This is a genomic window from Actinacidiphila sp. bgisy167, assembly GCF_057707665.1.
In genome coordinates, this window is the sequence record NZ_JBYIQP010000015.1 from 1 (window position 1) to 56,644 (window position 56,644).

Here is a 56,644-nt window from a genome sequence, read left to right on the forward strand (position 1 = left end):
CCGATCACGGGGCCGGAGGCCTCCAGGCGGTGGACGAGTGCACGCAGAGCCCGGAGTTCGGCGTCCAGTGCCTGCGCGCCTTCGCGGGTGAGGGCGATCCACGTACGGGGGCGCTTGCCTGCGTAGCCCTTCTCCAAGGTGATCAGGCCTGAGTCCTCCAGCACCTTCAGATGCCGGGAGAGGTTTCCATCGGTAACGGCCAGGTGCTTCTTCAGGAAGACGAACTCAACCCGGTCGGCTTCGCGAGCGACGGTGAGGATGCCGAGCCGCACGCGCTGGTGGACGGTGTCGTCCAGCGCGTGGGTCGGATGCAGTCCTTCGTGGTTGTCACGCGCGACAGACGAGTCCTCGACGCTCATGAGGCGACGGTACCGGCAGCACCCGGGGAGGCCCGGCGGCGGACCGCCACCCGCTCCGCCAGACCAGCGAGGAGCAGGACGGCCGCAAGCAGGAGAGCCTTGGCCTGCGGGCCGTCGGTCCAGCCGGGGTGGGTGGGGTGCTCCCAGGGGAGCCACCCGCTGCCCCAAGAGGCTCCCAAGTACCCCGTGAGGACCACGGCGTGAGCAGTGCCGGCCGCTGCGGCGATCCAGCTGCGTTCGGCCATGCCGAGGGTGAGGAGTCCGATGCCGACCAGGTACCACGGGGAGGCGTAGCTGTTCTCCAGCAGTGCAGCCTCCCACGGTTGGTTCCTGCCGAACAGCAGCATGACCAGGGCCGTCGTGATCGCCGCGGTGGCTGTGACGGTTGCGCGAGTCCACACAGCGCGGCGCGGGACGATGCCGCGGGTCTCGCCACGCAGGCGATACCAGCGGGCGAAGACCAGCCATGCCAGGGGGAGGAGCGCGAACCAGACGCCCCAGGCCGCGAAGCGCAGGACAGCGCCGTCGAACTCGCCTTTCAAGCAGGGAGTTCCCGGCTCATGCACGACGCACAGGCCGGTCACCTCGGCGTAGGCGAAGGCCGGATAAGACCCGATGTAGCGCCCATGGGCCCCGAAGTTGAAGGCGTACCGGGCGACCGGAGCGACCGCCAGCGACAGGAGACGAAGCCGAGGAGCGGGACCCACGAGCCGTTCAGCTGTGTGCGGGCCCTGGCCCGCAGGCCTTCCGTCGCGGCCAACAGGCCGGCCGCGCGCGCCCTCGTCTCGGAATCCGCGCTGCTCGGTGCGGGTGGCGTTCCCATGATGTCCCCCGGTGGTCGCGTTTCGGCAGCGCTGGACATCGGATTGTCAGCTGCCATCCGCTACCGATCAACTTTGGAACGCAAAGTACATGGCCGTCAAGAGCAAGTGCACACCGACGGTGCCCCGACGGACCCCATGGGGGTCGACCACGGTCACTGCGGCCGACCGGCCAGGCCCAAGAGCCTGTTCGGCGGCTCCTGGCGGCCGAAGATGACGGCAACGGAGCTGTACGTACTCGGACCTCGGTGGTGCCGGGGGGCCTGACTCGAGGCCCTGCCACGGCAGCGCGGCAGCGCGCACAGCCACGAACAAAAATTGAAGCGGGCAGGTTCGAATCCGCCTAGGGCATACAGCGAAAGGGCCGGTTCAGGGGTTTGATGCCCTCGGACTGGGCCTTTCGCCATGAGATCCCGGTCCGGGGCGCCACCTCGCCCACAGGGAGGCACCGCGTGAGAGGGCGCGGCGCCGCTGCTCCGGTTCAGAACGGCGGGGACAAGCCACCGTGGGCACAGCCCCTTCTCGGTCTCCCGTCACGTTAGCGACTGCCCGTGATGCTCGCCCACCGACCCGAACGGCCGTCTCGCCGATTCCTCCTCCTCACCGAAGGGGCCGTCGGTGTCCTCGCAGCCGGGGAAGGTAGTGGCCCGGCCCGTGGCTCGGGGATGACCGCAGCCCGGGTGAGGCGGCGATGCCGTCGCTTGCGGGACCGCCGCTACAGCGCGAGCCGGTCGCTCACCGTTGCGAGACGGGCATCGGGAAGAGGCAGGCCGAGCCGGCGGCAGCCGAGCAGGAACGGCAGGTGCGGGCGATCGCCCGCAGGCAGGTCGACACGGGCCGCGGACCGGCGATCTCCCGAGAACGGGACGCCGAGGCGGCCGCACGCAGCACCGCCCACCGGGGGCCTGCCGGACGGGTCGCGTCACCGACCACGCACCGACAGCAATATCACCCGAACGGCCCACCATGACATGTCGCCCACACGGATGAACATCAAGCTGAGTAGTGACCCAACCGAGGCAATGCGTGAAAGGCGGACCACATGCGCATTCGACGAATCCTCACCGCCATCATCGCCACGGCAGCCCTCGCCGGACTCGGCCTCACGGGCGCTGCCACCGCCAACGCCGAAAGCCGCACCCCAGGTGAGTGCGAGCAGGGCGGCGGAACGGTCGATTGGGGACACAACATCTGCAAGGGCGGACAGTACGACGGACAGATGGTCGACTAGCCACGACCAGCCCCTACTATGCGCCCCGCGGCCGGCCGCTGCGGGGCGCACCCGCGCGACGTGAGAGTCCACGGCCTTCGGAATGCCCGTGCGTGCAGCGCCCGGGTCATGGGCCGGTCGCGGGGATGACGGACCGCCCCGGACCGCTGCCGTGATCCGGGGCTTCGCTTCTCGGCCCGCGCTTCGCCCGCGCGTCGGCCCGGAATGGGACGGCACGGTCGTGTGACCAGGCGGAACGGTCGGTGTGACCCACTCGGAGGACTCCGGTGGGCAGGAGGGGACTGCCGCTGGAAGGGGCTGTAGGCTGCCGAAATGACCGACATCCAGATCACGACGCCGCGCGACGCCTTCGATCTGCTCGTGGCCGGCAACCAGCGCTTCGTCAAGGGCACCCCCGAACACCCGAACCAGGACGCCGCTCGCCGCGCCGAGATCGCCCCGGGCCAGCAGCCCTTCGCCGTGCTGTTCGGCTGCTCGGACTCCCGGCTGGCCGCCGAGATCATCTTCGACCGCGGCCTGGGCGACCTGTTCGTGGTGCGCACCGCGGGCCACGTCGTGGGCGCGGAGGTGCTGGGCAGCGTCGAGTACGGCGTGGACGTCCTGGGCTGCCCCCTGGTCGTCGTTCTCGGTCACGACTCCTGCGGCGCGGTCGGCGCGGCGTGCGCCGCGCTGGAGGCCGGCATGGCGCCGGCCGGATATGTCCGGGACGTCGTCGAGCGGGTGACCTCCAGCGTCCTGGCGGCGCGGGCCGCCGGACGGGTCGAGCCGGAGGAGATCCTCGCCGAGCACGTCCGGCACACCGTCGACCTGCTGCTCGACCGTTCCCGAACGCTCGCTGAGAAGGTCGCCGCCGGTCAGGCCGCCGTCGTCGGCCTCTGCTACGGGCTGGCCGACGGAAATGCGCGGCTCGTGGCGGCCCGCGGCCTCGACGTGCTCGTTCCCGCTGCGTCCTGACCGCCCCGGCGGGGCAGGAGCGGTCGTCTCGCCCCGGCCCCGCATGCGGCGGCCCTCACAGACGCTCGGGCCGGGGACCCGCGGCGCGGCGGAGCCGGTTGGCGATCGCCAGGCCGAGCCCCTCCTCCCTCGGCAGGGACGCGATGATGAGCTCGCACCCGCGCTGGTCGAGCTCGCGGAGGAAGCCGTACAGCCCGCGCGCGTAGGCGTCCATCGAACCGGGGACCGCCACCGCGGCGTGCGCCTCGACCGGCGCGCCGGCGAGTGAGGGCGGGAGGAAGACTCCCACCCGGCGGCCCTGCCGCTGTGCGACCTCCGCTTCGGCGACCACCCTCTCGGGCTCCACGAGGACGACCCGGGCACGCGGCGCGTAGTGCGAGGGATGCTGCCCCGGCACGCGAACGCCGCTCGTCGAGGGGACGGCGAGTGGACGCCCCAGCGCGGCTTCGAGGTCCTCACGCGTCACCCCGCCGGGCCGCAGGATGCTCGGGGCCTCGCCCGTGACGTCGACGATGGTCGACTCGACGCCGACCGCGCAGAGGCCGCCGTCCAGCACGAAGTCGACGGCGTCGCCGAGCTCCGCGCGGACGTGGTCCGCCGCGGTGGGGCTGACGTTGCCGAAGCGGTTGGCGGACGGAGCCGTGACACCGCCGCCGAAGGCCGCCAGCAGCGCGAGGGCGACCGGGTGGTCGGGCACGCGGACGGCCACCGTCTCCAGGCCGCCGGTGGCCTCGTAGGGCACCCGGCGGCTGCGGCGCAGCACCAGGGTGAGAGGCCCCGGCCAGAAGCGTTCGGCCAGCAGGCGCGCGGTCTCCGGCACGTCCTCGACCCAGTCGTCCAGCTGGGCCGCGCCACCGATGTGGACGATCAGCGGGTGGGAGGGCGGGCGCCCCTTGACCTGGAAGATGCGCGAGACGGCGGCGGCGTCCTCGGCATTGGCTCCCAGGCCGTAGACGGTCTCGGTCGGAAAGGCCACCAGCCCTCCGGCGCGCAGCGTCCCGGCCGCCTTCTCGATGTCATCGATTCGTTCCGTCACGCTCGCAATCCTAGATGTGCGCCATTGGGTGCGTATGGCCGTCCGGCCCGGGACTGAGGGGGTCCGCGGGCAGCCGCGCGCTCCCCCGGGCGGCGCCGCCGTGATGGTTGACACGCCTTCTGCACATGCCAATAATTCTTTGCAGGTGCAGGAGGTCTTATGCAGACTAAGGATCTGACGGGCGAGGGTCTGGTCAGAGTGCTGGCGACGCTCGCGAGTCCCCACCGGATGCGCGTTCTCGCTGCCCTGTCGGCCGGTCCCACCTATGTGAGCCAGCTGGCCCGCGACCTGGGGATCAGCAGGGCTCTGCTGCAAGTGCACCTCAAGCGGCTGGAGGCGGTGGGCTTGGTCGCGTCCTGGATCGAGGTGTCCGACGACGGCAAGGCGATGAAGTTCTACGCAGTGACGCCGTTCGAGTTGCATCTGACACCGCAAACGCTGACGACTGCGGCCGAGTCGCTTCCGGAGGGTTCGGAACGCGGCGAGGCCACCGAGAAGGAGCCCTGAGGACATGCCCAGCTGGATCATCGAGGAGATCGTCGCCATCCCCGTCATCGGTTTCGTGCTGGTGGCGGTGATCCGGCTGATCGGCACGCACCTGCGGTCGAAGGCCGAACTGGCCCGGGACGTCGAGTACCGGGCGATCGCCGAGCGGGCCGTCGCGAACCAGGAGGCCCTGCAGAGCAGTCTGTCCGGGATAGAGGCGCGGGTCGCGAAGATCGAGCACGTCCTCAAGGACGTCGAGTGAAGGCGGCACCACATCGCTGTCCTCCGCCCGGTCCGGCGAGTGCGGCCGTAGGCGGGCGGCGCTCGCGGACCGACGAGGCCGTCGTCGGCGCGAAAGAGGCGCGAGGGGCAGGCGGCCGGGCGCCCGGCGGCCACGGTGCCGGGCGCCAAGGCGATGGCTTCGCAAGGGCGTTGGGGCATGAGGCTCCGGGACCGACGGCCGGCCACGCGCCGGATGCGGCCCGCCTGGGGCGCACATACGCTGAGAGGGAGCGCTGTTCTCCGTTCTCCGTGTCGAGGTGAGAGACCGTGCCGCGCTACATCACGCTGCTGAACTGGACCGACCAGGGGATCCGCGCGTACGCCGACACGGCCGAGCGGGCCGACGCGTTCGGCGCCGCGCTGCGGGACGCAGGGGGGAGACTGGCCGAGATCTACTGGACGGTAGGGCCCTACGACCTCGTCGCGGTCGTCGAGGCGCCCGACGACGAGACCGCCGCCGCGGCGCTGCTGCGGCTCGGCGCGGTCGGCAACGTCCGCAGCACCACCATGCGGGCGTTCGGGCGGAACGAGGTCGAGGGCGTCATCGCCAAGGCCTCTGACCGAGGGGCGGGTTGAGAGGGGCGGGTTGACGCGAAGGCGGCGATCGGAGCGGCCCCCCGTCGTGGGTGCGCCGGCCTTCGGATCGTGGGACCCGGCCCGGTGAATGGGGCGATCGCGCACATACCGCCTCGGCGCGCGGCCCACCGGTTGCCGTGCGGGCTCTGGGTGTTGACCTGCGTTCCAGATCATCACAAGATGACGCGTACGGCACCGCGCCGCGTTCGCCGGCCGGGCCGTCCTCGACCGCCTCGCCCGCTCCGGCACGGGCAGGCCGGTGTGCCCTCCGGTGCGTCCGGAATCCTGGAAGGTCACGCATCCATGCAGAGCTTCGCCTCGACGCAATTGGCTCCCCCTGCCGCCTACTTCCAGACAGCGGCGCTCTGCTGCCTGGTGGCGGTCGTGCTCATACGGGCGGGCCGTGTGTGGCGCCGCGCGGCCCGGGGCCTGCTCGCCCCCGACGAGCCGGTGCGGGTGGAGTCCGCGACGGCGCCCCTTCCGGCGCCGGCACGGGCGAAGGGCAACCGGACGGTGGGGCGGGTCTACCTCGGCTTCGGCTGGTTCCTGGCGGTGGGGACGGTCGTCAACCTGGTCAACGGTTTCCGTTCGGTCTGGGGCTGAAGGCCGTCTCGCGGACGGTGGACGGCGCGGCGACGCCCGCCGTGCCGGGAACCCTCGTCGTCTCGCACGGTGTCACATCACACACGCCCACGGTGTGGACCTGACGGCGTACGCCCGCGCCCGGTGGGTCGCATTCCGTCCCGTCCGGGCATCCGCTCCTCAACGGCTGCGGCGTCCCTCCGAAGGCGTCCCGGAAGCCGGTGGCCGCGCAGCGACGCCGGCGCCCGGAACGCCTTCGCAGTAGGGGCCCACGGCCTCTTCCCCGCCCGCCGCCTGCTCCAGCGCGGCCCGTCCGGCGGCGTCCATGGCCTCGCCGCGCCCGGCGGCCCTGGCGTACGCGCGGCAGAGCCCCTGCGGTTCCGCCCCGGCGAGGCCGGGGGGCGTGGCGCGTGTGTGCGGCACGGCCGGCGGCGCGCCCGGGGAGGACCCTCGCGCCGTGGGTCTCTTGGGCGGCGTAGGCACCGGTGCGGAGGGCGTGGCGGCGGCGGAGGCGGTGCCGGCGGAGGCGGTGCCGGCGGGGGCGACCGGCGCGGCCGGCCCTGCCGAGCCGGAGGTCGCCGGACGGGGTCCGGTCGTGGCCGAGTGGAAGGGGTTCCGCAGCGTGCCGGACTGCGCGGCGACGGCCACGCCGCCCAGCGCCAAGACCGCCGCCAGCTCGCCGACCGCCGCCCGGGCGCGTCGGCCGAGGACCCGCCGCGAGGCACGGGCGTCCCGCGCCTGTCGGTAGGCGGCCAGCGCCTCCTGCTCCCGTTCCGGGTCCCCCGGCGACGGCACCGATGCGGCCGCCAGGAGAGCGGCCAGACGGGACGCCCCGCCGTCGGCGTCCTCGGCGGCAGCGCCGTCGAGCAGCCGCTCCGCGAGGGCCGCGGTCAGCCAGTCCTGGTGTGCTCCGCTGTCCTTCATCCTCGGCTCCCCCCGTCACCGTCAAGGCGCTCCGCCAGCCGTTTGAGGCCCCGGTGGGCGGCGGTGCGCACCGCGCCCGGCCGCTTGCCCAGGACCTTGGCCGCGGTCGGCGCGGTGAGTCCGACGACCACCCGCAGCAGGACCGCCTCGGCCTGGTCCTGCGGCAGCCCGGCGATCAGATCGAGCGCCCTGCGCGTCGACAGGTTCTCCAGGGCCGAACCGCCGGCGTCCTCGGCGGTCATCGGCTCGGTGGCGCCGTCCTCGAGGGGCGTGGTGCGCGGCCGCGCCTTGATCCTCCTGACGTGGTCCAGGGCCCGGTGCCGGGCGATGGCCGCGGCCCAGCCGCGGAAGGCCTGGCCGTCGCCGCGGAAGCGCGGAATGCCCCGGACGATGTCGTGCCAGGTCTCGGAGGCCACGTCCTCGGCGTCGTCGCCGACCAGGCCGCGCAGGTATCCCAGGAGCATCGGATGGACCTCGCGGTAGACGACGGCGAACGCGGCCTCGTCACCGCCGCGGGCCTGCCGGACCGCGTCCCCCAGTTCGCCCTCGTCCGCCCGGCCGTGCCGACGGACCTCCGCCTTGCCCACTGCGTCCTCTTCGTGCTCGTCGCCCCGTGCGTGCCGCCGTGTCGCGCCGCGGGAGTCCGGCCCCGCGGCAGGGCGGAACTCACCCCTGGCTCCGGCCCAGCACGGAGAGGCAGAAGAGACGCAGACTGTCCGCCGCGCCGTTCTCGTACCGCTTCACCACCCGTCCGAGCGGGTTCCAGACCCGCCCGTCCGGTGTGCGGATCCCGAACGGCTGCCCGAATGTACCGCGCTCCGTTTCATCGAATTCCACCCAGGCGGCCCCCGCGGCCCGGACCAGCACCTCGCCCGTGTAGGCGCCGAAAGCCCGGAGGGTGGGTGCCACCGCCTGGAGAGGGGGTTCCTCACGGCGGATGGCCTCGATGACCCGGTCGACCAGGGTGAGGCTCGCCGGGGTGTAGTCGAGCCTGATCCCGGCCCCTTCCCGGGCCGTCGCCACCACGTCCGCGGCGAGGCGGGGCCCGAGCACGGCCACCGGTGGGTCGTTCACGTCCTGCTTCATCTGCCCCTCGCTCCTCGGGCCCGTGTGCGGCGCCGCACGGTGCTCTTCACGGGGGCGCAACCGGCCTCGAAACCGTTACACCCCGGTCCGGGCCGGCCGGCGGGGGCTGCGGCAGGGACGTCGCGCGGGGCCGTGACGCCCTGCGGTGTCGTGGACGCGCCGGGCGGCGCGGACGCGCTTAGGCTGCGGGCATGGCTCATGCGACCGTACGCGAGTGGTACGAGGAAGAGGGCTGGGGCGTGCTGGACTGCCCGGAGACGCCCGGGGGGTGCTTCGCCCACTACAGCGACATCGAGATGAACGGCTTCCGCACGCTGTCCGCCGGCCAGTCGGTGGCTCTGGAGTGGGAGGCGCCGGGCTTCGCCCAGGACGGGTACGCGTACCGGGCCCTGCGGATCGTCCCGAAGGGCTGACCGGGTCCGCGGCTCGGCCCGCGTCCCCCGGGAGACGGCGGTGCGGTCGCCGGTGTGCGGCGCCGCGCACCTCGGGGGACGTCATGGACGACCAGGGCGCAGGGCAGGGCAGGGCCCGGCGGCGGACCTCCGTGTGGACGGCCTCGCCGCGGGCGGCGAGCGCATCCGCGTCGGGTGCGGGCGTCCACCCGTACCCCCCGGGAAGGACGGACCGACCGGAGGCGTTCTATCGCTGGACGTCTCCTTGCGACGCGCACCCGGGCATGCCGTCCGGCTCGGGCAGCGCGGTGCCGCGAGGCGCGGCGCCCGAACCGGCGGCGACGGGCACGACGCGCCCGCCGCGGAGGGGCCGGCGAAGCCCCGGCAGGTCGGGCCGAGTTGCCGCGGCCTGCCGCGCGGCCTGGGCCCGCGGGGCGCGCGGACCCCGCGCCACACCTCCCCCGGTTCTCCCGCCCTCCCCTTCCCTGATACCCCCAGGGGGTATAGTTTGGCGGAGGTGGACGACACGGTGCCCGCGCCGCCCACCGGACCACACAGAACGCAGGAGGAGAACCCATGTCTGTCAGCTACAGCGTCTCCGGGATGAGCTGCGGTCACTGCGAGTCCGCGGTCAGCAAGGAGGTCTCGGCCCTCCCCGGCGTGACCGGCATCACCGTGGACGCCAAGACCGGCCTGCTCACCATCGACTCCGACGCGCCCCTGGAGGAGGCGGCCGTCCGCGCGGCCGTCGACGAGGCCGGATACGAGCTGGTCGGCCGGGCATGACCCTCCCGGATCAGCGGCAGGTCACCCCGCGGATCGCCGAGCAGGCCGCCCCCGCGGCCGTCACCGAGCTCGAACTCGCGATCGGCGGGATGACCTGCGCCTCGTGTGCGGCGCGGATCGAGAAGAAGCTCAACCGGATGGACGGCGTCACGGCCACCGTCAACTACGCCACCGAGAAGGCCAAGGTGGCGTTCGGCGACGGGATCGGCGTCGGCGACCTGATCGCCACCGTCGAGGCCACCGGCTACACCGCCGCGCTCCCCGCCCCGCCGGTCGCCGCCCCGCCGCTCGACGCCGCGCCCCAGCAGGAGCCCGAACCGCACGAGCTCACCGTGCTGCGGCAGCGGCTGCTGACCGCCGTCGTGCTCGCCGTGCCCGTCATCGCGACGGCCATGGTGCCGGCCCTGCAGTTCCGCAACTGGCAGTGGCTGTCGCTGGCCCTGGCCGCGCCGGTCGTGGCGTACGCCGCGTGGCCCTTCCACCGGGCGGCGTGGACGAACCTGCGGCACGGCGCCACCACCATGGACACGCTGATCTCCATGGGCACGCTGGCCGCCTTCGGCTGGTCGGTGTGGGCGCTGTTCCTCGGCGACGCGGGCGCACCCGGCCTCACGCACCCCTTCGAGCTGACCGTCGCCCCCGGCCACGGCTCCGCCGACCTGTACCTGGAGGTCGCCTCCGGCGTCACCGCCTTCATCCTGGCCGGGCGCTACTTCGAGGCCCGTGCCAAGCGCCGGGCGGGCGCCGCGCTGCGCGCCCTGATGGAGCTGGGCGCCAGGGACGTCGGCGTCCTGCGCGACGGGCGCGAGGTACGCGTCCCGACGGCCGAACTCGCCGTCGGCGACCTCTTCGTGGTGCGCCCGGGCGAGAAGATCGCCACCGACGGCGTCGTACGGGAGGGCACCTCGGCGGTCGACGCCTCGATGCTCACCGGCGAGTCCGTACCGGTCGAGGTGGGGCCGGGCGAGGCCGTCACCGGCGCCACGGTGAACGCCGGCGGCCGACTGGTCGTGGAGGCCGCCCGGGTCGGCGCCGACACGCAACTGGCACGGATGGCACGCCTGGTGGAGGACGCCCAGAACGGCAAGGCGGCGGCGCAGCGCCTCGCCGACCGGATCTCCGCGGTGTTCGTCCCCGTGGTGATCGGGCTCGCCCTGGCGACCCTCGGCTTCTGGCTCGGCAACGGCTCGGGCCCGGCCGCCGCCTTCACCGCGGCCGTCGCCGTGCTGATCATCGCCTGCCCGTGCGCGCTCGGCCTGGCCACGCCCACGGCGCTGCTGGTCGGCACCGGACGGGGCGCACAGCTGGGCATCCTCATCAAGGGGCCCGAGGTCCTCGAGACCACCCGGCGCATCGACACCATCGTGCTGGACAAGACCGGCACGGTCACCACCGGCGCCATGACGCTGACCGCCGTCCATCCGGCCGAGGGGGAGCGGGAGGACGAGGTGCTGCGCCTGGCCGGCGCGCTGGAGCACGCCTCCGAGCACCCCATCGCCCGCGCCGTCGCCCGGGCGGCGGAGGAGCGCACCGGCGCCCTGCCCGGCGTCACGGGCTTCCGGGCCCTGTCCGGCATCGGCGTCCAGGGCACCGTGGACGGCCACGAGGTCACCGTCGGGCGCCAGGAGCTGCCCGAGCCGCTGCCGGCGGGGCTGGCCCGCGCCAAGGCGGAGGCCGAGGCCCGCGGCAGCACCGTCGTCACCGCCGCCTGGGACGGCCGGGCCCGGGCCGTGCTCGTCGTCGCCGACGCGGTGAAGCCGACCAGCGCCGACGCCGTGCGCATGCTGCGCGGGCTGGGCCTCACCCCGGTGCTGCTCACCGGGGACAACGAGACGGTGGCCCGGGCCGTCGCCGCCGAGGTGGGCATCGACGCCGTCGATGTGATCGCGGACGTCATGCCGGAGGACAAGGTCGCCGTCGTGGCCCGGCTCCAACGGGAGGGGAAGTCCGTCGCCATGGTGGGGGACGGCGTCAACGACGCCGCCGCGCTGGCCCGCGCCGACCTCGGGCTCGCCCTGGGCACCGGCACGGACGCCGCCATCGAGGCGAGCGACCTGACGCTGGTCCGGGGCGACCTGCGGGTCGCCGCCGACGCCATCCGGCTGTCCCGGCGGACCCTCGGCACGATCAAGGGCAACCTCGTCTGGGCCTTCGGCTACAACGTGGCGGCCCTGCCGCTCGCCGCCGCCGGGCTGCTCAACCCGATGATCGCGGGCGCCGCCATGGCCTTCTCGTCGGTCTTCGTGGTCGGCAACTCCCTGCGGCTGCGCGGCTTCCGGCCCCTCGCCCGCTGACGGCGCCGAGCACGCCGAGCGCCGCGACCGCCCCCGGACCGCCGGGGGCGGTCGCTCGCGTTTTCGGGCCCGGCGCCCCGCCGGTCTGAACGAACGTCAGGGCAGGTGGCGGGTGCGGGCAGCGGGTGCGGATGAGCGCCGGGCCGTTCCGTCCGCCCGCCGAGTAGGCGAAGGCGGGCCGGCCGGCTGGACCATCGCACGTGGTCCGGCCGGCCCGCCCCGCCGATGGACCCGCAACCGCGGGCGGGGCCGACCGGGTCAGGAGACCCGGGTCAGCTTCGAGCCGAGGGAGGGTTCGACGAGGGCCGTCTCCAGCAGCACCGGCACGGTGGTCGCGCCGTCGCCGCTCCCGACGACCAGCGTGCCGACCCGGGCGCCGGCCTGCGCCGTGTGCGGGACGCCGCCCTTGAGGGCCTCCACCGAGATGGCGACCTTCAGACCGGCCCAGCCGATCGCGGTGACGTCCTTCCCGGCCACCACCGGGGTCCGGCCGCCGAGACCGTCGTCGACGTAGCCGACGACATCGCCCTTCTTGATGATCGTGGCGGAGGCGAGCGCGTCCCTTGTGCCGTCGATCAGGGTGCGGCTGCGGCTGAGGACGGTGTCGATGATCGGCGCCTTCTGCTGGTCGAGCATCGCGCCGACGATCAGCTGCCGGGTGCCGCCGATCGTGCGGTAGGCGGCGAAGAGCAGGTTGCCGCCGGCCTTCGTGCTGGTGCCCGTCTTGATGCCGACGATGCCGTTGTAGCCGGCCAGCTGGTTGTAGTTCTTCTGGACCCCGCCGTTGATGTCCGTGTACTGGATCTTGCCGGCGATCTCCGCGAAGACCGGGTCCTGCATCGCCGCGTGCCCCAGCTTGACCTGGTCGCTCGCGGTGCTGACGGTGGTCGCCTCCAGACCGCTCGGGTCGGTGTACGTCGTGTCGTCCATCCCGAGTTCCCGGGCGGCGGCGTTCATCTTCTCCACGAACGCGGCCTCGGAACCCGCGTCCCAGCGCGCCAGCAGGCGGGCGATGTTGTTGGCCGAGGGCAGCATGACGGCTTCCAGGGCCTCGTACTCGGTGAGTTCCTGCCCCTCGGTGACGGGGACGACGGACTCCGAGGCCGCGAGCCCGCTGTGGTACTGGTCCTCGGCCTTCTGGTCGACCTCGACCGTCTCGCCCTTGCCGCCCTTCTTGATCGGGTGGTCGCGCAGGATGACGTAGGTCGTCATCACCTTGGCGACGCTCGCGATCGGGGTCGGCTTCTGCTCGCCGAACGCGCCGACGCGGCCCAGGCCCTCGGCCTCGACGACGGCCTGGCCCTCGCTGGGCCAGGGCAGCGAGAGCTTGCCGCCCTCGAAGGTGTACGAGCTCGCGGCGGTCGCCCTCAGCTCCGGCTCGGGCAGCGGGCGCAGCGCCTGCGCCACGCAGAACACCGCGACCAGCAGCAGGACCAGCGGGGTCCAGATCTTGATCCGGCGCACGGTCGTGCGCAGCGGCGTCTGGGGCGGCGGCGGGGTGTTGGTCAGCTCCGCCAGCAGCCGCAGCGGCTCGTCGGGGTCGGGCGGCAGCGGCATCTGCTTCGTCCGCGAGCCGCCGCCCGGCTCCGTGGCCTGCGGGGGCGCGGTCCCCGCCGGTTGCGGGGGCTGCTGGGGCTGCGGGATCGCGGGCGGCCGGTCGTCCGTGCGCAGCGGGACGAACGTTCCGCTGGGCCGGGGAGGCGACGCGGCGGGCGCGGGGGCGGAGGGCGCCGAGGCGGGCGGCACGGAGGCAGCGGGCACGGAGGCAGCGGGCACGGACGCGGAGGGCGCGGACGCGGAGGGCGCGGGTGCCGCGGCAACGGGCGCGCGCAAGGTCAGGGTGCCGCTGTCGCGGACCGGCGTGCCGGCGCCCTCCGCGCCGGGCGCGCGCAGCGTGAGCGTGCCCTCCCCGGCCCTGGGGGCGTCGTGGCCGCCCCCGGACGCCTCGCGCGCCCCGGATCCGCCCTTGACGCCTCCCGGGCCCTGCGAGGGGCCTTCGGCGCCGTCGGGCCCGGAACCCTCCCGCGGGGTCTCGTCCCTTGACTGCCCGGCGGTGTCCGCGGGGGCGTCCTGCTCTGCTTGCGGCCGCGCGTCGTCGGCGGCGGGGGCGTCCTCCTGGGGCGCCTCCGGACCGTCCGCGGGGGTCTGCTCGTCCGCGTCGCCGGGCCCGGCCTCCTTCGCGGACCTCCCGCCCTCGGGCTTCTGCTCCGGCTCCGGCTCCGCCTTCGGTTCCGCGCCTTCCGCGGTACCGGCAGCGGCCTCGCGTCCCTCCAGGGGCGCGCCGGCCTCCTCCGCGACCACGTCGTCCGTGCGGGATTCCGCGCCACCGCGTGCGCCGCCGGCACCCGTGGCGTCTCCCGCGTCCGGCGTAGCGTCCCGCGCCCCGCCGTCCGCGTCCGCACCCTCGTCCGGCGTATCCGAAGCACTCGGCTCCGGCGTCGGTGCGTCCGTTCCTTCCGGCGGCTCCGGCACGGACTCCGGCTCGCCGGAGACCGGTTCGGCCGCGCCGCGCGGCGCTCCCACGACCCCGTGGAAGACCGTCAGCCGCGGATCCACCGCCCCGCCTCCGGTCGCCTCCCCCGACGACTCCTGCTGCTCCGCCCTGCCGGGGGACTCGCCCGCCACCGGACCTCCTCCACACGTCGCGAGGGGCGCCTCCGCGGCGCCCCGCTCACCGATACACCAGTTTCCCGGCCCCTGCCGTGCTGCCGCCGCGGGACCCGCCGCGGGGCAGCCGGCCTCCTGCGAGCCACCGCCGCCCCGTTGTCAGACGCAAACGACATATGAGTCGGTTCCCGCACGAACGGGCAAGGCGCTCTCGACAGGCCGGTGTGAGAGGCGTCACCCTGTCATTCATCCACGCGGGGAGGCATGGATGGGCAGGAGCCGCAGAACACTTCCGGAGGAGCTATTGCTGCTCGCCCTGGACCCGGCCACGGGTACCACGGCGCAGCCGCAGTCGCTCGACCTCGGTCTTGCGGGGGCACAGCTAGTGGAGCTGGCCCTGGCAGGACGGATAGCCCCTGACGGGGATCGTATCGCCGTGGTGCACCCACGGCCGACAGGAGATCCGACCCTGGACTCCGCGCTCGAACTGCTGCGCCGACGCGGCAGTCCGGTGCGCGCCGTCCACTGGATCGGCGGGCCCCGGCTGGGGCTGCGACAGACGTATCTGGCGCATCTGGAACGGTGCGGCATGGTGCACGCCGTGCCGGGACAGATGTGCGGGGTGCTGCCGACCACTCGCTATCAGGCGACCGACAGCGACGTCAGCCGGGAGATCAGGGCCCGACTGGACAGCGCGATCCGCACCGGGGTGCCACCGGACCCGCGGACCGCCGCGCTCGCCGCGATCGCCCATGCGGTGGGGCTCGGCAAGCACCTGTACCCGGGCAACGAGGGCCGGTCGTCCCGGTCACGGCTACGTGACCTGATCCGGTACGACCCCATGGGCGGCCTCGTCGCGCACGCCGTGATGGACGTGCAGAACGGCGCCGCCGCGCAGCAGAAGCGCGCCCCCGCCCAGGGTCGTCCGGCGGCGACGAGGGCGACGGGCCACGGCATGGTCCGCGCCGGCGTTCGCTGAGCCGGAGCGTCCGGGGACCAGACCCGGACACCTGACGTCGGCGATTCCCACGCAACAGCGACGCGCGGGGCGGCGACCGGCACCGGCCGGCCGCCGCCCCGCGCGTCGCCGTTCGTGCACGCGTCGCCGTTTGTGCGCTCTTTTGAAGAGCGCAGCATATGACCAATTCCCAGCGGCGGGATGACCGATAGTGGCACTCTGCTGACCAGCAGTACATATCTGCAGAGAACGCGGACCAGTCCGGAATCCGGAGGTGCACATCCCGTGGCCGCCAACGTCAATCCCACCGTCAGGCGACGCCGACTCGGCTCGGAACTGCGCAAGCTGCGCGAGCAGAAGGGGATGACCGCGGAGGAGGTCGCCGCACGGCTGCTGGTCTCCCAGTCGAAGATCAGCAGGCTGGAGAACGGGCGCCGCAGCATCAGCCAGCGTGACGTGCGCGATCTGTGCGGCGTGTACGGGGTCGAGGACAGCCGCCTGGTGGACTCCCTGATGAACATGGCGCGCGAGTCCCGCCAGCAGGGCTGGTGGCACGCCTTCGGCGACGTCCCCTACAGCGTCTACATCGGCCTGGAGACCGAGGCCGAGTCCCTGCGCGTCTACGAATCCCTCATCGTGCCGGGGCTGCTGCAGACCCGCGCCTACGCCGAGGCGGTCATCGAGGGCATGTGGCCGGAGGCGACTCCCGCCGATCTCGACAAGCGCATCCAGGTGCGGCTCAAGCGGCAGGAACGCATCCTGGACCCCGTCAAACCGCTGCGCTACTGGGCCGTCGTCGACGAGGCGCTCCTGCGCCGCGTGGTGGGCAGCAGGGTGGTGATGCGCGAGCAACTGGAGCACCTGGCGCACGTGAGCTCCATGCCGCACGTCACACTGCAGGTGCTCCCCTACACCGTGGGGGCCCACCCGGGGATGTACGGCAAGTTCGCCATCCTGGAGTTCGAGGACGAGTCCGACGCCAGCGTGGTCTACCTCGAGGGCGTCACGAGCGACCTGTACCTCGAGAAGCCGTCGGACGTGCAGAGCTACAGCGTGATGTACGAGCATTTGAGGGCCCAGGCGCTGAATGCCGAGCAGTCGAGGCAGTTCGTGATCGACATCGCCAAGGAGTACGCCACCTGACGGGGCCTCAGCAGGCAGGAGGGCGGCAGGGTACACCGCGGGAACCATGGCGAAAGCGGGTCATGGAATATGCCATCCGGTCGGGTGAAGCAGCCATCCGGGGAGCGAAGTTGGCGAGTAGCGTCATTCGCGCCGCAGGGCGTGATCACGCCTCCCCGACTGGAGCATCCGGAGTGTAAAGAATGGCAACACCGCGAATCCACAAGGAAGCCTGGAAGAAGTCCTCGTACTCGGCCGCCAACGGCGACTGCGTCGAGGTGGCGACCCAGAGCGACGAGGTCATCGCCGTACGCGACTCCAAGGACCCCAAGGGCCCAATTCTGAGCTTCCCGAAGGAATCCTGGGCCTCATTCGTCGCGGCCGCGCAGCAGGGCGCGTTCCCCGCCGCCTGACCCGCCGCCAGACGCAGACGACCCCCTCGACCGGCACGCCGTCCTGGCCGAGGGGGTTCCTTCTCACCACCGCGCATGATTGATCGCCGCTGATGACGCGGCAGAATGCGTCTCCGTCTCATAGGAGTGGCCCAGAGCGCGCTCAGCGGCCCCCGGGTGCCGTGACGCCGCTTTCACCGCCCCCTGCCTCACGCCATGGGACGCCGCTTTGCGAGGCAGGCCGGCGCCTCACGGGCGAGACGTACGGATACCCAGCCCCCGGCGCGCGCTCACGACCGACGACCGTCGCCCCCGGCCGATCGCATCTCGAAGCCCGCCAGCCCACTCGCGAGTCGCCAAAGCCGTCAGGTGGTCATTGCCAGGACCGCCCCCACAGGCCGCCACGACGCTCATGCGCGCCCCCGCAGGCCGCCACGACGCTTGCGCGACCACCCCGGACGAATCGGCGACCCCCGGCAGCTACGGGCCGAGGAGGCGGGACGGACGGATTCCGGGCCGGGTTCCCGGGGCGGTCGACGTGCGGTCGTTCCGGCGAAGTGCCCGTTCATGGTGGGACCGCGCCGACGCCCACGCCAATGTGACGTTAGGTCAAGAAAACGTAAAATCGTTCTACTTGCTGATCGACGTTCACGTCCTTGAACGTCAGTGGTCTTGACCATCCCCTTACCAGGCGGTTCAATCTGGGGCGCCGCCCCACGACGGACGTACCGGCGAAGTGCGCTCCCGTTCACAAGGCGGACCCCTGGAAGGGGCAACAACGCATGAACAGTCTCGACTGGGCCGTGCTCGTCGGCTACTTCGGCGTGATGGTCGCCATCGGCCTGTGGTCCCACAAACGCGTCGACGACGTCAGCGACTTCTTCACCGCCGGCGGCCGCATGCCCTGGTGGCTGTCCGGCATCTCGCACCACATGTCCGGCTACAGCGCGGTCATGTTCACCGGCTACGCGGGCATCGCCTACACCTACGGCATCACCTCGTACGTCACCTGGTCCTTCCCCATCGCCATCGGCATCGCCATCGGGGCCAACCTCTTCGCGCCCCGGCTGAACCGGCTGCGCTCCCGGCTGCACGTGGCCTCGCCGCTCGAATACCTGAAAAACCGTTACAACATCCCGACGCAGCAGGCACTGGCCGTCTCCGGCGTGCTGCTCAAGATCGTGGACGTGGGCGCCAAGTGGGCGGCGATCGCCACCCTCCTGTCGGTCTTCACCGGAGTCTCCCTCAACCAGGGCATCCTGATCACCGGTGCCGTCACGGCCGTCTACTGCACGGTCGGCGGGCTGTGGGCGGACGCCCTCACCGAGCTGGGCCAGTTCGTCATCCAGCTGCTGGCCGGGCTCGCCATGCTGGTGGCGGTGCTGGGCGAGATCGGCGGGATCAGCGGGCTGTGGACGGTCTGGGACAAGCTGCCCGACAACCACACCGCGCCGACCGCCGGGCCCTACACCCTCACCTTCCTGCTGGCATACCTCTTCATCAAGACGTTCGAGTACAACGGCGGCATGTGGAACCAGGCCCAGCGCTACATGGCCACCGGCAGCGCCCGCGAGGCCACCCGCTCGGCCCGGCTGTCGGCCCTGCTGTGGTTCGTCTGGCCGCTGGTCCTCTTCTTCCCGATGTGGGTCGCCCCGCTGCTGGTGAAGGCGCAGAAGCCGGACGCCTCGGACTCCTACGCCCTGCTGACCGAACAGCTGCTGCCGCACGGCCTGCTGGGCCTGGTGGTCGTCGGCTTCTTCTCCCACACCATGGCCATGTGCTCCTCGGACGCCAACGCCATCGCCGCCGTCTTCACCCGGGACATCGCGCCGGTGCTGTCCAAGGCGGCGCGCGGCTGGAACGCGCGGGCCGGGCTGATCGCCGCCCGGATCACCACCGTGGCCTTCCTCGCCCTGTCGATGGCGGTCGCCACCCAGGTGGACTCCCCGACGTTCAAGGACATCATCACGGTCGTCATCAAGTGGGTGGCCGGCCTGATGGGCCCGATCGCGATCCCCTTCATGCTCGGGCTGCTGCGCACGTTCCGGAAGTCCGGCCCGACGGCGGCGCTGGTCTCCTGGGCGGCGGGCCTGTTCGCCTTCTGGCTCACCACGTACGGCCTGGACGGCGTGCAGCTGCAGATCCAGATCGTCACACCGCTGGCGGTCAGCCTCGTGCTCTACGTGCTCATCGGCTTCGTCAAGCCCGAGGACACCCCGGAGCGCGACGCGATCCTGGCGCGCGTCAACACCGACGGGGACGGCGAGGGGGACGCCGCCGCGGCCCTGCCCGAGGAGCCCGCGAAGGCCTGACGGCCGGTGTCCCGGGGAGGGCCGTCACCCGCCCCGGGACACACGGCACCCGCCCCGTTCACAGGACGTCGGCGAGCTCCTGCCGCAACCGCCGCTTGGGCCGCGCGCCCACGAGGGCCCGCACCGGCTCCCCCGCCCGGAAGACCATCAGGGTCGGCATCGACAGGACGCCGTACGCCGACGTCGCCTGCGGGTTGCGGTCCACGTCCAGCTGGACGACCTTCAGCCGGCCCGCCTCCTCCCGCGCGAGCTCCGCCAGGACGGGGGCGATCCGGCGGCACGGCTCGCACCAGGCGGCGGTGAACTCCACCAGCACCGGCCCCTCGGCCGCCAGCACCTCCTCGGCCCAGGTCGCGTCGGTCACCGTCGTCAGGCCCTCGGTATGCGTCGTCATGGCGTACTCCTCTCGCTCGCCTCGCAGTCGAACTGGCAGCGCGGTGCGGAGGCGCCCTGGGCCGCGGTCCGTTCCGCGCGGGCGAGCTGCGAGCCGAGCCGCTCGCGGACCTCCGCCAGGCGGTCGATGCACTCGTCCAGTTCGGCGAGCTTGCGCCGGTAGACCTCGAGCGAGGCGGCGCACGAGTCGCCCTCGGGGTGGCCGGCCCGCAGGCAGTCCACGAACGGGCGGGTGTCGGCCAGTTCGAAGCCGAAGGCGCGCAGCTCCTGGATCTGCCGGAGCAGCCGCAGGTCCTGCTCGTCGTACGCCCGGTAGCCGTTGCCCGCGCGCCGGGCGCGCAGCAGGCCGAGCGCTTCGTAGTGACGCAGGGCGCGGGTGGTGGTCCCGGCCCGTTCGGCGAGTTCTCCGATCCGCATGCCGCCGACGGTAGACCTTGACGCGGGCGTCAAGGCCAGCGCGGGTCCAAGGCCCGCACCTGCCGCGCCGCCTCTTATTCCCGCCGGAGCCCCGCGGCCCGGTGATCCTTCCGACACCGCCGACCGGCCCGCGCCGCGCCTATCCTCGAAGGATGAGCCACACTCCGCCCACTGCCAACAGCATGCGTCGTGCCCTCAGGCGTGCCCGTGACGGCGTCGCGCTCGACACCGCGGAGGCCGCCGTGCTGCTGCAGGCCCGGGGGGAGGATCTCGCCTCCCTCACCGAGAGCGCCGCCCGGGTGCGGGACGCCGGTCTCGAGGCGGCGGGACGGCCGGGGGTCATCACCTACTCCAAGAGCGTCTTCATCCCGCTCACCCGCCTGTGCCGGGACAAGTGCCACTACTGCACCTTCGCGACCGTCCCCGGCAAGCTGCGGCGGGCCGGGCACGGGATGTTCATGTCCCCGGACGAGGTGCTGGAGATCGCGCGGCGCGGCGCCGAACTCGGCTGTAAGGAAGCCCTGATCACGCTGGGGGACAAGCCGGAGGACCGCTGGCCCGAGGCCCGTGAGTGGCTCGACGCCCACGGCTACGACGACACCATCGCCTACGTCCGGGCGATGTCGGTGCGGATCCTGGAGGAGACGGGGCTGCTCCCGCACCTCAACCCGGGGGTCATGAGCTGGACGGACTTCCAGCGTCTGAAGCCGGTCGCGCCCTCGATGGGCATGATGCTGGAGACGACGGCGACCCGGCTGTGGAGCGAGCCCGGCGGCCCGCACTACGGCTCCCCCGACAAGGAACCGGCCGTACGGCTGCGGGTGCTGGAGGACGCGGGCCGCAGCTCCGTGCCCTTCACCAGCGGACTGCTCATCGGCATCGGAGAGACGTACGAGGAGCGCGCCGAGTCGCTGTTCGCGCTGCGCCGCGTGGCCCGGTCGTACCAGGGCATCCAGGAGCTGATCATCCAGAACTTCCGCGCGAAGCCGGACACCGCGATGCGCGGCATGCCGGACGCGGAGCTGGACGACCTGGTGGCCACCGTGGCGGTCGCCCGGCACATCATGGGCCCCTCGGCCTGCCTGCAGGCGCCGCCGAACCTGGTGGACGCGGAGTACGCCCGGCTGATCGGGGCCGGCATCGACGACTGGGGCGGGGTCTCCCCGCTGACGCCGGACCACGTCAACCCCGAGCGGCCCTGGCCGCAGATCGAGGAACTGGCGGCGCGCTCGGCGGAGGCGGGCTTCTCCTTGCGCGAACGGCTCTGCGTGTACCCGGAGTTCGTCCTGCGCGGCGAGCCGTGGCTGGACCCGCGGCTGCTGCCGCACGTCACCGCGCTGGCCGACCCCGCCACGGGCCTGGCGCGCGAGGACGCCGAGGTCACCGGCCGTCCGTGGCAGGAGCCGGAGGAGGTCTTCACCGCCGCGGGCCGCACCGACCTGCACCGCACCATCGACACCGAGGGCCGCACCGGCGACCGCCGCGCGGACTTCGACGAGGTGTACGGCGACTGGGAGGCGCTGCGCGAGCAGGCCGCGCCCGGCCTGGTCCCGGACCGCATCGAGGCCGACGTGCGCACCGCGCTGTCCGTGGCCGCCGACGACCCCACGAAGCTGACCGACGCCGAGGCGCTCGCGCTGCTGCACGCGAACGGGCCGGCGCTGGACGCGCTGTGCCGGATCGCCGACGACGTCCGGCGTGACGCGGTGGGCGACGAGGTCACCTACGTCGTCACCCGCAACATCAACTTCACCAACGTCTGCTACACCGGCTGCCGTTTCTGCGCCTTCGCGCAGCGCCGCACCGACGCCGACGCCTACACCCTGTCGCTGTCCCAGGTCGCCGACCGGGCCGAGCAGGCCTGGCAGGTCGGCGCGACCGAGGTGTGCATGCAGGGCGGCATCCATCCCGACCTGCCCGGCACCGCCTACTTCGACATCGCGCGGGCGGTGAAGGAGCGCGTACCCGGCATGCATGTGCACGCCTTCTCCCCCATGGAGGTCGTCAACGGCGCCACCCGCACGGGCCTGTCCATCCGCGAGTGGCTGACCGCCGCCAAGGAGGCCGGACTGGACTCCATCCCGGGCACCGCCGCCGAGATCCTCGACGACGAGGTCCGCTGGGTGCTCACCAAGGGCAAGCTGCCCGCCGCCACCTGGGTCGAGGTGGTCACCACCGCCCACGAACTGGGCCTGCCCTCTTCCTCCACCATGATGTACGGGCACGTCGACCAGCCCCACCACTGGCTCGCCCACCTGCGTCTGCTGGCCGAGATCCAGCAGCGCACGGGCGGCTTCACCGAGTTCGTGACGCTGCCCTTCATCCACACCAACGCGCCCGTCTACCTGGCGGGCATCGCCCGCCCCGGGCCCACGCTGCGCGACAACCGCGCCGTCACCGCCATGGCCCGGCTCCTCCTGCACCCGCACATCCGCAACATCCAGACCAGCTGGGTCAAGCTCGGCACCGACGGCGCCGCCGAGATGCTGCGCTCTGGGGCCAACGACCTCGGCGGGACCCTGATGGAGGAGACCATCTCCCGCATGGCCGGCTCCAGCTACGGCTCCCACCGGTCCATCCGCGATCTGGTGGCCATCGCCGACGCCGCGGGCCGACCCGCCCGCCAGCGCACGACCACCTACGGCGAGGTGTCCGCCGAGCGCATCGCCACGGGTCTGGCCTCCGACGGCCACCTGCCGGAACTGCTGCCGGTCCTGGAGGACTGAGCGGGGGGCGCGGCCGGGCCGCGCCCCCCTCGACCTGTGCAAAAGAGTCCGAGCAACTCTCCAAAAGCGTCACACAGGCTGCGCACCTCCTGCGGGAGGTGTCGTTAGCGTTGCTGGCCTTCCGCCCCGCACGGGCCATGTGCGCGCGGACCGCCGCCGACGTCCCCCGGCGGCGCTGTCAGCAGAGAAAGACTCGGAGATGGACTACTGCTCCTTTTGCCGTCGGCATCTCAACGGGGCTCTGGTGTGTCCGGGGTGCGGAGCGTACGCACCCGACATCGCACCGCCGATGTGGCAGGGCCCGGGCTCCACCGCCGGGGAGACGCACCTCGACGCGGAGCCCGACGGCTCCGACGATCCCGACGGCACCGGACAGGACGACGCCGACCCGACCCGGCAGGGCCGCGCCGCCCGCCGCCGGCAGCTGGAGCGCTGGAAGAAGAACCGGCGCCGCGCAGCAGCCGCCACCGCCGTGGCGCTCTTCGGCGGCGGCCTGACCGTCGCGGTGACGCCGCACGGCGGCTCCAGGAGCCGGGCCGACACGGCAGCGGCGGCGGAGCCCCTGACTCCGGCGTCCACCCGTACCCTGCCGCTCTCCTCGGTCCCCGCGCGGTCCGGTGACGGCGCCCCGCACCGTCCAGCGGTCCAGCGCGCACACCCCCGCACCGCCGTGCCCCCTACGGGGGCAGGCGCGTACGGGCGTGAGGCCGCACCGTCCGACGCGAGCACCCCCGCCGGCACCGCCCCCGACCCGGCGCACACGGCTCCGCGGGGCGGCAGCGGTCCCCGGGTGCGCACGGGCACGACCGTCCCCGTCCCCGAGGACACCGCTGCGCGGGCCGACACGCCGCGCACCACCGGCCCTTCGTCCGCCCCCCACGCTCCCGCGGACGTCCCGGCCACTCCCCCCACCACGACGGCGGCCCCCGTGCCGTCGGCGACGACGTCACCGATGCAGCTGTGCCTCCTGGTGCTCTGCCTCGGCTGACCGGAAAGGAACGACACGTGCCGAGCAGCTACGCCGATCTCCACCGCCGACGCGTCCGCACCTGGCGGTTGTGGTTCGCCGGAGCCGCGGCCGCGGTACTCGCCGGGCTGCTGGCCAAGACCGGCATCCTGGTCGCGCAGAGGTTCCTGCTGCTGCCGCTGTTCGCCCCGGAGGGCTACGGGCTGTGGCGCGACGCGGCCGCCACCGCCTATGTCCTGGGAGCAGGGCTCGTCGCGCTCGCCGCGACGCTCCTGCTGCGCGTCCTGCTCACGGCGACACCGCGCGCCACGCTGTTCTTCGCCTGGACCATGACCGCGCTGACCGCCTTCGCCGTGCTCGTCCCGCTGGCCCTGCGGCCCTCCAACGAGGTGCTCGCCGCCTGTGTGGTGAACCTCTTCATCGGTCTGGTGGTCACCTCGCTGCTCGCGGGTGCGGCCCGCTGGGCGCTGACCCGCGGCGGCCCGGCACCCCGGCCCGTCCGGGAGGGGAGCCGGGGCTGGTAAGCCGATCCCGAGCCTCCTCAGAAGCCTCCGCTGCCCCGGCAGCGGAGGCCTTTTCGGCGCATGTCCGGCTGCTTTCGGTCGCGACCGGAAGCCCGCCGATTGAGTCGATTACAGTGCCTGGTCGAGTCGAGCAGAGAGGCGTTGCATGAGCGGGGGCGTGTGGGGGCGTGCCGAGCAGCAGGACTTCCGCAGCCGGGTGCGCGGGTGCCTGCTCGGCGGCGCCATCGGCGACGCCCTGGGCGCCGGCGTGGAGTTCGACTCGCTGACCGCCATCCGTCAGGCGCACGGCCAGGACGGGGTCACCGACTACGTCTCGGCGTACGGGCGGCGGGGGGCCGTCACCGACGACACCCAGATGTCGCTGTTCACCGCGGAGGGCCTGATACGCGCCCAGGTGCGCCGCGACACCGGGGCCTGGCACCCGCCCACCGATGTGCACCGCGCCTACCTGCGCTGGGCGGCCACCCAGAGCGACTGGGGGCCCGACGAGCGCCGTGAGGACACCGGCTGGCTGGCCCGCGAGGAGTGGCTGTACGCGCGCCGCGCCCCCGCGAAGGCCTGCCTCACCGGGCTCGGCGACGAGCGGATGGGCACTTTGGACAAGCCCAAGAACCCGCAGTCCAAGGACTGCGGAACGGTCACGCGGTCCGCCCCCTTCGGACTGCTGGTCGGCTGGGAGCCGCAGCTGGTGCTCCAGCTCGCCGCGGAGTGCGCCGCGCAGACGCACGGTCACCCCACGAGTGCCGTCGCGGCCGGGGCGTTCGCCGTCATCATCCACGGGCTGGCCCGCGGCCAGACCCTGGACGGTGCCGTTCAGCACGCGCTGGCCCTGATCGCGGCACGCCCCGGGCACGAGGAGACCTCCGCGGCCCTGCAGGCCGCCCTCGGCGCCGTGCGCCAGGGGCTCCCCAGCCCGGAGCGGGTGGAGTCCCTGGGCACGGGCCGGACGGCCGAGGAGGCGCTCGCCATCGGCGTCTACTGCGCCCTGGTGGCCGAGGACGTCCGGCACGGGCTGCTGCTCGCGGTCAACCACTCCGGGGACAGCGACTCCACCGGCTCGATCTGCGGCAACCTGCTCGGCGCACGGGACGGCGAGACCGCCCTGCCTCCGGCATGGGTCGCGGAGCTGGAGGGCCGGGGGACCATCCTCCAGGTCGCCGACGACTTCGCCATGGAGCTGACCCAGGGGGCGGTGCTGCACGGCCCCGGCGGCGCGTCGGCGGCGTGGCTGCGCCGCTATCCCGGCCGCTGACGGCCCGCGGCGGCCCGGCGGGAGTTCCGCACTCCCCAGGGACCGGGGTCCTGGGCCCTCGTCCCCCCAGCCGACGTCCGCACTGCGGACGGTTGTCCGGCGGGCGCGCCCGCTGACGACCCGAACGACCCGCCGTCACCCGGGGCCGGACCGCGATGGACCGGCCTACGGAACGGCATCGCCGGTGGTACGCCGGGATCGGGGTGGGCTGGCTGGTCGAGGTGGGCGACTTCACGACCCGCCGCCCTCGGCTGCGCGCCCCCTCCGAGCGCTGCACCTCCGGGCGCCGCGAACGCCACTCACCGGCCGGCACCCGCCCACCGACGACCCGAACAACCCGCCGTCACCCCGGGCCGGGTCGCGGCCGGGCGTCGTCCTGTACCGGCAGCAGCATGCGCCACACCGCGTCCTCCAGCCCGTGCACCCCGGCGATCCACCCCAAGCCGTCCTCCGGGGTCCCTTGACGCGCCGCGGCGGCCAGTTCGCCCAGAGCGCCGGCGAGGTCGCCGTGCCGCAGCACGGGCTCGACGCGGCCGCCGCCGGGACCGCCGGTGAGGTAGCGCTCGTAGGCGGGCGCCGTGCGCAGCACCCCCACCGGGCGCCACTCCTGCGCCGTCCGGTCCACCGGGCGGCCGCCCACCCGGACCCCGTCCGCCTCCAGCACCCGGGTGCGCGTGCGGTCCACGGCGAGCGCGGTCCACGCGTCGGCGCCGGTGAGCACCGCCGCGGGACGGCAGCGCTCGACGGCCTCCGCGACCGGCTCCGCCCCCGCCCGGCCGCCGCCGACCAGCGGCACCGCCGTCATGCCGGCGTACAGGCAGCCGTAGAACGCCCCCGCCAGGTCGGCGCCCTGCCGGTAGTCGAGCAGCACCCGGCTGCCCGGCGGCAGCAGCCGTCCCAGCTCCGCCGCGACGGCGCGGGCGCGGCGGTCGAGCCCGGCGAAGTCGCAGTCGTACGGCTCTCCCAGACGCCCCTCCGGGTCCCGCTCGGCCCGGCGTCGCAGGGCGGGGCCGGGCAGTCGGCCGACCGGCACCGCCGGCCGGCCGCCCCGGCTCCGCGCTCCGCTCCCGGCATGCCTCACACAACGCGCGCACATGGGCGGCCCTCCACCTCCTCCGGCGGAACTCCCGCCGGGTCGACGGCAATCGGCCGCACTCCATGGGAAACTGAACCGCGCATCTTCCGTTACTCCCTCATGCGCCCCTCCGGAAGGCCACCCCTGGGTGACCGCGTTCGGGAAAGGCGGCAAACTGGCACAGTCGGCGGAACCGATCAGGATGGTCCCGCCGTCCGGGGAAACTGTTCCGGCTCGTGATGAACGATCGATATACGCGCTCTCGCGAAGATCCGGCGGCATCAGGGGGCAGGCATGGCAAGCGGTAAGGACCCGGGCGGAGCGCTGCGCTTCGCGGTCCTCGGCCCGGTACGGGCCTGGCGCGGCACGGAGCCGCTCTCCGTCGGATCGCCGCAGCAGAAGGCACTGCTGTGCGCGCTGCTGCTGCGCGGCGGGCGCCCGGCCACCGCGCAGGAGCTGCTGAACGCCGTGTGGGGCGAGGAGCCTCCGCCCACAGCGCTGGCGGCGCTGCGCAGTTACGCCTTCCGCCTCCGCAAGGCCCTCGGTGCCGACGCGCTGGCCACCGTCGAGGGGGGCTACGTGCTGGACCCCGGCGAGGGCTTCGACCTCTTCCTCGCCGAACGGCACCAAGCCGCGGCCGAGAAGGCCCGCGCGGCGGGAGACCTGGCCACGGCCCGCGACGAGTTGCGCGGCGCCCTCGCCCTCTTCGACGGCGAGCCCCTGGCCGGTCTCCCCGGCCCGTACGCCGAGACCCAGCGCACCCGCCTGACGGAGTGGCGGCTGCAGCTCACCGAGACCTGCCTCGACCTGGACCTGCAGGCCGGCTGCCACGCCGAGGCCGTCTCCGAACTCACGGTGCTGTCCGCGGAGCACCCGCTACGCGAACGTCCGCGCGCCCTGCTGATGCTCGCCCTGTACCGCAGCGGGCGGCAGGCCGAGGCGCTGGGCGTCTACGCCGACACGCGCCGCCTGCTCGCCGACGAGCTGGGCGTCGACCCCGGTGCCGAGCTCGCCGAACTGCACCAGTGCGTGCTGGAGGCGGACCCTTCTCTGCTGCCCCCCGTCCCGCGGCCCGTAGCCGGGTCGGAGGCCGGGTCCGTCGCCGCCGAGCCGGTACGGCCGGCCCAGCTGCCCGCCACCGTCGCCGACTTCACCGGCCGCGAGGACTTCGTCCGGGAACTCGGCGAGCGTCTGGCCGGGGCCTCGGCGGAGGGCGGTGTCATGGCGGTCTCCGCGGTCGCCGGCATCGGCGGCGTCGGCAAGACGACCCTCGCCGTCCATGTCGCCCACGCCGTCGCGGGCGCCTTCCCCGACGGCCAGCTCTACGTGGACCTTCAGGGTGCCGACGCCGTGCCCGCGGAACCCGAGACGGTGCTCGCATCCTTCCTGCGCTCCCTCGGCGTCGCCGACTCCGCGATACCCGAGTCCCTCGCCGACCGCGCCGCGCTCTACCGCTCCACCCTCGCGGGCCGCCGGGTCCTGGCCCTGCTGGACAACGCCCACGACGCCGCCCAGGTCCGCCACCTTCTGCCGGGCACGCCCGGCTGCGCCGCGCTGATCACCAGCCGGCCCCGCATGGTCGACCTGGCCGGGGCCCACCTGGTCGACCTCGACGTCATGAGCCCGGAAGAGGCCCTGCTGCTCTTCACCCGCATCGTCGGGGAGGAACGCGTCGCCGGGGAACGCCAGGCCGCCCTCGAGGTCGTCGCCGCCTGCGGCTTCCTGCCGCTCGCCATCCGCATCGCCGCCTCCCGCCTGGCCACCCGCCGCAGCTGGACGGTCTCCTTCCTGGCCCGCAGGCTCAGCGACGAACGCCGCCGCCTGGACGAGCTCCGGGCCGGCGACCTCGCCGTCAGGGCCACCTTCGACTTCAGCTACGGCCAGCTCACCCCGTCGCAGGCCCGTGCCTTCAGCCTGCTGGCCCTCGCCGACGGCCCGGACATCTCCCTGGACGCGGCCGCGGCCGTCCTCGACCTGGACGTCGCCGACGCCGAGGAGCTGCTGGAGGCGCTGGTCGACATCAGCCTCCTCGAGTCCAACGCGCCCGCCCGCTACCGCTACCACGACCTGGTGCGCCTGTACGCCCGGGACTGCGCCCGGCGCCACGAGGGCGACCATGTCCGCTGCGCGGCCCTGTCCCGGCTGCTGGACTTCTACCTCGCGTCAGCCGCGCGCGCCTACGAGTTGGAGAACCCCGGCGACCGCGTGCTCGCGCACCTCGCCCCCGTCGGCCGCCCCGGACTGGCCTTCGACTCCCGGGCGGAGGGCCTGGAGTGGCTGTTCACCGAGGCGCCCTGCCTTCTCGCCGCCGTCCGGCAGGCGGCGGCCGACGGTTGTGAGGCGCCGCTGCGGCGGGCCGTCGACCTGCTCTTCACCACCCAGGACCTGATGGAGTCCGGGATCCACGCGCGCCAGTACGAGCAGGCCACGCGCGCCCTCGCCGCGACGGCGTGCACCTGCGGCGAGCAGCGCGTGGAGGCGAGGACGCGCGTGCTGCTGGGCCAGCTCCTGGGCCTTTCGGGCCACTTCAAGGAGGCGGACGGGCAGGCGCAGCGCGCACTCGTCCTCGGCCGCTCCGTCGAGGATCCGCTGACGTGCAGCTACGCGCCCATCGTGCGAGGCATGATCGCCGCGTACGGCCGGCACTTCGAGGAGGCGGCCGCCCACTACCAGAGCGGTCTCGACGCGTTCCGGGCCGACGGCAACCGGCATGGTGAGGCGGCCGCCCTGAGCAACCTGTCGCGGGTGAGGAACGACCTCGGCGACATCCCGGCGGCGGTGGCCGCGGCCGAGGACGCCCTGTCGATCTACCGGGGCCTGCGGGCGGGATTCCGTCTCGGCAACGGCCTGTACGCGCTCGCCATCGCGCTGACCGCCGCGCGCCGCGAGGACGAGGCCTACGCGTGCCTCACCGAGGCGCTCCCCATCTTCCGTGCGGCCAGGCAGCAGTTGTGGGAGGGGATGACCCTCTTCCGGATGGCCGAGGTCCAACTGGCCTCCGGGAGCCACCGCCAGGCGGCCTCCCTCGCTGAGCAGTCGCTGAACCTGCTGCGTGAGATCGGCGGCGCGTGGCGCCGCGCGCACGCCCTCACCGTCCTCGGCACGTCCCTCGACGGCATGGGTCAGCCCGACCGCGCGCGTGCCTGCTGGCGCGACGCCCTCGCGGAGTTCACGGCCCTGGGGTCCCCCGACGCGGAGACCGTGCGGCGTCTGCTCGCGGGCCCTGCCGCGCCGGCGGTCGCGGTCTGACGTCCGGGACGTGCAACACCACGGGCACAGGACGTCAACAATTCCGTTTATCAGTTGATTATCGTCCCCTGCCACGATTCCATCAGTTCCACAGCCACCCGCCTGGCGGCGTACGGGGGTCGTTGCCAGGCGGGTTCGGTGTCGACCAGTCCACAGCAGGAGGCAGCATGAGCGAGACGACGCCCGAGGCCGGCGCCGCGGAGGAGCCGGAGGTCACTCCCTCCGAGGAGGAGACCGCCGAGAAGGCGACCGCCAAGGGCGACGGCACGATCATCAAGCCGGACAACTGGCACCAGACCTGAGGTCCCGGCTCCACGCACCGGGGGGAGCGGGGAGCCGGACGGGCCGACGGGGGACACGGGGGACACCCGGCCCGGAAGATGCCGCCGGGCAGGACGGGGGGCGCTGCAGAACGGCAGCGCGGGGGGCAGCGGCGGCACGCACCATGGACCGACTGCGGCGCGGAGGGGGCGCCGTAGTCGGTCTTTCGCCATGTCGGGGACGCCGTGTCGGGGCGTCATGCGGGGGGCGCGGGCGCCCGCGCCTGCCGGCCAGGCAGCCGGACGAGGGCCGACGGGCCCGGGCCGGCCACGCGACCGGACGCCCTGCCTTCGTCCCCCCGCACCGCCGAGAACCGCCGCAGACGCCGACAGCCATCGCGCGCGCCACCGGCGCGCAGTGAGTGCCGCACCCCGGTGTCCCCCTCCGCGGGCCCCTGCAGCGAACCCGTGTGCCGCAAGGCCTTCCGGGTGCGCACGACGCCGGCTCGTCACCCATGGGCGGGGCGACGATGCCTCGCAGGAGCCGCCGTTGCGCCTCGACCGGACACGGCCGAGGGTGGTTCACCCCGAACGCCACCCCGCGTGGCGCCCCGCGCTCCCGCCGCGTAGGTTGAGCGACGGCGGCCGTCGTCTGCCCCTTCCGTGTGTGGCGCGACGGCCGTCAGCCTCCGTCAACCGGGCCGTCACGCGCGCCGGGTGGCCGCCTCGGTGCCCTTCACGGCGTTGAGCGCGTACACGCAGCGGTCCTTGCTGCTCGCGTACACCACGCCGTCGGCGACCACCGGGGAACCGGTGATCTCCCCGCCGGTCTCCAGCTTCCAGCGCAACTGGCCGCCGCCCGCGTCGACCGTGTAGAGGCAGTGGTCCTTGGAGCCGAAGTGCACCCGCCCGTCGGCCACCACGGGGGAGCCGACGATTTCGCCCTGGGCGGCGAAGCGCCACTTCGGGGTGCCGGAGACCGCGTCGAGCGTGTACAGCGCGCCGCCCGCGCCGAGCATCACCGAACCGCCCGCGACGAGCACGGGCTCCACGCTCTGCCGCTGCTCGGTGGCGACCCGCCAGCGATCGCGGCCGTCCGCCGGGTCCAGGGCGTACACGGTGCCCAGATAGTCCGCGACATAGACGCCGCCACCCGTGGCGCCCGGCCCGGGCACATGGGCGGGGGGCGCGAACATCACCGCGGGAGCGTCGAAACGCCACCGCTCGGCGCCGCTGCGGGCGTCCAGGGCGAGCACACGGTTCCCCACCGTCACGTACACCGCGCCGTCGGCGACGACCGGTCGGGTCGGCATGGCGCCGCCCTCCCCGGTCGGGTACGACCACTGCTCCCCGCCGCTCGTGGCGTCCATGGCCTGCAGGCGGCCGCCGCCGTGGAAGTAGACGACGCCGTCCACCACGCTCGGGCCCGACTCGGGCGTCTCGAAGTCAGTCTGAGCACCGCCGCGTTCCCAGCGCAGCCGCCCGGTCGCGGCGTCCCAGACCTGAACGCCGCCGCCGCGGGTGCCGGTGACCACCGTGCCGGCGTCCGCCCGCAGCGAGTAGATCCAGCCGTCCACTCCGGTGCGCCAGTGCTCGGAGCCGTCCCCGGCGTCCAGCGCGTACAGGCTCGGCCCGTCGGAGCCGTGGATCCGGCCGCCCGAGACCGCCATCGTCCACGCCACGTCGCGGGTCTTGAACTGCCGCCGCCCGGTGGCCACGTCCAGCGCGTGCACTTCGAAGGAGGTCACATAGAGCCGGCCCGAGGACACGACCGGGGTGCCCCACACGTCGTTGGACATGCGGAACCGCCACGGCCGCCACTCGCCCGGCGGGACGGCGGGGGGCTGCGGCCCCCCCTGCCGCACCCCGTGGGCGTTGCCCTGGCCGGGCACCGCCGCCGGGGGCGCTCCGGCCGCGCCGCCGCGGCCGGCCCAGCCGAGTCCGCCCCCGGCAGCGGCCGCGGCCTGGTTCTTGCGCTCGGCGCGCCGCATGCCGGGCCCTATCGGCGCGGAGCCGGCGAGCCGCACCGGTCCGCCCGGGCTCTCGGCGGCGGACGGAGGGGGAGGCGCGGGGGGCCGCGCCGGCATCGGGGGCACCTGAGGCGCCGCGGCGCCCGCGCCGCCGGCGGGGGCGCCCGGCCCGGCGCCAGGGCGGCCGCCGCTGCGCCGGTCCTCTATCAGGCTCACCGCCGCGGGCGGCAGCCACGCGGAGGCCGTACCGGTGTCGTCGCCGGCGGAGGAGAACAGGTGCGGCGCGAGCTGGGCCTGCAGATCCGCCGGGCTCGGCCGGCGGTCGGCCTCCATCCGCATGCACGCCTCGATGAGGGGCCGCAGTTCGTCGGGCAGACCCGACAGGTCCGGGCCCTCCCGGAGCAGCATGAAGACCGTCTCCACCGGGTTCGCCCCGTGGTAGGGCGCGTGCCCGGTCGCGGCGAAGACCAGCGTCGAGCCGAGCGAGAAGACATCGCTCGCGCCCGTGACGCTGCGTGAGTCCTTGGCCTGTTCGGGCGACATGTAGGCAGGCGTGCCGACCGCGACGTTGGTCATCGTCAGCCGGGTGTTGGACACCCCGCTCGCGATGCCGAAGTCGATCACGCGCGGGCCGTCCTCCACGACGAGCACGTTGGAGGGCTTCATGTCCCGGTGGACGAGTCCCGCCCCGTGGATCGACTGCAGTGCCTCCGCGACACCGGCCGCGAGCCACCGCACGGCCTGCACCGGCAGCGGACCGGACTCGTTGACGATCTCCTCGAGCGAGGGCGCCGGCACGAAGGCCGTCGCGAGCCAGGGCACGGCGGCCCTGGGGTCGGCGTCGACGACCGCCGCCGTGTAGAAGCCGCTGACCGCGCGGGCCGCCTCCACCTCACGGGCGAAGCGCACACGGAACAGCTGGTCCTCGGCGAGCTCCGCCCGCACCGTCTTGATCGCCACGCGCCGACCGGACGCCGAGCGCGCGAGATAGACCAGGCCCATACCGCCGGCACCCAGCCTGCCCAGCACCTCGAAAGGCCCGATCCGTCTCGGATCGTGCTGCGTCAGCTGCTGCACCACTGCCCTGCCACCTCCCCGTGGGTTCCCCCGTCCCGGGGTCCTCCCTGATTCTTCCTGGGATGAGTATCGGTTGCGAACCCGGGGCGGTGTCGACACGCGATGACCTTCGCTTCGGTTGCGGATGGCGTGCGTTCAGGACGGCTTCTCACCGACCGTGGTGCCGGGGTCGATCAGGGCGAAATGGGCGCCCTGGTCGTCGCTCGCCAGGAGAAAACGCCCGAAAGGCGAATCGATCGGACCCATGGTGACCCGCCCCCCGAGCCGCGCGACCGTCTCGGCGGCACGATCGGCGTCGGCGACGGCGAAGTAGACCATGAAGTGCGCCGGCAGTTCGTCGGGGAACCCCTCTCCCATCCGGAAGCGGCCGAACACGGCGTTGCCGGGTCCGACCTCCGCGTCCCGGGGCACGAAGATCCGGAAGTCGACGGCATCGTCCTCGATACGCCCGCTGCCCAGGCCGAAGACCTCCTCGTAGAAGGGGTCGGTGCGCTCGGTCTCGCGCGTGTAGACCTCGGTCCAGACATAGGAGCCCGGGACGCCGGTGACCTCGAAGCCCCGGTGCGTGCCGGGTTGCCACACCCCGAACACCGCGCCGCCCGGGTCGGCCGCCATGAGCATCGTGCCGCAGTCGCCAACGGCCACGGGTTCCATGATGAGTTGACCGCCGCTGTCACGGATCCTCCCCGCGGTGGCGCGGATGTCGGAGGAGGCGAGGTAGACGTTCCACACCGTCGGCATCCGGCCGTCCGGTTTGGGGGCGAGGGCCGCGACGTTCTTCCCGTCCGGGCCGTACGCCTGGGTGTACTGCCCGTACCGCTCCTCCCCCTCCCCGAAGGTCCAGCCGAGCAGTCCGCCGTAGAAGCGCTTGCCGGCCTCCAGGTCGTTGAGCATGGCGTCGGCCCAGCAGGGGGCGCCGTCGGGGTGTGCGGCCATCTCGTCCTCGATTCGTCCGATGATGCGACAGACGATCCTGATTCACATGGGGATTCACAGGGATCGACGGAGTGTCTGACTTGACACGTTATCGGCGGATCACCCTCAGCGCCCGGGGAAAATTCGAACACATGACCTTCCCCATTTGCAGGCGTCAAATCGCGCGCTGATCACCGACCCGTAAACTGACGGCATGACAGGACAAGTTCGCACCGTCGACGGCCGTGTGGCAGGCCGCCGGGGACAGGCGACGCGGCAGAAGCTGCTCGACTGTCTCGGCGACATGCTCAGCACGTCGCCGTACCGGGACGTCAAGGTGATAGACGTCGCCCGGATGGCGGGTACCTCCCCCGCAACGTTCTATCAGTACTTCCCCGACGTCGAGGGCGCCGTCCTCGAGCTCGCCGAGGAGATGGCCAAGGAGGGGGCCGCGCTGACGGACCTCGCCGCCGGCCGCTCCTGGGCCGGCAAGGCCGGCGCCACGACGGCGGAGGAACTGGTCGAGGGCTTCCTCTCCTTCTGGCGCAAGCACGACGCCATCCTGCGCGTCGTGGACCTGGGCGCCGCAGAAGGGGACAAGCGGTTCTACAAGATCCGCATGAAGGTCCTCAACCCCCTCACCAACTCCCTCTCCGACTCGATCAAGGAGCTCCAGGGCAAAGGCCGCGTCGACAAGGATGTCAGCCCCGCGGCCGTTGCCGGATCCCTCGTGACCATGCTCGCCGCGGTCGCCGCGCACCAGAAGGGCTTCCAGAGCCTGGGCGTCAAGCAGGCCGAGCTGAAGCCGAACCTCGCGCTTCTGGTGCACCTCGGTGTGACGGGCAAGAAGCTGGCGCGGTGACGCCGGGGCTCTGATGCCCGCCCTCGGCGGCATTGTTGCTCTACCTGTAAGAAGAAGTCCTGCATGCCTGCGACGACGCGGGCGCCTACCGGTCCTCGGGGGAGGTTGCCGGCCCGGGCGCCCGCGTCGTCCTTTTCGGGGGCCTCTCGCGCCACCGCTCCTTGCGCGGGCCGCCGCGCACACGGCACGAGTCCACGACGGCGGCGCACCATCCCCGCGAAGCGGCACGGTTGGCCATGCGGGCGGCGACGGCGCCCCTTCGCGGCGAGCCGCCCACCGCCGGCCTGCCCCACGCCTCCCCTGCCGCACGGCCACCTCCGGACCTCCGGAGAACCTCCAGCATCTGATGTGCAGTCAATTGCATGGATATGGACAGACTTTCACGGAGCACCGGGCCGAAGGCGCGCTACCTTCCGGTAGTGACCCTCACCCCGCAGGCCCGGGAGCAGCCTTGACCGACACCACGCCATCCGCCGGCACCTCCGCGTCCACCTCCGACCGCGTACCGAGCACGGCCGCGCCCGACGCCATCGTCGTCGGAGCCGGCCCCGGCGGTCTCGCCGTCGCGGCGTCGCTGCGGCACCGGGGCGTGCGCACCCTGGTCGTCGAGCGCTCGGGTGCGGTGGGCGCCTCCTGGCGCGGCCACTACGACCGGCTGCGCCTGCACACGACCAGACGCCTGTCCGCACTCCCCGGTCTGGGCATCCCCCGGGCGTACGGGCGCTGGGTGGCCCGCGACGACGTCGTGCGCTACCTCGAGCAGTACGCCGAGTTCCACGACCTCGACATCGCCACCGGCATAGCGGTCGAACGGATCGAGCCCGCGGCCGACCCGGCGGCGGGGTGGGTGCTCCCGGCCACCGGCGGACGCCTCCTGACCGCCCGCAGCGTCGTCGTCGCCACCGGCTACAACCACACGCCGCACCTGCCGGACTGGCCGGGCCGCGACACCTTCGCCGGGGAGTTGCTGCACGCCTCCCGCTACCGCAACGGCCGCCCGTACGAGGGCCGGGACGTCCTGGTCGTCGGCGTGGGCAACACGGGCGCCGAGATCGCCGTGGACCTCGCCGAGTCCGGCGCGGCCCGCGTCCGGCTGGCGGTGCGCACGCCCCCGCACATCATGCGCCGCTCCACCGCCGGGTGGCCCGCGCAGCGCACCGGGATCATGGTGCGCCGCCTCCCGACGAGGCTCGTCGACGCCATCGCGCCCTCCGTGGAGCGCGTCTTCGTGCCGGACCTGTCCGCGTACGGGCTGCCCCGGCCGGTGGGCGGGCTCTACTCGCGGGTGCGGGAGGGCTCCATCCCCGTCCAGGACGTGGGCATCGTCGCCGCCGTCCGTTCGGGGAAGGTCGAGCCCGTGGCCGCCGTCGAGGGCCTCGCCGGACACGAGGTGCTGCTCGCCGACGGCACGCGGATCACTCCGGACGCGGTGATCGCGGCCACCGGCTACCGGCGCGGCCTGGAACCGCTCGTCGGCCACCTCGGCGTCCTCGACGAGCGGGGCAGGCCCCTGACGCACGGCCGCCGCACCCCCGAGAACGCCACTGGCCTGTACTTCACCGGCTTCACCAACCCGATCAGCGGGATGTTCCGCGAGATGGCCATGGACGCACGCCGCATCGCCAAGGCGGTGGCGGCGCGGCGCTAGCCCGGCGCCCCCCAGGGCGGGGCGAGGGCTCACCCCGCGGAGCCGCGAACCCGGGCGGCGGACGGGTACTCCCCCATCAGCCCGGTCCCGTGGGCCAGGAGGGCGCCCGCGAAGACGACGCCCGACGCCGCGATCGTCACGACGGAGATCCGGAACGCGACCTGCCGCTGCGGCGCCCACCCGGTCCTTCCCTCCGGGTCCGGGCGCCCCGCGGAGCAGGCGGTGACCAGGACGGGCGCCGCACCGGCGCCCGCGACGCACAGCCACGCGAGCGGGTACGAACCACCGAGCCACACCACGGGCACCGAGAGCAGGGCGGCCGACGCGGTCTCCGACGCCAGGAGGCGGAGCGGCGCGGGCGCCCGGTGCGCGCGGCGGGCCTCAGTCGCAGTGGCACCGGCCACGGGGACTTCTGACGCATCGTCACACCGGTGCCGCGAGCCGCCCGCCCTACGCCGCGAGGGGCAGCCCCCCGGACTCCGGGGTCGCCCGACGCCGGATCACCAGTGACATGAGCGCCGCGAGCGCGCACAGCGCCCCGGCGGAGTACCAGACCGCGTCGTAGGAGCCGAAGGCGTCGCGTGCCGCGCCGCCGAGGAAGGCGACCAGGGCGGCGCCCACCTGGTGGGAGGCGAGCACCCAGCCGAAGACGATGGCGCTGTCGGCGCCGTAGAACTCGCGGCACAGGGCGATGGTGGGCGGGACGGTGGCCACCCAGTCCAAGCCGTAGAAAACGATGAACAGCACCATGGGCGGGTGCACGGAGTCGCCGAGGAGCACCGGCAGGAACATCAGCGACAGCCCGCGCAGCCCGTAGTAGGCGGCCAGCAGGCGCCGCGGGCTGAAGCGGTCGGTGAACCAGCCGGACGCGACGGTGCCCGCGATGTCGAAGACGCCGATCACGGCGAGCAGGGAGGCGGCGGCCGTCACCGCCATCCCGTGATCGTGCGCCGCGGGCACGAAGTGGGTCTTGACCAGCCCGTTCGTCGAGGCGCCGCAGATGGCGAAGGTCCCCGCCAGCAGCCAGAACGGGCCGCCCCGGGCGGCGTCGGACAGGGCCCTGACCGCACGCGTCGCCGCCCCCGTCACCGGCGGCGGCTTCGGCACGAACTCCGTGGCGCCGTAGGGGGCCAGGCCCACGTCGGCCGGGTGGTCCCGCAGCAGCAGGTAGACCAGGGGCGCGACGGCGACCGCGGCTCCCGCGACGGTGAGCGCCGCGGCGCGCCAGCCCACCTGCTCGACGATGACGGAGAGCAGGGGGAGGAAGATCAGCTGCCCCGCCGCACCGGCCGCGGTCAGGATGCCCGTGACCAGGCCGCGCCGATGCTCGAACCAGCGGTTGGTGACGGTCGTCGCGAAGGCCAGCGCCATGGAGCCGCTGCCGAGTCCGACGAGCACGCCCCACAGGAGCACGAGGTGCCAGCTCGCGGTCATGAAGACGGTCAGACCGGCTCCCGTCGCGATGGTGAGGAGCGCGGCCGCCACGACTCGGCGGATGCCGAAGCGGTCCATCAGCGCCGCGGCGAACGGCGCCGTCACCCCGTACAGGGCGAGGTTCACCGACACCGCGAGCCCGATCATGCCCCGCGACCAGCCGAACTCGCCGTTCAGCGGCTCGATCAGCAGCCCGGGCAGGGAGGCGAAGCCAGCGGCGCCGATCAGCGTGACGAAGGCGGCGGCGGCCACCCACCACGCGCGGTGGAGGCGTGGGTTGCGGAACGTGCGCGGGTTGCGGGACGTGCGCGGGTTGGACATGCGGGGCTCGCCGGGGGTGCGGGGCCGGCCGGGCTTTCGGAGGTCGCGGAACTGCCGGGATGCGTCGGGGACCCCGTCGGCCAGGGTCTGCGCGGGAAGTTCGGGGGGCTGGGTCACCGGATCAGCATCGGGCACGGTTTCCGGCGGAACGAGTGGCCGGATGGCCAGGTTGTGCAAGGATCGGGCCATGACCCCGTCCCTGGAGGCTTCTTCACGGAACGTCGCTCCCGGCGCACCGGTGCGCCACCGGGTCGCCGTCCTCGTCCAGCACGGGGTGATCCCCTTCGAAGTGGGCATCCCGCACCGCATCTTCGGCGGCGCGAGGGACCGCGCGGAGGCCGACCTGTACGAGGTCGTGACATGCTCCCCCTACGGCCCCGGGCCGGTGCGCGCCGACGCCGACTTCGACCTCCACGTCGCCCACGGACCCGAGGTGCTGGCGACGGCCGACACCGTCATCGTCCCCGCCGCCCACGAGCGTTCCGTCGCTCACACGGAGGGCCGCCTGCCCGAGGAGGTGGCGGCCGCCTTCGCACGCATCCGCCCCGGGGCCCGGCTCGTGTCCATCTGCACCGGCTCCTACTTCCTCGCCGCGGCCGGCTACCTGGACGGTCTGCGCGCCACCACGCACTGGTCGAGCACGGACCACTTCCAACGGCTCTTCCCCCAGGTGCGGGTCGACCCGGACGTGCTGTACGTCGACAACGGCGCCGTCCTCACCTCGGCGGGCGTCGGCTCGGGCGTCGACCTGTGCCTGCACCTCGTGCGCCGCGACCACGGCAGCGCCGTGGCCAACGCCAGTGCGCGCCGTACGGTCGTGCCGCCGCACCGGGAGGGCGGACAGGCGCAGTACATCCAGCGGCCCGTCCCGGAACCCTCGCGGGCCGGCACGGCCGCGGCACGCTCCTGGGCCCTGGAACGGCTCGACCAGCCGCTGACGCTGCGCGAGCTCGCCGAGCGCGAGGCGATGAGCGTGCGCACCTTCACCCGCCGTTTCCGGAAGGAGGTGGGCACCAGTCCCGGGCAGTGGCTCACGCAGCAGCGCGTCGAGCGGGCCCGGCACCTGCTGGAGTCCAGCGATCTGCCGGTCGACCAGGTCGCCCGGCGAGCCGGGTTCGGCACGGCGGCCTCCATGCGGCAGCATCTGCAGGCCGTCCTCGGCGTCTCGCCCAGCGCCTATCGGCGTACTTTCCGGGCGACGGAGGGTTTCTGAGGCGGCGCCTCGCGGCGCCGGCGCGCGCTCTGCCCACAAGGCGCGTCGCAGGGGAGGTGGCGGCGCCCGTCACACTCGGTCAGAAGGCGGGGCGGCGGATCAACCCGCCCACGGACTGCGCCGGGACGACCGCCGGACGCACGCTGCGGTCGATCTCGCACCAGATCTGCTTGCCGGCGCCCTCGCGCTGCCAGCCCCAGCGGTCCGCGAGGCCGTCCACGAGTTCCAGTCCGCGGCCGCCGGTCTCGTCGTCGTCGGCGTGCCGCGGGCGCGGCGGGGCGTCGCTGGCGTCGGCCACCTCGACGCGGACGGTCTCCTGCCGACCGCTCTGCGGGGCGCCGGAGGAGCGGAAGAGCATCCGCAGCACAGCGGGACAGCCGGTGTGCACCACCGCATTGGTGACGAGTTCGGAGATGAGCAGGATCAGCGTCTCGGCGACCGGTTCGTCGTCTCCTATGCCGGAGCCCGCGAGACGCGAGCGGGCCCACCTGCGGGCCCGGCCCACCTCCGCGGGATCGGGGCCGACCTCAAGCTGAACCTGGAGCACCTGCACCGCTCACACCATCCGAACCGGCGGACACATCGCCTCGCGCCTCACCAGGGTCACCTTCCGTGACCTCTTCGCCACCCAGCATGATTGACCCGCCGACACCACAACAAGCGCTTCGGGCATATTCCAGCGCAAGGGGGTACGAGTGCTGCATACTGTGCGGTGCTCATTACGGGTCGAAAACGCACAGCCCTGCCCAGGCAGCCCACCGCGCACCGAGGCACCGCTACTGCCGCATCCGTCGCGTTTCACCACCACACGCACCCGATGGAGCGTACCCGAGGCGGGCTCGGATCCAGGGTGTGACGAGTCACACCTCGGGCACAACCTGATATCAGCTGCCGGACACTCCTTATCCATGGCGAAGACGTCACAACCGGCACTTGCCGCAAAGAGCCTGAATCGCCAGCCGGATGGCGGCCGCGCCGACCGCCCGGGAACGGACCCGTACGCGGTCTGCGCGACCTGGTCGAAGTGCGCTCGGACGGCGCTCGGACGGCGCTCGAGCAGCGCTTTGCAGAAGCGTGAGGCACGTGTGACGCAAACCCGCGTAACCTCCTCCGCAGGAGCTCCAGAGGGGATGGGTCACGGTGGGCACACAGGACGGCCAGGACCGGGCGCAGGACGGCCTGGAGGAAGGTCCCGGCGCAGGTCCGGAAAGCGGCCCCCAGGACGGCCCGCAGGATCCGCTCGAGTTGCTGCGGCTCGGCGACGCCGCCCTCGACGCGGGTGAACTCGCGCAGGCACGCCTCCACTTCGAGACCGCCGAGCGGCTGATGGTCGCCGACCCCGCGGCCCCCGACGCCCGGCGCGCCGCGGCGCTGCGCGGCCGGGCCGTCTCCCATCTGCTGGCCGGTGAGGTGCGCTACGCCTCCCACCTGCTCGAGGAGGGCATCAACCGGCTCGAGCGGCGGATCCAGCCGGACGGCTCCCGGCCCGACCCCGACGCGCTGCTGCTGCTGTACATCGCGGCCATCGGCCCGTACACCGACCTGGGCGCCTACGCCCGCGCCGCCCACGCCGCCGAGCAGGCGCTCAACCTCGCTCCCGCGGCAGGTGATCCGGCCCTGGTCGCCCAGATGCACCGCAGCATCGCCCGCACGCTGATCGTCGCGGGGCGCACGGACGAGGCCGAGGCCTCGCTGGCGAAGGCGCAGGAGCTCTACCAGCGCCTGGACCTGCCCACGGAGCTGGCCCACTGCCACTGGATGCGCGGCTATGTCCACTCCCAGGACGGGGATCTGGAACAGGCCGAGCGGGAGTTGCGTACCGCCCGCGACATGCTGTCCGCCGGACGGTCCGTGCTGTTCACGGTGCAGGTCGAGGTGGAGCTGGCGGACGTGCTGCGGCGGCGCGGTAAATCCGTCGAGGCCGAGGACCTGCTGATCCGCCTGCTGGACGAGCTGGGCCCGTGGCGCGGCGCCGTCCACGCCGGCGGCGCGCACCGGCTGCTCGGGCTGCTCGCGGAGGAACGCGGCGACCCCGAGGCCGCGGAGGAGCACTTCGTGTCCGCACTTGCGCTGCTGGAACGCGCGGGAGCCGCCGGGGACCTCGCGGACATCTGCCGGCTGCTGGGCGACCTGCTGCGCCGTTCCGGGCGGGTGGAGGCCGCGTTGGACGCCTACCGGACGGGCCTGGGCCACCGGGCGGCGATCGGCACCACGACACTGGGCCCTGCACCGGCCGACTTCTGACCGACCGCCGGCTCCCGACCGGCCGCTGCCTTCTCTGACCAGCCGACCGGTGCACCGGCCGACCGGTGCACCGGCCGACCGCTGACCCGGTAGGCCGCTGACCCGGTGGGCCGGCGCACCCTGCCGGCTCAGTGCTCGCGGAGCGTGTCCGCATAGCCCGTGCCGCCCGCGGCGAGGCCGTGGACCGCCTTCTCCACCTCCGCCAGCGACTGGGCCTTGCCGGCGTCGTGGTAGAACCAGTCGACCTTCATGTCCCAGGTGCGCTTCCCGGAGAACGGCAGGTCGACGAACCAGGCGTTGAAGTTCGCCGACATGTCCCGGGTCGGGTAGTACGTGCCCGAGGTGCGGAACAGTTCGTGCCCGTCGAGGCTGTAGGTCACCACGCCGTGCGCGGCCGTGGTGACGAGCGTGTGCCACCCCTCGAGGCTGGACATCGTGGGCCTGGTCACCCGGTCCCCCTCCCTGGCGCTGTGCCACGTCGTCGTGTCGAGCCGCGGGCCCGGCGCTCCCCAACCGCCGTTGGGCTGGTACTCGTTGTCGAGTTCGCTGTACTCGGCGCCGCGGCGGGGCGAGATCATGAAGAAGGTCTCGTTGACGTGGTCGCCGTTGCGGCCGGCCGCCGGTTCGTCCGCGAAGTGGATCCGGGCGGCGAAGGTCCCGGTCAGGAACTTCAGGCCGGTGGTGTGCACCTCGGCCTGGGTGGTGCCGCGCCGCGTCCCGTCCGTGGCGGCGCGCAGCCGCAGGACCTGGCCGCCCAGGGCGTCCTTGTCCGCGGGGAAGCTGACGCCTCCCGCCGACCACGTGCCGGGGATGCCGGGACCGCCCCCGCTGGTGCGGACGAGCCAGCCGTGGGCGCGCAGCGCCGGGTCGCGGGGGCCGCTGTAGCGGAAGTCGTCGAAGAAGATCCCGGACGGCGGTGCGGGCCGTGCCGTGCCCGCGGCGGAGGCGGCCCCCGGTGCCGGCCGTGCCGTGCCCGCGGCCGAGGCAGAGGCAGAGGCGGTAGCGGAGGCGGAGGCCGCCCCCGTGGGGGCGGGCGCGGCGCCACCGCCTGGCTCGTCGCCCCAGACCTGCCTGCCGTCCAGGTAGCCGGTCACCAGCCGCGACGCCTGGAAGGTGTCGCGGCCTGCGCTGAAGGAGCGGTCGTCGCGCTGGTCCACCGTGCCGCCCGGACGGTACAGCTGGACCCCGACGGCGCCGCTTTTCGCGCCGGGCGCGAGCGTGCCGGCGGCCTTACTGAAGGTGACCTCGAGGTAGTGGTCGGCGGTCGGCGTCGTACGGTCCATGGCCACGGTCCGCCCGTCGACGTCGGAACACCCGACCGAGGCCTGCACGCAGTTGAAGGCGTACGGGGCGCCGCCGCCGTCCTGCGTGTAGTAGTACCGGATCGCCACGTCGGACAGCCGTATCCGGTGGCCGGAGGTGTTGACGACCTCCAGCCACGGCCGGGCGGTGGCCGCGGACACCGGCGTGCCCGCCTTGTAGCGGACGGTGATCTCCGGGGGCGGCGAGTGCGTCCCGCGCCAGGCGGGGACCAGTGCCGTGACACCCGCGCCGACGGCGGCCGCCAGCAGCAGGTACCCGGCCGCCCTGCGGACGGCGCGGCGCCGGTCGCCGCGTCCTCGGGGGACGGGGGGCCCGGGCCGGACGGAGGGTCGGAGGGAGGGGCGGGCAGAACCCACGGGAGCTCCTGGTGCGGTGGAGGGGCGGTGCCGGGGGCACGCCGTGCGGTCTCCGGGGCGCGTCGGACCGCGGTGGATCCACCGCGGCGGGATGGGGGTACGGCGCAGCGGACGCGGTTACGGGGCGTTCTCCGGCAGCGGTCCGGCGGTCCCGGCGGGCATGGACGCGTCCCATGGGTTCCACCGCTCCTGCCGGTCCCCCACGTCCCCGGCGGACTCCCGGCGCTGGCGCGGCAGAAGGGGCAGCGGGGCGGGTCGCGGGGTCGGCTGCGGCACGGGCTGGAAGGCGATGTCGTCACGGGCGCCGCCGACTTCGACCCGGGCCCGGGTCCCCCAGTTGGTGCGCCGCAGCGTCGCCAGGGACCACAGCCGCAGCGGCAGCAGCAGGCCGAGGTTGAGCAGGGCGTACAGCGGGGCGGCGAGGAAGGTCAGCACCCGGTCGGCGATCCGCACCTGCGCGGCGCCGCGCAGGTAGTGGACGGAGCGCACCCAGGCCATGACGCACATGTAGGCGAGGTAGCCGGCCAGCAGCGTCCAGCCCCGCGGGTGCGTCAGGACGGCGACGAGCGCGGCGAGCAGACCCGCGGTGAAGGCGACCCAGGTGACCAGTTCGACGAGGTTGAGCCACCAGTGCACGCGGCGCAACCGGAAGGTGGCGAGCAGCAGCACGCCCTCGCGGATGAACGACTTGCCCCAGCGGATCTGCTGGCGCACGTAGTGGCCGATGCGCTCGGGGACGTCGGTGTAGCCGACGGCCGAGGGCTGGATCAGGGAGAGCCCCTCGGTGAGGCAGTAGTACGTCAGGCGCCGGTCGTCGCCGAAGGTCGCGGGGCGGCCCAGGAAGCGCTGGCCGAGGAAGTCGTCGAGGTGCTTGCGGACGACCCACCCGCGGTACATGGCCAGCGAGCCGCAGGCGCAGAGCACCGAGCCCAGGCGCGAGTAGGCGACCCGTTCGCCGAGGAAGGCGTTGACGTACCGCATGTCGATCAGACGCGTGAGGAGGTTGGCGCCGCGGTTGTGGGCGAGCACCAGCCCGGTGACGCACTGGACCCGGCGCTTGGCGAAGGGCCGGGCCAGTTCGGCGACGGCGTGCCGGTCGAGCAGCGTGTCGGAGTCGATGCAGAGGTAGACGTCCGCAAGCGGCTCCTGCCCGAAGCCCGCGGCGAGGCCGTGGCGCTTGCCGCGGTTGTCGGGGAACCGGACGAAGTCGAGGCGTACTCCCGCGCGCTGGAAGCGCGGGCGCAACTCCTCGGTCAGGGCCCGCGCCGACTGGTCCTTGGAGCAGTCGTCGACCACGGTGAGGGAGTGCGGCAGCAGTGTCTGCGCGAGGACCGACTCCAGGCAGCCGCGCAGCATCGCGGGGGCCTCGTTGTAGACCGTGATCACGCCGTGGATGCGGAGCCGGGACGCCGGCGTGTCGAAGACGCGTTCCGCACGGCGCCGCCGCCGGACGGACAGCAGCAGCTTGACGGCGAGGAGGGAGCCGACGGCCACTCCGTACCAGTGCACTTCACGCAGGGACCACGAGAAGTGGTCCCATGCGCCCGAGAGATCGAGCATGGGCAGTGGAGACCTCCGTGCGAACGCCCCCACCCGCCGACAGAATCATGAACGCGTGTTCTGCGGACGAAGGTAACTCGAACGGAAGACCCGCGAAAGATGCGTCTCCCGCAGATTTCCCCTGGTACTCCGCAATCCGGCTCCCAGCGGCCCGATATGGACGAAGCAGACACCCCATGTGAGAGTGCTCACAGCACACTTGCCGGGTCCGCCCGCCCCCGGGAGTGGCAGGGGCCCGGGCAGCGCCTCAGGCCGACATCGGCCGCGCCGCGTCGTCGGTGGCGGCCGCCAGATCGGGGAAGACCTCGAAGAGCCGCCGCACGCCGAGCGCGGCCAGCACCCGGTTGACGTGGGCCACACCGTCGGAGGGACTGTTGCGCGGAAGGATCAGCCGCAGCTGCCCGGCACAGGACCGCATCAGCCGCCGGGCGGCGATCAGCACACCCACACCGCTGGAATCGCAGAAGTGGACCCCGGCCAGGTCGAGCACCACGCTGTGCCGCCCGTCGGCCACCGCGTCGTGCACATGCTGGCGCACCACCGGCGCCGTCACGAGATCCATCTCTCCCGAGACCGTCAGGATCAGCCATTCGTCCCGTTCGTCCCGCGACACCTGCAATGCCACTGTCTGGCCCTTCTCCCGGCAGCGGTCGTACAGACCCTATGCCCCGCCCGCGCCGCTTCCCCGCAATGTTCCGGTCACACCCGGGTAACGCATTACCAGAACCGATCAGTTGTGGCAGAAGGTTGCCGCAAGGCGTCCTCCGTGGCAGCCATCGGCGGATACATTCGATCCGAGGCAGTACGACCGTAGTAAGGCGGCGCCACAAGACCGCGACGAGGGGGAGACGCGATGGCAGCATCCGCACCACCCCGCTGGGACCGCACCATGCAGCAGCGGCTCGCGCGCGGCGAGGAGGCCGCCCTCGGGGAGCTCTACGACCGCTACGCCACCCTCGTGCACGGCCTCGCCCACCGCGTCATGGACGACGAGGAGGCCGCCGCCCAGATCACCCGTGAGGTCTTCGGCTATGTCTGGGAGAACCCGGACGCCTACAACCCCAAGCGGGGTTCGCTGCGCTCCTGGATCGCCGGCCTCGCCCAGCGGCAGGCCGTCCACCGGCTGCGCCAGGCCGAGAACCGCGGGACGGGCAGCCCGGAGCAGGTCGAGGCGCGGATCCGCGAGGCCTCGGAGGCCGCCCGCGCCGACTACATCGTGACCTCCATGCCCGCCCCCCTGCGCCAGGCCCTCGACCTCGCCTACCGCCGCCGCATGGACTACCGCGAGGCGGCCGCCGACCTCGGCGTCACCGAGGACGAGGCGCGCCGCCGCCTGCGCCTCGGGCTCCAGTTGCTGTCCACCGCCGTGCAGGACCCCTCGCCCCTGGGCAGGTCCCTGTGAACGGACCTGCCGGCAACGGCGAGCACCCGCCTGGGACGAATCTGCCCAGGGTGCCCATGCCTCGCGTCGCCGCCGAGGACGGCCCGCTGCCGCGGATCGCCCCCTCGCCCGCGCCGCCGGACGCGCCCGCGCGCACCGCGGTGGAGGCGGCCGAGTCGGCACGGGCGCACCAGGCGCGGGAGCCGGAGCACACGTCGGAGGAGGAAGCGCAGGAGGGGCAGAAGGCGGTGCTCGAGCCGGTGCGGAAACCCGCGCTCGAGCCCGTGCGGCCCGAGGCCCGGCCATACGACCACCGTGTGCTGCGCTCCCTGCTGGGCGCGTGGGCGCTGTCGGCCTGCTCCCGCGAGGAGGCCGGCGCCGTCGAGGCCCACCTCGCCGACTGCGCGCCCTGCGCCGACGAGGCGGATCGACTGCGGCGCGCGGTGGGCCTGCTGCACCAGGAGGAGTCCTCCCTCGACCTCGACCCGCTGCTGCGCGCCCGCGTACTGGAGGGATGCCTGGGCCGCCGTCCCGCCCGCATACCCGTCCCCGAGTGGGCCGCGCCGTACGACGCGGAGACCGCCCGCCTCGACGCGCTCCTCGCCGACCTCGGCGAGCCGGAGTGGGACATGCCCGTCCGGCTCGTCTGGGCCGGCGGGGCGCGTGAGCTCACGCTCTGCGGCGTCCTCGCGCATCTCGGCTCCGTGGACGGCATCGTGGCCACCGCCCTCGGCCTCGACGACCCGCTGGGTCCCGGGGCGCCGCACACCCGCCTGGAACGCACCGAACTCGCCGGCCGGCGCTGCCGCCGCCACACGCACCCCTTCGTCCGCAACAAGTGGCGCACCCAGACGCGGGACGTCGTCCGGACCCTGTCCCTCGCCGGCTCCGGGACGGGCGGGATGCCCGTGGACTTCTCCGACGCCGTCGTGCCGATGCGGGACGCCCTGATCGACCGAGCCTTCGAGTGCTGGATCCACGCCGAGGACATCGCACAGGCCCTGGACTACCCCGAGTACGGGCCGCCGGCGGCGCCGCACCTCAACCGCATGATCGACCTCACGGCCCGGATGCTGCCCACCGCCCTGGCCGCCCTGCGCCAGGCGGGGCTGGCCGAGTCCCCCACCCGTCTCGTCCCGGCCGGGACCCCCGGTCGCACCCTCGACCTCCACGTCGAGGGGGCCGGCGGCGGCCATTGGTACATCTGCCTGGACTCGCCCGGCGCGATCGGCACCCCCGAGACGGTCGTCGCCGAGATCGCCGTCGACCAGCTCGACTTCTGCCAGCTGGCCGCCGGCCATGTCTCCCCCGACCGCATCGCCGCGGGGCGCGAGGGCGACAGCGCGGCGATCCAGGACGTCCTGCACGCCACGGCATCGTTGTCACGCCTCTAGATGATCAATTCCAAGGGGTGGGGGCGGGCATGAGCACGAGGGCGCCCAAGATCGTTTTGTGACGAACTCCCTGGACACCCCCGCAACCGCACTCCGCACCGACCACCGACGACCCGCTGAAGGGGCGTCCGGACCTGGGCCATGGCGGCCGCAGGTCGGGCTGAACCGGTCTGGAGACCGGGATCGGGGGGCCGGCGTCTGCAGCGGATCGGCCGGACGCGAAGCACCCGGTCGGGGCCACCGGGGCGCCCGGCGCGGCGAGGGGCCGCGCCGGACCCGCCCATCCTCGCGGCCCCGAGGTCGCGCGGATAGGCGGGCCGGCGTCGCGGGCCGATGGCTCTCGCCCGGCGGCGTTGTCGTCGGTCGCCGCAGCTCCGCTGCGTCTCCCTTCTCCGCCTTGCCGGACTCGGCCCTCGACCCGCTCCTTTCTCCACCCCGCCTATCCGCGCGACCTCTTACTTGCTCACGGCCGTGAGCACCTCCGGCAGGCGGCCCAGCAGGCGGGGCGCCGCCGTGCGGACCCCCAGCACCGCGACCGCGGCGCCGTAGAGGCAGCCCAGCGGCAGGAGCAGCCACAGCGCGCCGTGCCGGCCCGTGACGTGCAGCCAGATCAGCAGGCCCAGCAGGGGAAGCGTGAGCGTCGCGCCCGTCAGCGCGCCCCCGACGGCGCCGATCCAGGCCAGGCCGGTCTGGCCCGGCGCGGCGGCGCTGCCGAAGCGGCTCTCGTGCGGCATGGAGTAGGGGAAGCGCACGCTCGCCCACGCGCCGGTGGCGACCAGCGCCCCCAGCAGGGCGAAAGAGAGCCCGAGCGTCTCGGCCGCCGCCTCGGCCCGCCCCAGCAGGAGGGCCGAGCCGAGGGTGACGACCGCGACGTACGGGACGCCGACCACCGCGATCGCCAGAGCGCGCCCGCGCAGTTCCGCGTACGCGTCCGCGCGGGAGGAGATGGTCGCCGCGACGGTCCAGAAGGCGGAACCGTCCATGCCGAACTGGTTGTACATCTGCAGCCCGAGCAGCCCGGCCGCCCAGAAGGCGGTGTAGACGCTGCCGTTCTGGATCGCCGAGGCCAGCGGCAGCAGCAGTCCCACCGCCAGCGCGGTGGCCCAGGCGGCCTTGGTCCGCGGATCGCGCCACGCGTAGCGGAACTGGCGCTCCATGACGGTGCCGGTGCGTCCCCCCGGGAGGAACCGGAACCGGGACGCGCGGACGCTCGACGGGGCCGCCTGCAGCGTGGAGGCGTCCGGCCGGGTCATGAGCCGGTCCAGACTGGTGTGCCACCAGACGAGCACCAGGCCCAGCACGGCGGCGCTCCACGCGAGTTCGGCCGCCGCGAGCCCGTACGAGCCCTCCGCCACCGAGCGCACCGCGTCGAGCGCCGACGCCGGCGGCACCCAGCGCAGCACGGCGGTGAAGGCGCCGAACCGCTCCAGACCGTGCCCGGAGGCGAGCGCGTTGACGGCCAGGCTGATCGACTGACCGCCCACCGCGATCAGCACGCCGCTGAGCACGGCCAGGTCGCGCCCCCTACGGCTGGTCAGCAGCCGGGTGTTGGCCGCGGCGACGGCCCGGGCCAGGGCGACGCACAGCAGCACGGCGAGCGGCACCGCGAGCACCGCGGCCACCACCGAGGCGGCGCCCGCCACCACGGACACCGCCGCGCCGGCCGTCACCAGGAGCGTCAGCAGCGGCCCGACGCCGACCAGCGAGGACACCAGCAGCGCCCTGATCAGCGGCGCGGGCCGCAGCGGCAGCATGGCCAGCCGGGTCGGGTCGAGGGTGTCGTCACCGCCGAACACGAACAGCGGCATCACGGCCCAGCCGACCCCGAACACCACCCCGACCCCGATGGCCGCGGACGGCGCGTACGCGTTCCCGCGCAGGGCGACGAGCCCCACGGCCATACCCAGCGCGTACAGCAGCGCCACCACGGTGCCGATGATCCAGCCGACCCGGCGGCCGGTGGACTGGCGCAACCCGTTGCGGAGCAGCGACAGCTTGAGCCGTACGAAGGTGCCGGTCACGACCGGCCCGCCGCGGCCGGTCCGTCCGCACCCTCCGCGCCCTTCGCGCCCTTCGCGCCATCTGCGCCCTTCGCGCCGTCTGCGGCGTCCGCAGCGCCCGCGCCTCCGGCGCCCCGCGCCGCCCTCGCCTCGGTCCCGCCGAGCCAGTCCAGTTCCTGACCCGGTCCGCGGTCACGGGCGCCCACCAGCGTCAGGAAGGCGTCCTGCAGCGTCGCTTCCTGCCCGCGCACCTCGGCGAGCGGTCCCTGGGCCACGATCCGCCCGGCGGCCATCACCGCCACCCAGTCGCACAGGCTCTCCACCAGTTCCATGACGTGCGAGGAGAAGACGACCGTCGCCCCGGACGAGGTGTAGCGCTCCAGCACCCCGCGGATCCCCTGGGCGGAGACGGGGTCGACCCCCTCGAAGGGCTCGTCCAGGAAGAGCACCTCGGGGTTGTGCAGCAGCGCGGCGGCCAGGCCGATCTTCTTGCGCATGCCCGTCGAGTAGTCGACGACGAGCTTGCCGGCGGCGCCGGCCAGGTCGAGGACGTCGAGCAACTGGGCGGCGCGGCGGTCGGTCTCCGCGCCCGGCATGCCCCGCAGCCGGCCGGTGTAGGCGAGCAGTTCGCGGCCGGTGAGCCGTTCGAACAGCCGCAGACCCTCCGGCAGCACGCCGATGCGGGCCTTCACGGCGACCGGATCCCGCCAGACATCGGCGCCGCCGACCTCGATGAGGCCGTGGTCGGGCCGCAGCAGCCCGGTCACCATCGACAGGGTCGTGGTCTTGCCCGCCCCGTTCGGCCCCACCAGTCCCACGAAGTGCCCCGCGGGCAGTGTGAGATCGATCCCGTCGACGGCGACCTGCCCCCCGAAGCGTTTCGACAGTCCCTGAACGCGCACGGCGGGAGCGGCAGATGTGTGCGGCATCCGGCCACCCTATGCCGAAGGGGGTACCGCCTGGCTAGCGGTTGCGCCCACATGCATAGGCGAGGGGGGAGATCAACTCGTCGGTGTCCGGCAGCCACCGGTTGAGGTCCGTGGGCTGGCGCACCCACTGGACGACGCCCCCGGTGCCGAGCCGCGTGGGCGGCGCCGGGACCCAGTCGCCGTCCCCTCGGACCACCAGGTCGAGCGAGGAGGGCGCCCAGCCGAGCCGGCGGAGCAGGCCCGGCGCCTTGGCGGCGGCCCCGGGCAGCACGAAGAAGATCATGCGGCGGGACGGCGTCCCGAGGACCGGGCCGAGCGGCAGTTCCATACGCTCCATACGGGCCAGCGCCAGGCAGCCGGCGTCCTCCGGGACGTCGATCGCGTCGAAGGTGCGCCCGGTGGGGAGCAGGACCGACGCGTGCGGGTGCCGCAGCCACATCCTGCGGACCGCGGGACCGCTCCCGCTCGCTTCACCCGCCCAGTCCGGGCCTGTCGGGTGCGCCCCGGGCGCCGGGCAGCCGGCGTCGCCGCAGGAGCAGCGCGCGGCGCGGGGACCCCCGCCCAAGGGGGCGGCGTCCTCGACGAGCCAGGCACCGGGCAGTACGTCCCAGTGCCGCTCCTCCGCGTACCGGACGGCGGCGTCGAGGAGTTGGCCGGCGCTCCGCCGCGGGGCCGGGACGGTGTGTTCCACAGGGCCGCGCACGTCTTTCACGTCTTTCACGACCTTCACAACTGCGCTGCCCAGCGCGGGTTACGGGCGGTGACGCCCCGGCCTCGCGGCTCATGGCGGGCGCATGGGAGCACGAGCGGGGGCGCGCGGTGGAGGAGGTCCGGCATCCGGGTAGTCACCCATGGGTGTGTAAGCATGCATCGCTCCGCAAATAATGTCGTTTGCGGGGCATTTGGAGGGCGCGTACCGGGAAGGGGTCTGCAGGAACGGAATCCCCAGTTCCGAAAGTGGCAGCTGCGAGGGGGAGCCCATGGCCGCACGACCGCTCGTCGCCCGCCAGCCGAACGAACGGCTGCAGGCACTGATCCAGGAGGCAGCCTGTTCCAACGCCGGATTGGCCCGCCGGGTCAACATGTGCGGCGCGGAGCACGGCCTCGACCTGCGTTACGACAAGACCTCCGTGGCCCGCTGGCTACGCGGCCAGCAACCGCGGGGCCGCGCCCCCGCGATCATCGCCGAGGCCATCGGCCGCAAACTCGGCCGCACCGTCACCATCGACGAGATCGGCATGGCCAACGGCAAGAACCTGGCATCCGGCGTGGGCCTGCACTTCGCGCCCACCGTGCTCGGCGCGATCGAGCAGGTCTGCGAGTTGTGGCGGAGCGACGTCGGCCGCCGGGACTTCCTCACCGGCTCCAGCGTGGCGGCATCGGCCCTGGTCGAGCCCAGCCGGGACTGGCTGATCACCCGGGCCGACGCGCAGGTCGCGCGCGCCGGCGGGCAACGCGTCGGCATGGCCGACGTCGAGGCGGTACGGGCCACCACCCGGGCGCTGAACGACCTCGACCACCGGTTCGGCAGCGGCCAGGTGCGCCCCGTGGTGGTGCACTACCTCAACAGCGTGGTCTCCGGGCTCCTCGCCGGCACCTACCGCGAGGCGACGGGACGCCAGCTCTTCTCCGCCGTCGCCCGGCTGACCGAACTCGCCGGCTACATGGCCGTCGACACCGGCCAGCCCGGCCTGGCGCAGCGCTACTACATCCAGGCGCTGCGGCTGGCCCAGGCCGCGGGCGACCGCGCGTACGGGGGCTACGTGCTGGCCGCGGGGATGAGCCACCTCGCCGCACAGCTCGGCACCCCGCGTGAGATCGCCCAACTGGCCCGCGCCGCCCAGGAGGGCGCCCGCGGTCAGGTCACCGCCACCGCGCAGGCCATGTTCTACGCGGCGGAGGCCCGCGGCCACGCGCTGATGGGCGACGCGCGGGCCTGTGCCGCCGTGGCGGGACAGGCCGTGGAGGCGCTGGAGCACTCCGAGCCGGACGACGACCCCGGCTGGATCCGGCACTTCGGCCCGGCCTACCTCGCCGACGAGCTCGCCCACTGCCACCGCGACCTCGACCAGGCGCCGCAGGCGGTCCGCCGCGCCGAGGAGGCGCTCGCCGGGCACCCCCCGGAGAAGTCCCGGCGCCGGGCCCTCGGCCTGCTGCTGCTGGCCCAGGCCCAGGTGCAGCAGCGGGAGGTCGAACAGGCCTGCCACACCGGCGCACAGGCCGTCGAACTGCTCGCCTCGCTCCGCAGCCACCGCGGCGCGGAGTACCTCGACGACCTCCGGACGCGCCTGCAGCCCTACGCGGCGGAGAGCGCCGTCCGCGAGTTCGGCGCCCGGTTGGAGGAGGAGGAACTGGCGGCGTGACGGCGCGGAGGCGGGGCCGGGACGGCGCGTGCCCCGGCCCCGCTCTCGTCCCCTCTCCGCCTCCGTCTCCGGAATCGTTACGGGAACGACATCAAGTCGGCGGTACGCGATCCCTGTTCTGCGCCGGAGGGCCGGCCGCACCCCCGTCGGACCGACCGCGGCGTGGTGACCGCCGAAGCAGACCCGGTAGCGTGAGCCGACGATTCCGTAGCGACGGAGAAGGCAGAGGTACCGGTGATGCACGGCGGACGCGGTGACGAGGCGTATCCGGAGGTGCACGAGGGCGTGGTGCTGCCCGCGGACGGAGGCATACCCGGCCCGGGAGGGACCACCGCCTGGGGTGCCGGCCCCGCGGCCGGGCAGCCGTGGGGCGAGCCGACGCAGGCGTACGGCTCCCCGCAGCAGTCCCTCCCGGACACCGACGCGACACAGCTCTTCCCGCCGTATCCTCAGAACCGGCCGCCCATGCCGCCGCACGAGCCGCAGCAGCCCCCGGCGCCGATGTACCAGACCGGCCCCGTGGCGGACGCCACGCAGGTCCTGCCGCCGTACCCGATGTCCGAGGCCGCACCCTACGACCTGCGCCCGGGCGCTCCTGCCGGCGCGGACCCCACCCAGCACCTGCCGCGCTTCGAGGACGCGCCGGCCTCGCCGCAGGCCTCCGGCTACGGCTATCCGAACGGTTCCCAGCACCCCGCAGGCCCCCAGGGCGGCCCGGCGCAGCAGCCCCACGACGACTTCGGGCACCTGTACCGCCAGGACGGCCCACCCCAGCAGCAGCCCGGCTACGCCGCGGCCCCGGACCACGGGCGGCCCTCCTACGCGCCGCCCGCCGCCACGCCGCCGCCGTCCTACGCGTACGGCCAGCCCGCGCCGGCCCGCCGCAAGCTCACCCCGGCCGCGCTGATCGGCATCGTCGTCGGCGGCTGCGCCGCGGCGGGACTGCTCGCGGGGGCCCTGATGAGCGGCGGGGACGACGGCAACCCGGTCGCGGGGCAGTCCCCGGCGCCCTCGACGAGCGCCTCGGCCCCGGCCTCCTCCAAGGGCGGCGGCACGGACGCGGCGGAGCAGCAGGCCAAGGGGCTGGAGGCGCTGCTCAAGACGAGCGGCAGCAGCCGCACCTCGGTGGTCAACGCGGTCGAGAGCATCAAGGGCTGCCGCAACCTGGACGGGGCGGCCGCCGACCTGCGGGCCGCGGCGCAACAGCGCAACGACCTGATGGCGCGGCTGAAGGCACTCCCGGTGGACAAGCTCCCCAACCACCAGGCGCTCACCGACGCCCTCAACAAGGCGTGGGCGGCCTCGGCCTCCGCCGACAACCACTATGCGGCCTGGGCCGACCAGATCAAGGACAACCGGAAGCTGTGCCGGCACGGACACGCCCGGTCGACCGACCAGTTGACGGCAGGCAACACCCAGAGCGGCAACGCCTCGCGGGCCAAGACGAGCGCGGCGGCGCTCTGGAACCCCATAGCGAGGAAGTACGGGCTGACGCAGCATCAGGGCAGTCAGCTCTGAGGGTGGGGCGGCAGCACCCTGTGACGCGTCCGCGCGGCACGGTGAGGGTCCCTCAGCCTTGGGGCTCGGGGCCAGAGTGCCGTGCGCGGCAGCGTGGACGCCGCCGTGGGGAGACCGGGCCCGGGCCCGTCAGCCCGGGGCGTGCTCCAGGGTCTCCGTCACATCCACGAAGCCCTTGCGGGCGGCGACCAGCCGGCCCTTCTCGACCTTCTGGAAGGTGACCCGGCCGTTGACCAGACGCGGCTGTTCGATGATGGCGGACGTGTCCTGCTCCCGCCAGCCGAGCGGCGGCGTGAGGCCGTCGGTGGAGACGTCGTGCGCCTCGTCCAGCGCCGTCTTCAGCGTCGCGGCGGTGACCGGCCGGTCCTTGCCCATCTTCTCGACGACCTTGGTGAGGACGTTGTAGGCGATCCAGGTGGTCTGCACACCCGGATCATCGGGGTCGATGTCGTTGTCCCCGAAGGCGTACTTCTTGATCGTGTTCCGCAGCGGCGCCCAGCGCGCGTCGGAGGCCGGCGGGTACCAGCCGGTGACGTAGGCGCCCTCGAGCGGGCTGTTGCCGCCGCCGGTGCTGTCGAGGGTGGTCTGCTGCACGCTGCCGAGGACGGAGGCGATCCGCGCCCTGGGACCGGCCTCCAGGCCGGTGACCGGGTCGGTGGTGGTCGTGCGGCGGAAGGCGTCGAAGAAGGTGGCGGTCTTGTCGCCGAGCGCGGCGCTCACGCAGGCGCCGTGTTCGTTGGCGCCGATCGCCTTCCGGGAGATCGTGTTGTAGTCGGTGGCGTCCTCGGCGGCGCGCAGGTCGGTGGCGCTGGTGCGGCCCGCGTCGCGCAGGCCGGCGTCGAGGAAGCGCAGGAAGATGTCGCCCGCGGCGGTGTCGGGGCGGACGAGGGTCACCTTCGTGCACTTGCCCGCCAGTTGCCGGCCCGCGCCGGCCATCAGGGCGGGCAGGCCGCCGTTGACGGGATAGGAGAGGAAGCTCTGGAACTCGTCCTGGGTGATGCCGTAGCCGCCGAGGTACGGGATGCCCTCGGCCTCCAGCGTGGTGGTGAAGGCGGCGCCGTACTGGCTGTAGGAGCCGACGACGGCGACCGCGCCCTTGTCGACGGCCTGCTCGGCGCAGTCGTCGGCGCCGAGCGCGGTGTTGTGGTCGTTGCAGGTGATGACCCGCAACTCCCGGCCGCCGATGCCGCCGCGGGCGTTGATGTACTTGGCGTAGGTCTTGGCCATGGCCGGCATGCCCGGCATGTTGGTCGCGCCGGTGTCCTGCGGCGCCCAGGTCATGACGGTGATCGGGCCCATGGCGTCGCCCGACTCCCCGGGGAGTGTGCCGCATCCCCCCAGCAGGACGACGCCGGTCATCGCGGACACAAAGGGAGCAGCTCTGCGCTTACGGCGATCACTCATGGAGCGGGACGATTCCGGGCTTACCGCAACCCCCGGATGAACACGGGGGAACGGAGGGTCACCATCGGGTGAACAAAGTGCGGGAATTCCGGAGCACGTACGATCGTGCACTGTGCAGAGTACGGAGAAGTCTTCCCGCCGCGGCACCCGCTCCTCCACGATGGGGGGCATGCCGCTCAACGACATGCCCTGGTGGCGCTGGCGCGCGAACGTGCGCTCCGCGCTGCACATGATCAGCGACCCGGTGTTCCAGCGTGAGGTGTGGCTCACCGGGCAGCCGGGCTACGGCGACGTGACCGACGCCGTCTACCGCCTGGTCGAGGACACCTGGCTCGACAACTGGTCCGCGGAGAAGTACGTGGGCACCGTCTTCAGGGATTCCCAGGAGGCGGCGCTGGTCGATGTGGCCGTGCTGCGGGTGCTGAAGATACTGCACCAGGTGGGCGCGGACGCCCCCGTCTCCGCCTACCTGGAGCACCACGCCTGGCCCGAGGCGGTACGGGCCGCCCGCGAGGCGCACGTGCGGCTGGCGGCCGGGGACGGCGAGGACCCGGACACACCGCCGCGCTCCCTGGACATCCTGCGGATCTACACGCGCACGGCCTGAGCCGCCGTCGGCCGCGGGCCGCGCCGCCGCGTGGCGGGCGCCCTCCCGGGCGAACGCGGCCG

50 protein-coding genes are annotated in these 56,644 nt (G+C 73.6%); 28 read left to right on the forward strand and 22 right to left on the reverse strand.

The window, feature by feature from the left end; all coding sequences use genetic code 11:
• Together AC3ET4_RS08410 and AC3ET4_RS08415 are read right to left on the reverse strand one after the other, a co-directional pair.
• Positions 1-359: transcriptional regulator (locus tag AC3ET4_RS08410; protein WP_431947586.1), on the reverse strand; the 359-nt coding region annotated here is incomplete at its 3' end.
• Positions 356-1,066, reverse strand: a complete 711-nt coding sequence (locus AC3ET4_RS08415) for a hypothetical protein (protein ID WP_431947588.1) — start codon at positions 1,064-1,066, stop codon at positions 356-358. The genes AC3ET4_RS08415 and AC3ET4_RS08410, both read right to left, overlap by 4 nt.
• Positions 1,067-2,222: 1,156 nt before the next feature.
• On the opposite strand from AC3ET4_RS08415, the gene AC3ET4_RS08420 reads away from it, so the two are divergent.
• Together AC3ET4_RS08420 and AC3ET4_RS08425 are read left to right on the forward strand one after the other, a co-directional pair.
• Positions 2,223-2,411 carry a hypothetical protein gene (locus AC3ET4_RS08420; RefSeq protein WP_431947589.1) on the forward strand — a complete coding sequence of 63 codons (189 nt, stop codon included), beginning with the start codon at positions 2,223-2,225 and terminating at the stop codon, positions 2,409-2,411.
• Between the two features lie 312 nt (positions 2,412-2,723).
• Positions 2,724-3,365 (forward strand): carbonic anhydrase, encoded by a 642-nt coding sequence (locus AC3ET4_RS08425; protein WP_431947591.1) that lies wholly within the window; start codon positions 2,724-2,726, stop codon positions 3,363-3,365.
• A gap of 55 nt (positions 3,366-3,420) precedes the next feature.
• Here the strand turns inward: AC3ET4_RS08425 and AC3ET4_RS08430 are convergent, their stop codons facing one another.
• Positions 3,421-4,401, reverse strand: coding sequence for an L-threonylcarbamoyladenylate synthase (locus AC3ET4_RS08430; RefSeq protein ID WP_431947593.1), 981 nt, complete (start codon positions 4,399-4,401; stop codon positions 3,421-3,423).
• Between the two features lie 159 nt (positions 4,402-4,560).
• On the opposite strand from AC3ET4_RS08430, the gene AC3ET4_RS08435 reads away from it, so the two are divergent.
• From AC3ET4_RS08435 to AC3ET4_RS08450, 4 genes are all read left to right on the forward strand, one after another.
• Entirely contained in the window at positions 4,561-4,908 is a 348-nt protein-coding gene (locus AC3ET4_RS08435; RefSeq protein ID WP_431947595.1) for an ArsR/SmtB family transcription factor, read from the forward strand.
• A gap of 4 nt (positions 4,909-4,912) precedes the next feature.
• The gene (locus AC3ET4_RS08440; RefSeq protein WP_431947597.1) at positions 4,913-5,149 is read left to right on the forward strand and encodes a hypothetical protein; all 237 of its coding nucleotides are present in this window, start codon (positions 4,913-4,915) and stop codon (positions 5,147-5,149) included.
• A 287-nt stretch (positions 5,150-5,436) separates the two neighbouring features.
• Positions 5,437-5,745: a GYD domain-containing protein gene (locus tag AC3ET4_RS08445; protein WP_431947599.1), complete on the forward strand. Its 309-nt coding sequence runs from the start codon at positions 5,437-5,439 to the stop codon at positions 5,743-5,745.
• Positions 5,746-6,048: 303 nt separating this feature from the next.
• Positions 6,049-6,348 carry a hypothetical protein gene (locus AC3ET4_RS08450; RefSeq protein ID WP_431947601.1) on the forward strand — a complete coding sequence of 100 codons (300 nt, stop codon included), beginning with the start codon at positions 6,049-6,051 and terminating at the stop codon, positions 6,346-6,348.
• Positions 6,349-6,507: 159 nt separating this feature from the next.
• Here AC3ET4_RS08450 and AC3ET4_RS08455 read toward each other — a convergent pair whose 3' ends face one another.
• From AC3ET4_RS08455 to AC3ET4_RS08465, 3 genes are all read right to left on the reverse strand, one after another.
• Positions 6,508-7,251, reverse strand: coding sequence for a hypothetical protein (locus tag AC3ET4_RS08455; RefSeq protein WP_431947603.1), 744 nt, complete (start codon positions 7,249-7,251; stop codon positions 6,508-6,510).
• The gene (locus tag AC3ET4_RS08460) at positions 7,248-7,838 is read right to left on the reverse strand and encodes an RNA polymerase sigma factor (protein ID WP_431947605.1); all 591 of its coding nucleotides are present in this window, start codon (positions 7,836-7,838) and stop codon (positions 7,248-7,250) included. Before AC3ET4_RS08460 ends, AC3ET4_RS08455 begins: the two co-directional genes overlap by 4 nt.
• Positions 7,839-7,917: 79 nt before the next feature.
• Entirely contained in the window at positions 7,918-8,337 is a 420-nt protein-coding gene (locus AC3ET4_RS08465; protein ID WP_431947607.1) for a hypothetical protein, read from the reverse strand.
• Between the two features lie 191 nt (positions 8,338-8,528).
• Between AC3ET4_RS08465 and AC3ET4_RS08470 the strand changes: the two genes are divergently transcribed.
• The 3 genes from AC3ET4_RS08470 (at position 8,529) to AC3ET4_RS08480 (ending at position 11,809) form a co-directional block, all read left to right on the forward strand.
• Positions 8,529-8,750 (forward strand): cold shock domain-containing protein, encoded by a 222-nt coding sequence (locus tag AC3ET4_RS08470; RefSeq protein WP_431947609.1) that lies wholly within the window; start codon positions 8,529-8,531, stop codon positions 8,748-8,750.
• Positions 8,751-9,305: 555 nt separating this feature from the next.
• The gene (locus AC3ET4_RS08475; RefSeq protein ID WP_431947611.1) at positions 9,306-9,515 is read left to right on the forward strand and encodes a heavy-metal-associated domain-containing protein; all 210 of its coding nucleotides are present in this window, start codon (positions 9,306-9,308) and stop codon (positions 9,513-9,515) included.
• Positions 9,512-11,809, forward strand: a complete 2,298-nt coding sequence (locus AC3ET4_RS08480) for a heavy metal translocating P-type ATPase (RefSeq protein ID WP_431947613.1) — start codon at positions 9,512-9,514, stop codon at positions 11,807-11,809. Before AC3ET4_RS08475 ends, AC3ET4_RS08480 begins: the two co-directional genes overlap by 4 nt.
• Positions 11,810-12,067: 258 nt before the next feature.
• Here AC3ET4_RS08480 and AC3ET4_RS08485 read toward each other — a convergent pair whose 3' ends face one another.
• Entirely contained in the window at positions 12,068-14,434 is a 2,367-nt protein-coding gene (locus tag AC3ET4_RS08485) for a D-alanyl-D-alanine carboxypeptidase (RefSeq protein WP_431947615.1), read from the reverse strand.
• 250 nt (positions 14,435-14,684) lie between these two features.
• On the opposite strand from AC3ET4_RS08485, the gene AC3ET4_RS08490 reads away from it, so the two are divergent.
• From AC3ET4_RS08490 to AC3ET4_RS08505, 4 genes are all read left to right on the forward strand, one after another.
• Complete coding sequence (locus tag AC3ET4_RS08490) at positions 14,685-15,395, forward strand: GOLPH3/VPS74 family protein (RefSeq protein WP_431947617.1); 711 nt, start codon at positions 14,685-14,687, stop codon at positions 15,393-15,395.
• Between the two features lie 264 nt (positions 15,396-15,659).
• Entirely contained in the window at positions 15,660-16,517 is an 858-nt protein-coding gene (locus AC3ET4_RS08495) for a helix-turn-helix domain-containing protein (RefSeq protein WP_431947619.1), read from the forward strand.
• A gap of 182 nt (positions 16,518-16,699) precedes the next feature.
• The gene (locus AC3ET4_RS08500; RefSeq protein WP_431947621.1) at positions 16,700-16,909 is read left to right on the forward strand and encodes a DUF397 domain-containing protein; all 210 of its coding nucleotides are present in this window, start codon (positions 16,700-16,702) and stop codon (positions 16,907-16,909) included.
• 761 nt (positions 16,910-17,670) lie between these two features.
• Positions 17,671-19,200: a sodium:solute symporter family protein gene (locus AC3ET4_RS08505; protein WP_431947623.1), complete on the forward strand. Its 1,530-nt coding sequence runs from the start codon at positions 17,671-17,673 to the stop codon at positions 19,198-19,200.
• 58 nt (positions 19,201-19,258) lie between these two features.
• Here AC3ET4_RS08505 and trxA read toward each other — a convergent pair whose 3' ends face one another.
• A complete protein-coding gene (gene trxA / locus AC3ET4_RS08510) occupies positions 19,259-19,594 on the reverse strand; it encodes a thioredoxin (protein ID WP_431947625.1) in 336 nt (111 codons plus the stop codon).
• Positions 19,591-20,010 carry a MerR family transcriptional regulator gene (locus AC3ET4_RS08515; RefSeq protein WP_431947627.1) on the reverse strand — a complete coding sequence of 140 codons (420 nt, stop codon included), beginning with the start codon at positions 20,008-20,010 and terminating at the stop codon, positions 19,591-19,593. The genes trxA and AC3ET4_RS08515 overlap by 4 nt, the downstream gene beginning before the upstream one ends.
• 152 nt (positions 20,011-20,162) lie before the next feature.
• Between AC3ET4_RS08515 and AC3ET4_RS08520 the strand changes: the two genes are divergently transcribed.
• From AC3ET4_RS08520 to AC3ET4_RS08535, 4 genes are all read left to right on the forward strand, one after another.
• On the forward strand, positions 20,163-22,736 hold the full coding sequence (locus AC3ET4_RS08520; RefSeq protein ID WP_431947629.1) for a bifunctional FO biosynthesis protein CofGH: 2,574 nt from the start codon (positions 20,163-20,165) through the stop codon (positions 22,734-22,736).
• Positions 22,737-22,935: 199 nt separating this feature from the next.
• Positions 22,936-23,724: an SCO2400 family protein gene (locus AC3ET4_RS08525; protein ID WP_431947631.1), complete on the forward strand. Its 789-nt coding sequence runs from the start codon at positions 22,936-22,938 to the stop codon at positions 23,722-23,724.
• A 17-nt stretch (positions 23,725-23,741) separates the two neighbouring features.
• The gene (locus AC3ET4_RS08530; RefSeq protein ID WP_431947633.1) at positions 23,742-24,227 is read left to right on the forward strand and encodes a hypothetical protein; all 486 of its coding nucleotides are present in this window, start codon (positions 23,742-23,744) and stop codon (positions 24,225-24,227) included.
• A gap of 145 nt (positions 24,228-24,372) precedes the next feature.
• Complete coding sequence (locus tag AC3ET4_RS08535) at positions 24,373-25,479, forward strand: ADP-ribosylglycohydrolase family protein (protein WP_431947635.1); 1,107 nt, start codon at positions 24,373-24,375, stop codon at positions 25,477-25,479.
• Between the two features lie 343 nt (positions 25,480-25,822).
• Here the strand turns inward: AC3ET4_RS08535 and AC3ET4_RS08540 are convergent, their stop codons facing one another.
• The gene (locus AC3ET4_RS08540) at positions 25,823-26,512 is read right to left on the reverse strand and encodes an acyl-CoA synthetase family protein (protein WP_431947636.1); all 690 of its coding nucleotides are present in this window, start codon (positions 26,510-26,512) and stop codon (positions 25,823-25,825) included.
• Positions 26,513-26,848: 336 nt separating this feature from the next.
• Here AC3ET4_RS08540 and AC3ET4_RS08545 point away from each other — a divergent pair, with 336 nt between their 5' ends.
• Together AC3ET4_RS08545 and AC3ET4_RS08550 are read left to right on the forward strand one after the other, a co-directional pair.
• Complete coding sequence (locus tag AC3ET4_RS08545) at positions 26,849-29,803, forward strand: AfsR/SARP family transcriptional regulator (protein ID WP_431947638.1); 2,955 nt, start codon at positions 26,849-26,851, stop codon at positions 29,801-29,803.
• 167 nt (positions 29,804-29,970) lie between these two features.
• Positions 29,971-30,105, forward strand: a complete 135-nt coding sequence (locus AC3ET4_RS08550) for a hypothetical protein (protein ID WP_431947640.1) — start codon at positions 29,971-29,973, stop codon at positions 30,103-30,105.
• Positions 30,106-30,767: 662 nt separating this feature from the next.
• On the opposite strand, the gene AC3ET4_RS08555 is transcribed toward AC3ET4_RS08550, so the two are convergent.
• Together AC3ET4_RS08555 and AC3ET4_RS08560 are read right to left on the reverse strand one after the other, a co-directional pair.
• Positions 30,768-33,113, reverse strand: a complete 2,346-nt coding sequence (locus tag AC3ET4_RS08555; RefSeq protein ID WP_431947642.1) for an outer membrane protein assembly factor BamB family protein — start codon at positions 33,111-33,113, stop codon at positions 30,768-30,770.
• Between the two features lie 132 nt (positions 33,114-33,245).
• A complete protein-coding gene (locus AC3ET4_RS08560) occupies positions 33,246-34,046 on the reverse strand; it encodes a VOC family protein (RefSeq protein ID WP_431947644.1) in 801 nt (266 codons plus the stop codon).
• 193 nt (positions 34,047-34,239) lie between these two features.
• Between AC3ET4_RS08560 and AC3ET4_RS08565 the strand changes: the two genes are divergently transcribed.
• Together AC3ET4_RS08565 and AC3ET4_RS08570 are read left to right on the forward strand one after the other, a co-directional pair.
• Entirely contained in the window at positions 34,240-34,887 is a 648-nt protein-coding gene (locus AC3ET4_RS08565) for a TetR/AcrR family transcriptional regulator (RefSeq protein WP_431947646.1), read from the forward strand.
• A 451-nt stretch (positions 34,888-35,338) separates the two neighbouring features.
• A complete protein-coding gene (locus AC3ET4_RS08570; protein WP_431947648.1) occupies positions 35,339-36,535 on the forward strand; it encodes a flavin-containing monooxygenase in 1,197 nt (398 codons plus the stop codon).
• 29 nt (positions 36,536-36,564) lie between these two features.
• Here AC3ET4_RS08570 and AC3ET4_RS08575 read toward each other — a convergent pair whose 3' ends face one another.
• Positions 36,565-36,939 (reverse strand): hypothetical protein, encoded by a 375-nt coding sequence (locus tag AC3ET4_RS08575; protein ID WP_431947650.1) that lies wholly within the window; start codon positions 36,937-36,939, stop codon positions 36,565-36,567.
• A gap of 46 nt (positions 36,940-36,985) precedes the next feature.
• A complete protein-coding gene (locus AC3ET4_RS08580; RefSeq protein ID WP_431947741.1) occupies positions 36,986-38,290 on the reverse strand; it encodes an MFS transporter in 1,305 nt (434 codons plus the stop codon).
• A gap of 187 nt (positions 38,291-38,477) precedes the next feature.
• Between AC3ET4_RS08580 and AC3ET4_RS08585 the strand changes: the two genes are divergently transcribed.
• Complete coding sequence (locus tag AC3ET4_RS08585) at positions 38,478-39,503, forward strand: GlxA family transcriptional regulator (RefSeq protein WP_431947652.1); 1,026 nt, start codon at positions 38,478-38,480, stop codon at positions 39,501-39,503.
• A gap of 79 nt (positions 39,504-39,582) precedes the next feature.
• Here AC3ET4_RS08585 and AC3ET4_RS08590 read toward each other — a convergent pair whose 3' ends face one another.
• Entirely contained in the window at positions 39,583-40,056 is a 474-nt protein-coding gene (locus AC3ET4_RS08590) for an ATP-binding protein (RefSeq protein ID WP_431947654.1), read from the reverse strand.
• Between the two features lie 587 nt (positions 40,057-40,643).
• Here AC3ET4_RS08590 and AC3ET4_RS08595 point away from each other — a divergent pair.
• Positions 40,644-41,747 carry a tetratricopeptide repeat protein gene (locus AC3ET4_RS08595; protein WP_431947656.1) on the forward strand — a complete coding sequence of 368 codons (1,104 nt, stop codon included), beginning with the start codon at positions 40,644-40,646 and terminating at the stop codon, positions 41,745-41,747.
• Between the two features lie 128 nt (positions 41,748-41,875).
• Here AC3ET4_RS08595 and AC3ET4_RS08600 read toward each other — a convergent pair whose 3' ends face one another.
• From AC3ET4_RS08600 to AC3ET4_RS08610, 3 genes are all read right to left on the reverse strand, one after another.
• A complete protein-coding gene (locus AC3ET4_RS08600; RefSeq protein WP_431947658.1) occupies positions 41,876-43,426 on the reverse strand; it encodes a cellulose binding domain-containing protein in 1,551 nt (516 codons plus the stop codon).
• Positions 43,427-43,543: 117 nt separating this feature from the next.
• A complete protein-coding gene (locus AC3ET4_RS08605) occupies positions 43,544-44,986 on the reverse strand; it encodes a glycosyltransferase (RefSeq protein ID WP_431947660.1) in 1,443 nt (480 codons plus the stop codon).
• 247 nt (positions 44,987-45,233) lie between these two features.
• Positions 45,234-45,611: an STAS domain-containing protein gene (locus AC3ET4_RS08610; protein ID WP_431947662.1), complete on the reverse strand. Its 378-nt coding sequence runs from the start codon at positions 45,609-45,611 to the stop codon at positions 45,234-45,236.
• 228 nt (positions 45,612-45,839) lie between these two features.
• Here AC3ET4_RS08610 and AC3ET4_RS08615 point away from each other — a divergent pair, with 228 nt between their 5' ends.
• Together AC3ET4_RS08615 and AC3ET4_RS08620 are read left to right on the forward strand one after the other, a co-directional pair.
• Positions 45,840-46,388: a sigma-70 family RNA polymerase sigma factor gene (locus AC3ET4_RS08615; protein ID WP_431947664.1), complete on the forward strand. Its 549-nt coding sequence runs from the start codon at positions 45,840-45,842 to the stop codon at positions 46,386-46,388.
• Positions 46,389-46,444: 56 nt separating this feature from the next.
• A complete protein-coding gene (locus tag AC3ET4_RS08620; RefSeq protein ID WP_431947666.1) occupies positions 46,445-47,761 on the forward strand; it encodes a maleylpyruvate isomerase N-terminal domain-containing protein in 1,317 nt (438 codons plus the stop codon).
• Between the two features lie 455 nt (positions 47,762-48,216).
• Here AC3ET4_RS08620 and AC3ET4_RS08625 read toward each other — a convergent pair whose 3' ends face one another.
• The 3 genes from AC3ET4_RS08625 to AC3ET4_RS08635 are packed head-to-tail and all read right to left on the reverse strand — an operon-like array spanning position 48,217 to position 51,402.
• Positions 48,217-49,782, reverse strand: coding sequence for a transporter (locus AC3ET4_RS08625; protein WP_431947668.1), 1,566 nt, complete (start codon positions 49,780-49,782; stop codon positions 48,217-48,219).
• Positions 49,779-50,690: an ABC transporter ATP-binding protein gene (locus AC3ET4_RS08630; protein WP_431947670.1), complete on the reverse strand. Its 912-nt coding sequence runs from the start codon at positions 50,688-50,690 to the stop codon at positions 49,779-49,781. Before AC3ET4_RS08630 ends, AC3ET4_RS08625 begins: the two co-directional genes overlap by 4 nt.
• Positions 50,691-50,724: 34 nt before the next feature.
• Complete coding sequence (locus tag AC3ET4_RS08635; protein ID WP_488175919.1) at positions 50,725-51,402, reverse strand: bifunctional DNA primase/polymerase; 678 nt, start codon at positions 51,400-51,402, stop codon at positions 50,725-50,727.
• Between the two features lie 268 nt (positions 51,403-51,670).
• Here AC3ET4_RS08635 and AC3ET4_RS08640 point away from each other — a divergent pair, with 268 nt between their 5' ends.
• Together AC3ET4_RS08640 and AC3ET4_RS08645 are read left to right on the forward strand one after the other, a co-directional pair.
• Entirely contained in the window at positions 51,671-53,053 is a 1,383-nt protein-coding gene (locus AC3ET4_RS08640) for an NsdA family TPR-like regulatory protein (RefSeq protein ID WP_431947672.1), read from the forward strand.
• 237 nt (positions 53,054-53,290) lie between these two features.
• Positions 53,291-54,571: a hypothetical protein gene (locus AC3ET4_RS08645; protein WP_431947674.1), complete on the forward strand. Its 1,281-nt coding sequence runs from the start codon at positions 53,291-53,293 to the stop codon at positions 54,569-54,571.
• A gap of 129 nt (positions 54,572-54,700) precedes the next feature.
• Here AC3ET4_RS08645 and AC3ET4_RS08650 read toward each other — a convergent pair whose 3' ends face one another.
• Positions 54,701-55,975 carry an ABC transporter substrate-binding protein gene (locus tag AC3ET4_RS08650; protein WP_431947676.1) on the reverse strand — a complete coding sequence of 425 codons (1,275 nt, stop codon included), beginning with the start codon at positions 55,973-55,975 and terminating at the stop codon, positions 54,701-54,703.
• A gap of 160 nt (positions 55,976-56,135) precedes the next feature.
• On the opposite strand from AC3ET4_RS08650, the gene AC3ET4_RS08655 reads away from it, so the two are divergent.
• Positions 56,136-56,582 carry an SCO4402 family protein gene (locus AC3ET4_RS08655; RefSeq protein WP_431947745.1) on the forward strand — a complete coding sequence of 149 codons (447 nt, stop codon included), beginning with the start codon at positions 56,136-56,138 and terminating at the stop codon, positions 56,580-56,582.
• The last annotated feature ends 62 nt before the right edge of the window (positions 56,583-56,644 follow it).

What these genes read in the sequence shown, in the direction of transcription:
- AC3ET4_RS08420 (WP_431947589.1), top strand. Translation starts at nt 2,223, where the DNA reads ATGCGCATTCGACGAATCCTCACCGCCATCATCGCCACGGCAGCCCTC.
- AC3ET4_RS08425 (WP_431947591.1), top strand. Translation starts at nt 2,724, where the DNA reads ATGACCGACATCCAGATCACGACGCCGCGCGACGCCTTCGATCTGCTC.
- AC3ET4_RS08435 (WP_431947595.1), top strand. Translation starts at nt 4,561, where the DNA reads ATGCAGACTAAGGATCTGACGGGCGAGGGTCTGGTCAGAGTGCTGGCG.
- AC3ET4_RS08440 (WP_431947597.1), top strand. Translation starts at nt 4,913, where the DNA reads ATGCCCAGCTGGATCATCGAGGAGATCGTCGCCATCCCCGTCATCGGT.
- AC3ET4_RS08450 (WP_431947601.1), top strand. Translation starts at nt 6,049, where the DNA reads ATGCAGAGCTTCGCCTCGACGCAATTGGCTCCCCCTGCCGCCTACTTC.
- AC3ET4_RS08455 (WP_431947603.1), bottom strand. Translation starts at nt 7,251, where the DNA reads ATGAAGGACAGCGGAGCACACCAGGACTGGCTGACCGCGGCCCTCGCG.
- AC3ET4_RS08465 (WP_431947607.1), bottom strand. Translation starts at nt 8,337, where the DNA reads ATGAAGCAGGACGTGAACGACCCACCGGTGGCCGTGCTCGGGCCCCGC.
- AC3ET4_RS08470 (WP_431947609.1), top strand. Translation starts at nt 8,529, where the DNA reads ATGGCTCATGCGACCGTACGCGAGTGGTACGAGGAAGAGGGCTGGGGC.
- AC3ET4_RS08475 (WP_431947611.1), top strand. Translation starts at nt 9,306, where the DNA reads ATGTCTGTCAGCTACAGCGTCTCCGGGATGAGCTGCGGTCACTGCGAG.
- AC3ET4_RS08480 (WP_431947613.1), top strand. Translation starts at nt 9,512, where the DNA reads ATGACCCTCCCGGATCAGCGGCAGGTCACCCCGCGGATCGCCGAGCAG.
- AC3ET4_RS08490 (WP_431947617.1), top strand. Translation starts at nt 14,685, where the DNA reads ATGGGCAGGAGCCGCAGAACACTTCCGGAGGAGCTATTGCTGCTCGCC.
- AC3ET4_RS08500 (WP_431947621.1), top strand. Translation starts at nt 16,700, where the DNA reads ATGGCAACACCGCGAATCCACAAGGAAGCCTGGAAGAAGTCCTCGTAC.
- AC3ET4_RS08505 (WP_431947623.1), top strand. Translation starts at nt 17,671, where the DNA reads ATGAACAGTCTCGACTGGGCCGTGCTCGTCGGCTACTTCGGCGTGATG.
- trxA (WP_431947625.1), bottom strand. Translation starts at nt 19,594, where the DNA reads ATGACGACGCATACCGAGGGCCTGACGACGGTGACCGACGCGACCTGG.
- AC3ET4_RS08515 (WP_431947627.1), bottom strand. Translation starts at nt 20,010, where the DNA reads ATGCGGATCGGAGAACTCGCCGAACGGGCCGGGACCACCACCCGCGCC.
- AC3ET4_RS08520 (WP_431947629.1), top strand. Translation starts at nt 20,163, where the DNA reads ATGAGCCACACTCCGCCCACTGCCAACAGCATGCGTCGTGCCCTCAGG.
- AC3ET4_RS08525 (WP_431947631.1), top strand. Translation starts at nt 22,936, where the DNA reads ATGGACTACTGCTCCTTTTGCCGTCGGCATCTCAACGGGGCTCTGGTG.
- AC3ET4_RS08535 (WP_431947635.1), top strand. Translation starts at nt 24,373, where the DNA reads ATGAGCGGGGGCGTGTGGGGGCGTGCCGAGCAGCAGGACTTCCGCAGC.
- AC3ET4_RS08545 (WP_431947638.1), top strand. Translation starts at nt 26,849, where the DNA reads ATGGCAAGCGGTAAGGACCCGGGCGGAGCGCTGCGCTTCGCGGTCCTC.
- AC3ET4_RS08550 (WP_431947640.1), top strand. Translation starts at nt 29,971, where the DNA reads ATGAGCGAGACGACGCCCGAGGCCGGCGCCGCGGAGGAGCCGGAGGTC.
- AC3ET4_RS08560 (WP_431947644.1), bottom strand. Translation starts at nt 34,046, where the DNA reads ATGGCCGCACACCCCGACGGCGCCCCCTGCTGGGCCGACGCCATGCTC.
- AC3ET4_RS08565 (WP_431947646.1), top strand. Translation starts at nt 34,240, where the DNA reads ATGACAGGACAAGTTCGCACCGTCGACGGCCGTGTGGCAGGCCGCCGG.
- AC3ET4_RS08580 (WP_431947741.1), bottom strand. Translation starts at nt 38,290, where the DNA reads ATGTCCAACCCGCGCACGTCCCGCAACCCGCGCACGTTCCGCAACCCA.
- AC3ET4_RS08585 (WP_431947652.1), top strand. Translation starts at nt 38,478, where the DNA reads ATGACCCCGTCCCTGGAGGCTTCTTCACGGAACGTCGCTCCCGGCGCA.
- AC3ET4_RS08605 (WP_431947660.1), bottom strand. Translation starts at nt 44,986, where the DNA reads ATGCTCGATCTCTCGGGCGCATGGGACCACTTCTCGTGGTCCCTGCGT.
- AC3ET4_RS08615 (WP_431947664.1), top strand. Translation starts at nt 45,840, where the DNA reads ATGGCAGCATCCGCACCACCCCGCTGGGACCGCACCATGCAGCAGCGG.
- AC3ET4_RS08620 (WP_431947666.1), top strand. Translation starts at nt 46,445, where the DNA reads ATGCCTCGCGTCGCCGCCGAGGACGGCCCGCTGCCGCGGATCGCCCCC.
- AC3ET4_RS08630 (WP_431947670.1), bottom strand. Translation starts at nt 50,690, where the DNA reads ATGCCGCACACATCTGCCGCTCCCGCCGTGCGCGTTCAGGGACTGTCG.
- AC3ET4_RS08640 (WP_431947672.1), top strand. Translation starts at nt 51,671, where the DNA reads ATGGCCGCACGACCGCTCGTCGCCCGCCAGCCGAACGAACGGCTGCAG.
- AC3ET4_RS08645 (WP_431947674.1), top strand. Translation starts at nt 53,291, where the DNA reads ATGCACGGCGGACGCGGTGACGAGGCGTATCCGGAGGTGCACGAGGGC.
- AC3ET4_RS08650 (WP_431947676.1), bottom strand. Translation starts at nt 55,975, where the DNA reads ATGAGTGATCGCCGTAAGCGCAGAGCTGCTCCCTTTGTGTCCGCGATG.
- AC3ET4_RS08655 (WP_431947745.1), top strand. Translation starts at nt 56,136, where the DNA reads ATGGGGGGCATGCCGCTCAACGACATGCCCTGGTGGCGCTGGCGCGCG.